At 45.8% G+C, this 56,550-nt stretch carries 61 protein-coding genes (1 of these 61 only partly in view); 27 read left to right on the top strand and 34 right to left on the bottom strand.

Going from position 1 to position 56,550, the window contains the following annotated elements:
• The 4 genes in view from TRQ2_RS00305 to trxB are tightly spaced (at most 29 nt apart) and all read left to right on the top strand, a layout consistent with a single transcriptional unit that may run on beyond the window.
• On the top strand, positions 1–707 hold the 3' portion of the coding sequence (locus TRQ2_RS00305; RefSeq protein ID WP_012310295.1) for an SPFH domain-containing protein. 211 nt of this gene lie to the left of the window's left edge; 707 of the gene's 918 nt are visible here — the last part of the coding sequence; its start codon lies off the left edge, out of view; its stop codon occupies positions 705–707.
• The gene (locus TRQ2_RS00300; protein ID WP_012310294.1) at positions 704–1,186 is read left to right on the top strand and encodes a hypothetical protein; all 483 of its coding nucleotides are present in this window, start codon (positions 704–706) and stop codon (positions 1,184–1,186) included. The genes TRQ2_RS00305 and TRQ2_RS00300 overlap by 4 nt, the downstream gene beginning before the upstream one ends.
• Before the next feature lie 29 nt (positions 1,187–1,215).
• Complete coding sequence (locus TRQ2_RS00295; protein WP_011942762.1) at positions 1,216–1,881, top strand: thioredoxin family protein; 666 nt, start codon at positions 1,216–1,218, stop codon at positions 1,879–1,881.
• A 6-nt stretch (positions 1,882–1,887) separates the two neighbouring features.
• A complete protein-coding gene (gene trxB, locus TRQ2_RS00290) occupies positions 1,888–2,841 on the top strand; it encodes a thioredoxin-disulfide reductase (RefSeq protein ID WP_012310293.1) in 954 nt (317 codons plus the stop codon).
• Here the strand turns inward: trxB and TRQ2_RS00285 are convergent.
• The 3 genes from TRQ2_RS00285 to rsmH all read right to left on the bottom strand — a co-directional run bounded on the left by TRQ2_RS00285 (position 2,832) and on the right by rsmH (position 5,745).
• Positions 2,832–4,532, bottom strand: a complete 1,701-nt coding sequence (locus TRQ2_RS00285; protein ID WP_255327265.1) for a penicillin-binding protein — start codon at positions 4,530–4,532, stop codon at positions 2,832–2,834. The genes trxB and TRQ2_RS00285 overlap by 10 nt on opposite strands.
• Positions 4,533–4,589: 57 nt before the next feature.
• Positions 4,590–4,733, bottom strand: a complete 144-nt coding sequence (locus TRQ2_RS00280) for a hypothetical protein (RefSeq protein ID WP_128080871.1) — start codon at positions 4,731–4,733, stop codon at positions 4,590–4,592.
• Positions 4,734–4,845: 112 nt separating this feature from the next.
• The gene (gene rsmH, locus TRQ2_RS00275; RefSeq protein ID WP_012310290.1) at positions 4,846–5,745 is read right to left on the bottom strand and encodes a 16S rRNA (cytosine(1402)-N(4))-methyltransferase RsmH; all 900 of its coding nucleotides are present in this window, start codon (positions 5,743–5,745) and stop codon (positions 4,846–4,848) included.
• A gap of 254 nt (positions 5,746–5,999) precedes the next feature.
• On the opposite strand from rsmH, the gene TRQ2_RS00270 reads away from it, so the two are divergent.
• Positions 6,000–8,378 carry an ATP-dependent Clp protease ATP-binding subunit gene (locus TRQ2_RS00270; protein WP_012310289.1) on the top strand — a complete coding sequence of 793 codons (2,379 nt, stop codon included), beginning with the start codon at positions 6,000–6,002 and terminating at the stop codon, positions 8,376–8,378.
• Between the two features lie 6 nt (positions 8,379–8,384).
• Here the strand turns inward: TRQ2_RS00270 and tsaB are convergent, their stop codons facing one another.
• From tsaB to TRQ2_RS00225, 9 genes are all read right to left on the bottom strand, one after another.
• Positions 8,385–9,005 carry a tRNA (adenosine(37)-N6)-threonylcarbamoyltransferase complex dimerization subunit type 1 TsaB gene (tsaB, locus tag TRQ2_RS00265; protein WP_012310288.1) on the bottom strand — a complete coding sequence of 207 codons (621 nt, stop codon included), beginning with the start codon at positions 9,003–9,005 and terminating at the stop codon, positions 8,385–8,387.
• Positions 9,006–9,014: 9 nt separating this feature from the next.
• Positions 9,015–9,491, bottom strand: a complete 477-nt coding sequence (locus TRQ2_RS00260) for a DUF3855 domain-containing protein (protein WP_012310287.1) — start codon at positions 9,489–9,491, stop codon at positions 9,015–9,017.
• A complete protein-coding gene (locus TRQ2_RS00255) occupies positions 9,488–10,408 on the bottom strand; it encodes a cation diffusion facilitator family transporter (RefSeq protein WP_012310286.1) in 921 nt (306 codons plus the stop codon). The genes TRQ2_RS00260 and TRQ2_RS00255 overlap by 4 nt, the downstream gene beginning before the upstream one ends.
• Positions 10,409–10,458: 50 nt before the next feature.
• Positions 10,459–11,748 carry a phosphopyruvate hydratase gene (eno, locus tag TRQ2_RS00250; RefSeq protein WP_008193093.1) on the bottom strand — a complete coding sequence of 430 codons (1,290 nt, stop codon included), beginning with the start codon at positions 11,746–11,748 and terminating at the stop codon, positions 10,459–10,461.
• A 55-nt stretch (positions 11,749–11,803) separates the two neighbouring features.
• Positions 11,804–12,958 (bottom strand): 2-oxoacid:acceptor oxidoreductase subunit alpha, encoded by a 1,155-nt coding sequence (locus tag TRQ2_RS00245; RefSeq protein WP_012310285.1) that lies wholly within the window; start codon positions 12,956–12,958, stop codon positions 11,804–11,806.
• Positions 12,951–13,148 carry an ATP-binding protein gene (locus tag TRQ2_RS00240; RefSeq protein ID WP_012310284.1) on the bottom strand — a complete coding sequence of 66 codons (198 nt, stop codon included), beginning with the start codon at positions 13,146–13,148 and terminating at the stop codon, positions 12,951–12,953. Before TRQ2_RS00240 ends, TRQ2_RS00245 begins: the two co-directional genes overlap by 8 nt.
• An 11-nt stretch (positions 13,149–13,159) precedes the next feature.
• Complete coding sequence (locus TRQ2_RS00235) at positions 13,160–14,284, bottom strand: sodium ion-translocating decarboxylase subunit beta (protein WP_012310283.1); 1,125 nt, start codon at positions 14,282–14,284, stop codon at positions 13,160–13,162.
• A gap of 76 nt (positions 14,285–14,360) precedes the next feature.
• On the bottom strand, positions 14,361–15,275 hold the full coding sequence (gene metA, locus TRQ2_RS00230) for a homoserine O-succinyltransferase (RefSeq protein WP_004080711.1): 915 nt from the start codon (positions 15,273–15,275) through the stop codon (positions 14,361–14,363).
• A gap of 4 nt (positions 15,276–15,279) precedes the next feature.
• Entirely contained in the window at positions 15,280–16,572 is a 1,293-nt protein-coding gene (locus TRQ2_RS00225; RefSeq protein ID WP_012310282.1) for an O-acetyl-L-homoserine sulfhydrylase, read from the bottom strand.
• Between the two features lie 135 nt (positions 16,573–16,707).
• Here TRQ2_RS00225 and TRQ2_RS00220 point away from each other — a divergent pair, with 135 nt between their 5' ends.
• Complete coding sequence (locus tag TRQ2_RS00220) at positions 16,708–17,448, top strand: type III pantothenate kinase (RefSeq protein ID WP_012310281.1); 741 nt, start codon at positions 16,708–16,710, stop codon at positions 17,446–17,448.
• On the top strand, positions 17,445–18,788 hold the full coding sequence (locus TRQ2_RS00215) for a radical SAM protein (RefSeq protein ID WP_012310280.1): 1,344 nt from the start codon (positions 17,445–17,447) through the stop codon (positions 18,786–18,788). Before TRQ2_RS00220 ends, TRQ2_RS00215 begins: the two co-directional genes overlap by 4 nt.
• On the opposite strand, the gene TRQ2_RS00210 is transcribed toward TRQ2_RS00215, so the two are convergent.
• Genes TRQ2_RS00210 through TRQ2_RS00200 form a run of 3 tightly spaced genes read right to left on the bottom strand, consistent with a single transcriptional unit; the run spans position 18,754 to position 21,653 of the window.
• Positions 18,754–19,311 (bottom strand): pyruvate kinase alpha/beta domain-containing protein, encoded by a 558-nt coding sequence (locus TRQ2_RS00210; RefSeq protein ID WP_012310279.1) that lies wholly within the window; start codon positions 19,309–19,311, stop codon positions 18,754–18,756. The two genes, TRQ2_RS00215 and TRQ2_RS00210, sit on opposite strands and share 35 nt — an antisense overlap.
• 3 nt (positions 19,312–19,314) lie before the next feature.
• Entirely contained in the window at positions 19,315–21,246 is a 1,932-nt protein-coding gene (locus TRQ2_RS00205) for a transglycosylase domain-containing protein (RefSeq protein ID WP_012310278.1), read from the bottom strand.
• A complete protein-coding gene (locus tag TRQ2_RS00200) occupies positions 21,243–21,653 on the bottom strand; it encodes a methylated-DNA--[protein]-cysteine S-methyltransferase (RefSeq protein ID WP_011942746.1) in 411 nt (136 codons plus the stop codon). The genes TRQ2_RS00205 and TRQ2_RS00200 overlap by 4 nt, the downstream gene beginning before the upstream one ends.
• Positions 21,654–21,717: 64 nt before the next feature.
• Between TRQ2_RS00200 and TRQ2_RS00195 the strand changes: the two genes are divergently transcribed.
• From TRQ2_RS00195 to TRQ2_RS00145, 11 genes are all read left to right on the top strand, one after another.
• Complete coding sequence (locus TRQ2_RS00195; RefSeq protein WP_011942745.1) at positions 21,718–22,326, top strand: thiamine diphosphokinase; 609 nt, start codon at positions 21,718–21,720, stop codon at positions 22,324–22,326.
• Entirely contained in the window at positions 22,305–23,435 is a 1,131-nt protein-coding gene (gene dxr, locus TRQ2_RS00190; protein WP_011942744.1) for a 1-deoxy-D-xylulose-5-phosphate reductoisomerase, read from the top strand. The genes TRQ2_RS00195 and dxr overlap by 22 nt, the downstream gene beginning before the upstream one ends.
• A complete protein-coding gene (locus TRQ2_RS00185; RefSeq protein ID WP_011942743.1) occupies positions 23,411–24,916 on the top strand; it encodes an RIP metalloprotease in 1,506 nt (501 codons plus the stop codon). Before dxr ends, TRQ2_RS00185 begins: the two co-directional genes overlap by 25 nt.
• Complete coding sequence (gene ispG / locus TRQ2_RS00180) at positions 24,913–25,947, top strand: flavodoxin-dependent (E)-4-hydroxy-3-methylbut-2-enyl-diphosphate synthase (RefSeq protein ID WP_011942742.1); 1,035 nt, start codon at positions 24,913–24,915, stop codon at positions 25,945–25,947. The genes TRQ2_RS00185 and ispG overlap by 4 nt, the downstream gene beginning before the upstream one ends.
• On the top strand, positions 25,944–26,549 hold the full coding sequence (locus TRQ2_RS00175; protein ID WP_012310276.1) for a CBS domain-containing protein: 606 nt from the start codon (positions 25,944–25,946) through the stop codon (positions 26,547–26,549). The genes ispG and TRQ2_RS00175 overlap by 4 nt, the downstream gene beginning before the upstream one ends.
• A 1-nt stretch (position 26,550) precedes the next feature.
• Positions 26,551–27,264, top strand: coding sequence for an undecaprenyl-diphosphate phosphatase (locus tag TRQ2_RS00170; protein ID WP_012310275.1), 714 nt, complete (start codon positions 26,551–26,553; stop codon positions 27,262–27,264).
• A 6-nt stretch (positions 27,265–27,270) separates the two neighbouring features.
• On the top strand, positions 27,271–27,900 hold the full coding sequence (locus tag TRQ2_RS00165) for an MBL fold metallo-hydrolase (RefSeq protein WP_011942739.1): 630 nt from the start codon (positions 27,271–27,273) through the stop codon (positions 27,898–27,900).
• Positions 27,897–29,357 carry a glycogen synthase gene (locus TRQ2_RS00160; protein WP_011942738.1) on the top strand — a complete coding sequence of 487 codons (1,461 nt, stop codon included), beginning with the start codon at positions 27,897–27,899 and terminating at the stop codon, positions 29,355–29,357. Before TRQ2_RS00165 ends, TRQ2_RS00160 begins: the two co-directional genes overlap by 4 nt.
• A 4-nt stretch (positions 29,358–29,361) precedes the next feature.
• Positions 29,362–30,372 (top strand): galactose-1-phosphate uridylyltransferase, encoded by a 1,011-nt coding sequence (gene galT / locus TRQ2_RS00155; RefSeq protein WP_011942737.1) that lies wholly within the window; start codon positions 29,362–29,364, stop codon positions 30,370–30,372.
• A gap of 63 nt (positions 30,373–30,435) precedes the next feature.
• A complete protein-coding gene (locus tag TRQ2_RS00150; protein ID WP_004080683.1) occupies positions 30,436–30,711 on the top strand; it encodes a stage V sporulation protein S in 276 nt (91 codons plus the stop codon).
• Positions 30,711–30,941: a hypothetical protein gene (locus tag TRQ2_RS00145; protein WP_011942736.1), complete on the top strand. Its 231-nt coding sequence runs from the start codon at positions 30,711–30,713 to the stop codon at positions 30,939–30,941. Before TRQ2_RS00150 ends, TRQ2_RS00145 begins: the two co-directional genes overlap by 1 nt.
• Here the strand turns inward: TRQ2_RS00145 and TRQ2_RS00140 are convergent.
• The 18 genes from TRQ2_RS00140 to TRQ2_RS00055 are packed head-to-tail and all read right to left on the bottom strand — an operon-like array spanning position 30,925 to position 45,502.
• Positions 30,925–31,590, bottom strand: a complete 666-nt coding sequence (locus TRQ2_RS00140) for a hypothetical protein (protein ID WP_011942735.1) — start codon at positions 31,588–31,590, stop codon at positions 30,925–30,927. The two genes, TRQ2_RS00145 and TRQ2_RS00140, sit on opposite strands and share 17 nt — an antisense overlap.
• Positions 31,575–32,057 carry a hypothetical protein gene (locus TRQ2_RS00135; protein WP_011942734.1) on the bottom strand — a complete coding sequence of 161 codons (483 nt, stop codon included), beginning with the start codon at positions 32,055–32,057 and terminating at the stop codon, positions 31,575–31,577. Before TRQ2_RS00135 ends, TRQ2_RS00140 begins: the two co-directional genes overlap by 16 nt.
• Entirely contained in the window at positions 32,054–32,359 is a 306-nt protein-coding gene (locus tag TRQ2_RS00130; protein ID WP_011942733.1) for a hypothetical protein, read from the bottom strand. Before TRQ2_RS00130 ends, TRQ2_RS00135 begins: the two co-directional genes overlap by 4 nt.
• The gene (locus TRQ2_RS00125) at positions 32,343–33,005 is read right to left on the bottom strand and encodes a FliA/WhiG family RNA polymerase sigma factor (RefSeq protein WP_012310273.1); all 663 of its coding nucleotides are present in this window, start codon (positions 33,003–33,005) and stop codon (positions 32,343–32,345) included. Before TRQ2_RS00125 ends, TRQ2_RS00130 begins: the two co-directional genes overlap by 17 nt.
• Complete coding sequence (gene cheD / locus TRQ2_RS00120; protein ID WP_011942731.1) at positions 33,005–33,478, bottom strand: chemoreceptor glutamine deamidase/glutamate methylesterase CheD; 474 nt, start codon at positions 33,476–33,478, stop codon at positions 33,005–33,007. The genes TRQ2_RS00125 and cheD overlap by 1 nt, the downstream gene beginning before the upstream one ends.
• Positions 33,475–34,089: a CheY-P phosphatase CheC gene (gene cheC / locus TRQ2_RS00115; RefSeq protein ID WP_011942730.1), complete on the bottom strand. Its 615-nt coding sequence runs from the start codon at positions 34,087–34,089 to the stop codon at positions 33,475–33,477. The genes cheD and cheC overlap by 4 nt, the downstream gene beginning before the upstream one ends.
• Entirely contained in the window at positions 34,086–34,775 is a 690-nt protein-coding gene (locus TRQ2_RS00110; protein WP_011942729.1) for a flagellar brake protein, read from the bottom strand. The genes cheC and TRQ2_RS00110 overlap by 4 nt, the downstream gene beginning before the upstream one ends.
• 6 nt (positions 34,776–34,781) lie before the next feature.
• Positions 34,782–35,609, bottom strand: coding sequence for a MinD/ParA family protein (locus tag TRQ2_RS00105; RefSeq protein WP_011942728.1), 828 nt, complete (start codon positions 35,607–35,609; stop codon positions 34,782–34,784).
• Positions 35,575–36,711: a flagellar biosynthesis protein FlhF gene (gene flhF, locus TRQ2_RS00100; protein WP_011942727.1), complete on the bottom strand. Its 1,137-nt coding sequence runs from the start codon at positions 36,709–36,711 to the stop codon at positions 35,575–35,577. The genes TRQ2_RS00105 and flhF overlap by 35 nt, the downstream gene beginning before the upstream one ends.
• Positions 36,708–38,744, bottom strand: coding sequence for a flagellar biosynthesis protein FlhA (flhA, locus tag TRQ2_RS00095; protein ID WP_012310272.1), 2,037 nt, complete (start codon positions 38,742–38,744; stop codon positions 36,708–36,710). Before flhA ends, flhF begins: the two co-directional genes overlap by 4 nt.
• Positions 38,741–39,865, bottom strand: coding sequence for a flagellar biosynthesis protein FlhB (flhB, locus tag TRQ2_RS00090; protein ID WP_012310271.1), 1,125 nt, complete (start codon positions 39,863–39,865; stop codon positions 38,741–38,743). Before flhB ends, flhA begins: the two co-directional genes overlap by 4 nt.
• Positions 39,796–40,566, bottom strand: a complete 771-nt coding sequence (fliR, locus tag TRQ2_RS00085; RefSeq protein WP_011942724.1) for a flagellar biosynthetic protein FliR — start codon at positions 40,564–40,566, stop codon at positions 39,796–39,798. Before fliR ends, flhB begins: the two co-directional genes overlap by 70 nt.
• A gap of 3 nt (positions 40,567–40,569) precedes the next feature.
• Entirely contained in the window at positions 40,570–41,601 is a 1,032-nt protein-coding gene (gene mtnA, locus TRQ2_RS00080; protein WP_011942723.1) for an S-methyl-5-thioribose-1-phosphate isomerase, read from the bottom strand.
• A complete protein-coding gene (locus TRQ2_RS00075) occupies positions 41,598–42,587 on the bottom strand; it encodes a peptidyl-prolyl cis-trans isomerase (RefSeq protein WP_011942722.1) in 990 nt (329 codons plus the stop codon). The genes mtnA and TRQ2_RS00075 overlap by 4 nt, the downstream gene beginning before the upstream one ends.
• Positions 42,584–43,351: a nucleoside triphosphate pyrophosphohydrolase gene (gene mazG / locus TRQ2_RS00070; protein ID WP_011942721.1), complete on the bottom strand. Its 768-nt coding sequence runs from the start codon at positions 43,349–43,351 to the stop codon at positions 42,584–42,586. The genes TRQ2_RS00075 and mazG overlap by 4 nt, the downstream gene beginning before the upstream one ends.
• 1 nt (position 43,352) lies before the next feature.
• Entirely contained in the window at positions 43,353–43,994 is a 642-nt protein-coding gene (locus tag TRQ2_RS00065) for a TIGR00153 family protein (protein ID WP_011942720.1), read from the bottom strand.
• Positions 43,945–44,661, bottom strand: a complete 717-nt coding sequence (locus TRQ2_RS00060; RefSeq protein WP_011942719.1) for a ribonuclease HII — start codon at positions 44,659–44,661, stop codon at positions 43,945–43,947. The genes TRQ2_RS00065 and TRQ2_RS00060 overlap by 50 nt, the downstream gene beginning before the upstream one ends.
• Complete coding sequence (locus TRQ2_RS00055; protein WP_012310270.1) at positions 44,648–45,502, bottom strand: ATP-dependent Clp protease proteolytic subunit; 855 nt, start codon at positions 45,500–45,502, stop codon at positions 44,648–44,650. Before TRQ2_RS00055 ends, TRQ2_RS00060 begins: the two co-directional genes overlap by 14 nt.
• 340 nt (positions 45,503–45,842) lie before the next feature.
• Between TRQ2_RS00055 and TRQ2_RS00050 the strand changes: the two genes are divergently transcribed.
• The 9 genes from TRQ2_RS00050 to trmB are packed head-to-tail and all read left to right on the top strand — an operon-like array spanning position 45,843 to position 55,190.
• Positions 45,843–46,772, top strand: coding sequence for an inorganic phosphate transporter (locus tag TRQ2_RS00050; protein ID WP_012310269.1), 930 nt, complete (start codon positions 45,843–45,845; stop codon positions 46,770–46,772).
• Between the two features lie 34 nt (positions 46,773–46,806).
• Positions 46,807–48,792, top strand: coding sequence for a methyl-accepting chemotaxis protein (locus TRQ2_RS00045; protein WP_012310268.1), 1,986 nt, complete (start codon positions 46,807–46,809; stop codon positions 48,790–48,792).
• A gap of 9 nt (positions 48,793–48,801) precedes the next feature.
• Positions 48,802–49,218, top strand: a complete 417-nt coding sequence (locus TRQ2_RS00040; RefSeq protein WP_012310267.1) for an OsmC family protein — start codon at positions 48,802–48,804, stop codon at positions 49,216–49,218.
• 10 nt (positions 49,219–49,228) lie between these two features.
• Positions 49,229–50,308, top strand: coding sequence for an iron-containing alcohol dehydrogenase family protein (locus TRQ2_RS00035; protein WP_012310266.1), 1,080 nt, complete (start codon positions 49,229–49,231; stop codon positions 50,306–50,308).
• Complete coding sequence (locus TRQ2_RS00030; protein ID WP_012310265.1) at positions 50,305–50,769, top strand: lytic transglycosylase domain-containing protein; 465 nt, start codon at positions 50,305–50,307, stop codon at positions 50,767–50,769. The genes TRQ2_RS00035 and TRQ2_RS00030 overlap by 4 nt, the downstream gene beginning before the upstream one ends.
• Positions 50,769–52,271, top strand: a complete 1,503-nt coding sequence (locus TRQ2_RS00025) for a bifunctional ADP-dependent NAD(P)H-hydrate dehydratase/NAD(P)H-hydrate epimerase (RefSeq protein WP_012310264.1) — start codon at positions 50,769–50,771, stop codon at positions 52,269–52,271. The genes TRQ2_RS00030 and TRQ2_RS00025 overlap by 1 nt, the downstream gene beginning before the upstream one ends.
• On the top strand, positions 52,268–53,401 hold the full coding sequence (locus TRQ2_RS00020) for a tol-pal system YbgF family protein (protein ID WP_011942711.1): 1,134 nt from the start codon (positions 52,268–52,270) through the stop codon (positions 53,399–53,401). Before TRQ2_RS00025 ends, TRQ2_RS00020 begins: the two co-directional genes overlap by 4 nt.
• Positions 53,398–54,258, top strand: coding sequence for a radical SAM protein (locus tag TRQ2_RS00015; protein WP_012310263.1), 861 nt, complete (start codon positions 53,398–53,400; stop codon positions 54,256–54,258). The genes TRQ2_RS00020 and TRQ2_RS00015 overlap by 4 nt, the downstream gene beginning before the upstream one ends.
• On the top strand, positions 54,249–55,190 hold the full coding sequence (trmB, locus tag TRQ2_RS00010) for a tRNA (guanosine(46)-N7)-methyltransferase TrmB (RefSeq protein ID WP_012310262.1): 942 nt from the start codon (positions 54,249–54,251) through the stop codon (positions 55,188–55,190). The genes TRQ2_RS00015 and trmB overlap by 10 nt, the downstream gene beginning before the upstream one ends.
• Here trmB and dnaA read toward each other — a convergent pair.
• Positions 55,167–56,489: a chromosomal replication initiator protein DnaA gene (gene dnaA, locus TRQ2_RS00005; protein ID WP_012310261.1), complete on the bottom strand. Its 1,323-nt coding sequence runs from the start codon at positions 56,487–56,489 to the stop codon at positions 55,167–55,169. The genes trmB and dnaA overlap by 24 nt on opposite strands.
• Between the last annotated feature and the right edge of the window lie 61 nt (positions 56,490–56,550).

Raw genomic sequence — 56,550 nt, 5'->3', positions numbered from 1 at the left:
AGGTTATAACAAGAGATAACGTGGTTGTGACGGTAGATGCCGTGATCTACTACGAGATCACCGACGCGTACAGGGTGGTTTACAACGTGAGCAACTTCGAGATGGCCACCATAAAGCTCGCTCAGACGAATCTGAGAAACGTCATAGGTGAACTGGAGCTCGATCAAACGCTCACATCCAGGGAAAGAATAAACATGAAGCTTCGAACTGTTCTCGACGAAGCAACGGACAAGTGGGGTGTGAGAATCACACGGGTTGAGATCAAAAAGATAGATCCACCTCAGGATATCACCGATGCTATGAGTAAGCAGATGAAGGCGGAGAGAACGAAAAGAGCTGCCATACTGGAGGCGGAGGGTTACAAGCAGGCGGAGATATTGAAAGCAGAGGGTCAGAAAAACGCGGCCATTTTGAGAGCAGAAGGTGAAGCGGAAGCCATAAAGAGAGTTGCGGAAGCGAACATGCAAAAACTCATTCTCGAAGCCCGTGGACAGGCTGAGGCGATAAAACTCGTTTTCAACGCGATACACGAAGGAAATCCGACCAAAGATCTTCTCACCGTCAGGTACCTTGAGACGCTGAAGGAAATAGCCAACGGTCAGGCGACAAAGATATTCCTCCCGTTTGAGGCGAGTTCCATACTCGCAAGCCTGGGAGCCATATCTGAAATTTTCAAAAAGGAAGAAAACAAGAGGGATGAGAAATGATCTGGCTCCTTGAAGGGCTGTCCTTTTCTGTTGTTGGATTCTTTGTATCTGTCTTCTTTTCATATCTCTATCTGAAAAGAAGAGAAAAAATTGATCTGAGTGCCCTCAAAATATTCAACGAGTTCACCACGCTGGGTCTCATTTACCTGTTTTCTTGGATGTTGAATTCTCTCTTTTTTTATCTGATAGTGGTTGTTCTGGCGGTGCTCTTCTTTCTTGGAGAATCTGTTCATTTTCTGATGAGTATAAATGAACAGTACCGCGTTATGTTTCTCTCCTTTGGATACAATGACAGAGAATTCAGCCTTTATCAGATCAGAAAAAAGCTCTTCAAATCCTTTGTAAAACCTGCCCTGAAGTTTTTTGGTCTGTACATTGTCTTTTCGAATGCAGATCTAAAGAATCCTTTCGTGATTTCAATCTTGCTTGTTCTTGGTGTAACAATAGGTTTACTAAACGGAGTAGACAAGTTCGACTAATTTGGTAGAATTATATTGGAGGTGAAAAAATGGGTATCTTGTCGGACAAGGACATTGCTTATCTCAAGGATCTCTTTGGGAAAGAACTCAAAAGAAAGGTAAAGATCGTCTTTTTCAAGACGAAAGACAAAACGCGCTGTCAGTACTGCGAAATCACAGAACAGGTCCTGGAGGAACTCGTCTCTGTCGATCCAAAGCTCGAACTTGAAATTCACGATTTCGACAGCGACAAAGAAGCGGTGGAAAAGTACCAGGTGGAAATGGTCCCTGCTACAATTCTTCTGCCCGAGGATGGTAAGGATTACGGTATTAGATTCTACGGAGTCCCTTCAGGACACGAATTTGGAACACTCATTCAAGATATCATCACCGTCTCTGAAGGAAAACCGCAGCTTTCCGAGGAGAGCATTCAGAAACTCCAGAGTCTCGAGGAACCGATAAGGATCAGTGTGTTTGTTACACCAACGTGTCCCTACTGCCCCAGGGCGGTTCTCATGGCTCACAACATGGCCATGGCCAGCGACAAGATAATAGGAGAAATGATAGAAGCGAACGAATACTGGGAGCTGAGTGAGGAATTCGGAGTCTCTTCTGTTCCCCATATCGTTGTGAACAGAGATCCATCGAAGTTCTTTGTAGGAGCTTATCCTGAGAAAGAGTTCATAAACGAGGTGTTGAGACTCGCAAAGGGGTGATGAGAAATGGTTTTCTTTGATACTGGATCCATAAAAAAGAAGGAGATAAAGGACAAATACGACATAGTTGTCGTGGGTGGAGGACCTGCGGGTCTCACATCTGCTATCTACGCCAGGAGAGCAGGACTTTCTGTTCTGGTCGTTGAAAAGGCGATCGAAGGAGGATACGTGAACCTTACTCATCTGGTTGAGAATTACCCGGGTTTCCCGGCCATCTCCGGAGAAGAACTCGCTTCGAAATTCAAAGAACACGCTGAAAAATTCGGTGCAGACATATACAACGCCGAAGTCGTTAAGCTGGAAGTCCTGGGAGACAAAAAAGTAGTTGAACTCGATGATGGTAAAAGAATAGAGGCTCCCGTAGTGATCGTTGCAACCGGTGCGAATCCGAAAAAACTGAATGTGCCAGGTGAGAGGGAGTTCTTTGGAAAAGGCGTGTCGTACTGCGCAACCTGCGACGGATATCTCTTCGCGGGAAAGGACATAATCGTAGTGGGCGGAGGAGACAGCGCGTGCGACGAATCGATTTTCCTTGCCAACATAGTGAACAAGATCACCATGATCCAGCTTCTTGAAACGCTCACGGCTGCGAAAGTTCTTCAGGAAAGGGTTCTGAACAATCCAAAGATAGAGGTCATCTATAACTCCACCGTAAAGGAGATCAGAGGAAAAGACAAGGTTGAAGAAGTTGTTATAGAGAACGTGAAAACGGGAGAAACGAAAGTGCTGAAAGCAGATGGAGTGTTCATCTTCATAGGACTCGATCCAAACTCGAAACTGCTTGAAGGTCTGGTGGAACTGGATCCCTACGGTTACATCATAACGGATGAAAACATGGAAACTTCCGTGAAAGGGATCTACGCGGTCGGTGATGTGAGAAAGAAGAATTTGAGACAGATAGTCACAGCTGTTGCAGACGGGGCCATTGCTGTTGAACACGCCGCAAAACATTACTTCTGATCGCTCAAAAACAGAATCACAGGTCCTTCAAGAGGATGATTGGGTGGGGGTGTTTGTTCAGACACCTTCCACCCTTTTCCTTTTATCTCCACGTCCTTCACTCCGAGGGATTCCAGAACGAGCAAAGCGTCTCTAATTGGAAGTCCTGTTAGATCCGGCATCAAACCTTCTACAACCCTTATTCTTCCGTCTTCTTTCTCCGTGAGAACCTCTACGATCTCTCTGAACACTGGAGCGGCGACCTCTCCTCCGTAGAAAGCCTCTGAAGGACTGTCCAGATGAACCAGTATCGTGTACTTCGGATCTTCAGCGGGGAAAAAACCCACAAAAAGTGAGTGATAGAGATTCCTGTATTCTCCACCGACCGCCTTCTGCGCGGTTCCCGTTTTACCAGCAATCGTCATTCCCTTCACCTGAGCGAATTTCCCTGTTCCTTCTTCCACGACCCGGACCATCGCCTGTCTTATCATGTCCGCTGTTTCTTTTGAAAAGACCTTCCTTTTTTCCACTGGAGAGTCTTTCAAAATGGTAGGTTTCACCCAGTATCCATCGTTCGCAAAGATGTTGAGAGACGCAATCAGTTGTACAGGAGTGACACCGATACCCTGGCCAATCGAGATCTCAGCCGGATCTATGAGGGACCATTTTTTCGCTTCTCTCAGAACACCAGCGATTTCCCCTTCCATTTCGATACCGGTTTTTTCCCCAAAACCTACCTTCTGAAGCCACTCATAGAATCCTTCAACACCGATTTTCTCTGTGATAAGCTCTCCTACCTTAACACTCATCACATTGCACGATTTTACGATTCCCATGGAGAAATCCACCAGACCGTGCTTTTCTATATCTCTTATGATCACAGGGAGTTGCTCTACTGGTTTTATTGAACCTTCGCACTCAACGGTGAAATCTGGAGAAGCAGAATGTGTCTCGAGAGCGATCGCGTACACCAGGGGTTTTATCGTCGAACCTGGCTCTATGTATCCGCCGATCAAATCGTTCCAGTTTCTAGTGGTCACCATTGAGAGTATCCTGCCGGTTTTTGATTCCATCACAATCACATGACCCGCTTCCGCAGAGTGTCCTTCCACGGCTTTCGAGATGATGTCGTAGACGCGCCTTTGAAGGTCAAGATCCAGTGACAGCCATACATCTTTTCCGTTTTCAGGTGGGGAGTAATTCACAAGGGTAGGAGAGAGGCGGGCTCCTCTGTAGCGAAGTTCTAAAAAACCATTTCTTTTCCCTCGTAACTGATCGTCAAAAAAACCCTCTATTCCTCCCTTTCCCGTTCCATCTATCACCGTTCCAAGCAGAACTCCTGCTGTGTAATCCTGAATTTTTTTTCTGGTGTATACCAGTTCTATGTTGACAAAGGGCAGCAACTCTGATTCTATCTTCTTCAACACGTCAACTCTATCTTCTTCCTCTGTGAGTTTGAAAAACTTGTACTTCATCACTTCTTCCAATGACTCTGTGATACCGCAGTTTTGCAGGGTCTTCTCGAGTGCTTTTATATCCCCATTTTGTCTTTTAAAAAAGTCGACATCGAGATAAGCGGCGTATTTCGGCAAATCGTAAACTAATTTCCTTCCCTTGATGTCCAAAATACTTCCTCTCTGGGGAGGGATAGAAATGAACCAGTTTGTTCTTTCTGTTAAAGGAAAGAAGAACAAATTCACTAAGGAGACCATCAAAAATAACGCAAAGATTGCGAGCAACAGCCACAACCTTTTTTCCATCTATCACTCTCACTCCGAGGGATTCAGGAGATCGAAATAGGATGAGATGTGGTAGAACTCTTCTTCGAGTGCCTGATAAGTTCTCTCCAGTTCTTTGATCTCGATTTCGAGTTTTTTATTGTTTTGCGTGAGGTAGAAGGCCAGAACTCCCACTCTTAAGGCGGTTACCCCCACGAACAATAACACAGCAACGAGCACAATGGTGAAAATAAGTTGATGCGAAAGAACGAGTACTCTCGTCCTCTGGTTTACCTTCGCTGGCAGATCAATCTCCTCCTTTCTCTATCCGCTCCGCTGCACGCAAACGTCCGCTCCTGGCTCTTGGATTCTCTCTTATCTCTTCTTCTGAAGGACGAACCGGTTTTTCCGTCAATATTCGTAACTTTTTGGAATTTCTGAACGTTTCTTTGACGATCCTATCCTCCAGAGAATGAAAGGAGATGACCACTATTCTACCACCCGGGTTCAGAAGATCCTCCGCTTTTCTCAGAAATTCCTTCAGATTTTCAAGTTCTCTGTTGACATAGATTCTTATAGCCTGGAACGTCTTTGTTGCAAAATGCCTCTTGCGACGTCTGATTTCGTAAGATGGAAGCGCTTCTCTCACGGCTTTAACGAGGTCAAGAGTAGTGTTGAGCGGACGATTTTCAACGATTTTCCGAGCGATTCTCCTTGCGAATTTCTTCTCTTCACCGTACTCAAAAATTATCCTCGCTAACTCCTCTTCCGGTAACTCATTCAATACTTTTTGAGCCGTTACTTCGCTTTCCAGATCCATACGCATATCCAGTGGTTCTTCTCTCTCGAACGTGAATCCCCGATTCTCTCCTTTGAGCTGATAAGTAGAAACCCCAAGATCCATTAATATCCCATCTACTTTTTCTACTCCTAAAGTTTTAAGAAGAAAATCTGCTTCTCTGTAGGAGATTTTGAACAAACTCGCACGATCTGAAAATTCTTTCAATTTCTCTTCTGCGATCCGCAAAACTTCTGAATCAACGTCTATTCCTATGATTCTGCATCCCGGACAGTGTTCCAAAATCGCTCTAGAGTGTCCTCCTTCACCTACCGTGCAATCGAGGATGATTTTCTCATCCTCCGGTTTCAGAAACTCAATAACTTCTCTAACCATTACAGGAATATGTCGCTGCGAATATTTCCGCATTCTATCACGCCTTCTAATCCTCGTGTGGAAACATTATAACGTATTCTTCCGTAAAAATCAAAAAAACGGTAAACAAACGACAGGCCTCTTAAAATGCCGAATTGAAGGGATTTTTGGTTGATTCATTTTTTATATACAAGTGTGTACTAATTGAGTGGGAAAAGGAGACATTCTGTTGTTTCAAGAAACATTTACATTTTGTTTTATCAAACGTAAGATTTAAGTGCTAATATAATGAACCGGAGGTGAGAATTATGAGAAACCTGAACGACAAGATGAAGGATATTTTCGAGAGGAGCGTGGAGGATATCAAAGAAAGAAATCAGAACCTGCTCAGACCAGAACACATTCTTCTTCAGATTCTTTACGATGAAAACGAGGCCACGAAGGTACTGAAAGATCTCAATGTAAACGTGGAGGAAGTGATTACTGAGCTGGAGGACTACATCGATTCCCAGTACGGGATATACTACGGATTCTCCGATCAGGTCTATGTATCGAAAGAACTTTCTTACATCCTGGAGCTAGCGAGAAAGGAAGCCAGGCTTTTCAAGCAGAAGGATATAGGTCCTCTTCACTTCCTTCTGGGACTGCTGAGAGATGGTTCCACGCACGCTGCCCGTGTCCTGAAGAAGTACGGCGTTGACTACGAAAAAGTGCTTCAGACGGTTAAGGAGCACGAAGAAGAATACGCAGTTGAGCAGTCACCACTCACGGCTTTTGCAACCGATCTCACAAAATTGGCAAAAGAAGGAAAAGTGGGTCCCATCATAGGAAGAGACAAGGAAATCGAGCGCGTGATAGAGATTCTCATGAGAAAAACCAAGAACAACCCAATTCTCATCGGTGATCCGGGTGTTGGAAAAACCGCCATTGTGGAAGGTCTCGCACAGAGAATCGTTGAAGGAAAAGTTCCTGATCCTCTAAAGGATGTGCGCATACTGATGGTAGATCTCGGAAGGATGATAGCGGGGACCAAATACAGGGGAGAATTCGAAGAAAGGTTGAAATCATTCCTCGATGAAGTGATGAAACAGAAAGAAAAAACGATTCTCTTCATCGACGAGATACACACTCTGGTTGGTGCTGGCGCAGCCGAAGGAGCGATGGACGCTGCCAACATGTTGAAACCGGCCCTTGCTCGCGGTGAAATACGCGTCATAGGTGCAACCACGCTGGATGAGTACAGAAAACACATAGAAAAAGATAAAGCGCTCGCGAGAAGATTCCAGCCGGTGATGGTGAGAGAACCGAGTGTGGAAGAGACCATAGAGATTTTGAAGGGGTTGAAGAAAGTCTACGAGGAGCACCACAAAGTGAAGATAGAGGACGAAGCGATAGAGGCAGCTGCCAAGCTCTCAGCGAGATACATAACGGACAGATTCTTGCCAGACAAGGCGATTGACCTGCTGGATGAGGCGGCAGCGAGAGTGAGACTCAGTGCTACAAAACAGGAAAAGGATGAAACGAAGCTTCGCGAGCTCGAGGAAAAAATAAAAGAGCTTGAAACGAAAATCGATGAGCTCACTATAAGATCTCAGTACAAAGAAGCGGCTGATCTCAAGAAAGAACTCTTCAAGCTCAAAAATGAGTATGAAGCTTTGAAGAGTGGGAAACCGGTTGTCACAGCGGAAAAAATAGCAGAAGTGGTTGAATCCTGGTCTGGTGTTCCAGTTTCCAGAATCGTTGAATCTGAAAAGGAAAAGCTTCTGAAGCTCGAAGAGATAATCCACCAGAGGCTCGTGGACCAGGAGGAAGCGGTTAAGGTAGTGGCCGATGCCATCAGGAAGGCAAGGGCTGGAATAAAAGATCCTAACAGGCCAGTTGGTACCTTCCTCTTTCTTGGACCAACGGGTGTTGGTAAGACTGAGCTCGCAAAGACACTCGCTGAAGTGCTCTTTGGAAGCGAAAACGCACTCATACGAATCGACATGACCGAATACATGGAAAAGCACGCTGTCTCCAAGCTGATAGGAGCACCTCCGGGATACGTTGGTTACGAGGAAGGTGGTCAACTGACCGAAGCCGTAAGAAGAAGACCGTACAGTGTCATACTGCTCGATGAGATTGAAAAAGCGCATCCGGATGTGTTCAACATACTGCTTCAGATAATGGACGATGGAAGACTCACAGACAGCAAAGGAAACGTTGTTGATTTCAAGAACACGATCATCATCATGACAAGTAACATAGCAAGTGATCTGATACTGAACTACGTTAAAGAAGGAAAGAGCTTTGATGAGATTGAAGAAAGAGTCAGAGAAGAGCTGAAACACTACTTCAGACCCGAGTTCATAAACAGGATAGACCATGTCGTTGTCTTCAAACCGCTCACAAAAGAACACATGAAACAGATCGTGGAAATAATGATCAGAAGACTCGAAACGCGGTTGAAGGACAAGAATATAAAACTCACGATCACTGAAGCGGCGAAAGAATACCTCGCAGAAAAAGGATACGATCCAACGTTCGGTGCAAGACCGCTGAGGCGGCTGATAGAAAGGGAAATCGAAACACCACTCGCAAGAATGATCATAGCAGGTGAGGTGCAGGAAGGTCAGACGGTGAGAGTGGATTACAACGGTGAAAAACTGATCCTCGAAGTTGCCAGAGAACTCGAGAAGGTTCAGTAAGGGGCGTTAGCCCCTTTTCTTTTTTTCCCAGTTCAATTCCGCTATGGATTTCTGAAGATACAAAGGTTCGATTTCGTAGTAGTGTATGGTCTTTTTCTCTTTGAAAAGCCTCTCGCTCTCTTCAACCAGCACAGCGGGTGAGATGAGAAGGTCGTCCTTCAGGACTACTTTTGGAGAAAACTCTTTTGTGATCTCTTCCAGTTCTTCGTCAGAGACCACACTCGGCTCTTTCAGCGGATTGAGTCCTTTGACCTTCAGATAAACCGCACAATAGTGGTAACCTTTCCTCGCTCTTCTGGCCACGAGTACAACACCGTCAGCTGGACAGCTCTTTGCAGCCATTTCGAAGGAGTTCAGAGGAGCCACAGGTATATCGTATGGAGACACAAGTCCTATCACAGTGGCGATTCCCACCCTGAGCCCTGTCAATCCTCCAGGGCCAATTCCCACTCCCACAACATCGAGATCTTTCACTTTGAAATCTAGTTCGTCCAGCAGCTTCTTCACAACAACAGGAAGAATCTCTGCGTGTTTTTTCTCACCTGTGTAGGAAATTTCAAAAAGATCTTCTCCTTTTCTCAACCCAATTCTTATTCTCTGGGAAGTGTCGAGTGCCAGAACGTTCATCCTCTCACCTCAGAACAGATTGTCTATTTCCTGGACAGAAAACGTGTACTCTCCAGGATTCCATCCTTTCGATTCAAAAAAGTACTTCATGAACTCTTCCACTAACTCGTTCCTGTTTTTCTCCTTCACTGAAGAAAATGGAACGTAAATTGTGTACCAGTTTTTCTCCGATAGTATTTTCATATCACCATAAGAATCGAGGTAGTCGATTTCCTCAACAAAGACGTTTTTCAAGTCTGTCCAGTCTCCGAGCGGGAGATCGACAGCGTTTTCTTTCGGTGTGAGAGCTTTTATGGCGAAACTTGGTACTTCTTCTCCTTCTTCCAGGACGCTGATCTTGAGAAAAATTCTTCCAATCAGTTCAGAATTCACCGGCTCGAGGCTCACACCCGTTTCGTTGAAAATCTCTTTCATTTTCTTCTCGAGAACGCCGAGTTCTTTTCCTTTTTTGTAGTAGAGTATTTCGAGACTGTCCATCAATCTCATTTTTTCTCTCCTTTCTTCAGGCCAAATCCTTCTTCTTCCACGTTCCCAAGTGGCTCAACGTGTATGGTTACGTCTTCTATATCGTCTCTTCTTTTCAACATTTCTTTCCTTATTTTCACGGTCAATTCGTGCGCATCTTTCACAGACATCTTTCCATCTACTTCGATATCCATTTCTATGAAGTGCCTTGTTCCCACCTTCCTTATTCTCACCCTGTGGGGATTATGCACGTTTGGAAAACGCTCGAGAACGGCAAAGATATCATCGTACATATCTAACTCGGTTCTTTTCATGCCATCCATGAGTTCGTAAGCCGCTTCGTAGAATACGGAAAATGAGGTTCTCAGGATCATAATGGAAACGAAAATCGCGAGCAGACTGTCCAGCCACCACCATCCGAAGGTTTTCATCGCAACCATGCCGGCCAGAACGGTTGCCGAGATCATTATGTCGTTTCTCATGTTCAGAGCGTCACTAATTGTAGCCGGACTGTTCAAGCGTTTTCCAAGAGACAGTTTGTATAAAAAAAGAAAAGTTTTGCCTGCAACGGAAATTCCAACAACAATAAAGGCAGTTAGAGTGAGTTCTAGGGAAAACTCTTGTTTCACGAGCCTTTTGACTGATTCAACAAGAAGAGAGGCTCCTGCGTAAAACATAACGAAGGAGATTATCTTTGAGGCGATCGTTTCTGCCCTTTCATGGCCGTATGGATGCGTCTCGTCGGGTGGTTTTCCTGAAATTCTGGATGAGAGGAGTATGACAAAAGATGTGAATATGTCGGTGGACGTGTCTATTCCGTCTGCGAGTATCGCATAGCTTCCCGTGAGAAGTCCCACCAAAATCTTCAAGACAGCAAGCACGGCGTTTCCAAATATCCCAATCCATGCTCCTTTTTTTATTTCTTCGTGCCTTTCCAATCTGAAACCACCTCAACAAAATGAAGGCCCACCAAGGTGGGCCTTCGGTGTTATCTCTTTATAGAGTAGAAAGATTTCAAACCTCTGAATTCTGCCACTTTTCCGAGTTCTTCCTCGATTCTCAAAAGCTGGTTGTACTTGGCTGTTCTTTCGCTTCTGGAGAGGGAACCTGTCTTGATGAAACCAGCGTTCGTTGCCACGGCAAGGTCTGCGATGAACGTGTCTTCACTCTCTCCGGATCTGTGGGAAATGATGGCTGTCATGTTGTTCTTCTGTGCCATCTCCACCGCGTCGAGAGTTTCCGTGACGGTGCCTATCTGATTGAGTTTGATGAGTATGGAGTTGGTCGCTTTGAGTTCTATTCCTTTGGAGAGTCTTTTCACGTTGGTCACGTAAAGGTCATCTCCAACGATCTGAACCTTGTTTCCTACTCTCTTTGTGAATTCCACAAATGCATCCCAGTCTTCCTCCGCGAACGGATCTTCGATGGATATGATGGGGTACTTCGCCACCAGTTCTTCGTAGTATCCCATGAGAACTTCGCTGGATTTTTCTTCACCATCGACGTAGTAAACTCCCTTTTCCTCATCGTAGAAGGAAGATGCCGCACAGTCGAGAGCTATGAAAACTTCTTCTCCGGGTTTGTAGCCTGCTTTCTCTATGGCTTCAATCAGAACCTTTATGGCTTCTTCGTTGGAAGACAGATTGGGTGCGAATCCACCCTCGTCTCCTACTGCTGTCACGTGACCGGCTTCGTGGAGTATCTTTTTCAACGTGTGGAATATTTCCGCTCCTGCCCTCAAAGCTTCTCTGAAGCTGTCAAATCCGGCGGGAACGATCATGAATTCCTGAAGGTCAAGATTGTTGTCTGCGTGCTGTCCACCGTTGATCACGTTCATCAAAGGTACTGGCAGAACCTTTGCGTTGACTCCTCCAAGGTATTTGTAGAGGGGCAATCCGAGGTAATTCGCCGCCGCTCTGGCAACTGCCATAGAAACGGCGAGTATAGCGTTGGCACCCAGTTTAGATTTGTTCTCTGTGCCATCCAGTTCTATCAGTGTCTTGTCAACGAGTGGCTGGTCGAATGCGTTCATTCCAATCAGCGCGGGAGCTATGGTTTCGTTCACGTTCTCTACGGCCTTCAGAACACCCTTCCCGAGGTATCTCTTCTTGTCTTTGTCTCTGATTTCCAGGGCTTCGAATTTTCCAGTGGAGGCACCAGAGGGCACGATGGCTCTTCCCATTGTTCCGTCTTCAAGCACGACTTCCGCTTCAACGGTGGGATTTCCTCTCGAATCCAGGACCTCTCTTGCTCTTACATCCACGATTTCCACGTACACAGTTTCCACCTCCTTGGTTTTTTGATCCACCAAGATTCAATTCTACTCCTTTATGTTAAATCTCTATTTGAGTTTCGGTTATAACATCCAGAATCTCTTCAGGTTTTATGAGTTCTCCATTCACCTTATTTATGGTTCTTATGACTTTTGATCTTCTGTCTATAGAACTGATGAGTTCTTTCGCGTACTGCCCCAGATTCATCTCGGCTATCACTATGGTGTTCACTTTTTCTGCCAATTTTCTGAAACGTGATACGGGAGCCGGCCAGATTGTGATGGGCTTGAACAATCCCACCTTGATTCTGTCGCGTCTTGCGATCTTCACTGCTTTCATAGCGCTTCTTGCGACTATTCCATAGGCCACCACCAGAATTTCTGCGTCTTCCGTCTCGTACTCCTCGTAGAAAGCTATTTCATCCGCATGGAGTCTGATTTTGTTCGTAAGCCTTCTTATCAATTTTTCTGCCACATCAGGAGAAGTTAGAGGGAAACCCGATTCGTCATGGACGAGACCGGAGACATGAAACCTCGTTTTTCCCATCTCAGCCATGGGGAATGGTGTGGGTTCTGCGTACTCACTTTCAGAAAATGGTACGAAAAGATCTTCTTCTCCAAAAGAAGTGTCTTTCAGTCTCTCTATGATGAACAGTTCCTCATCTTTCGGTGGATAGAAACTTTCCCTCATGTGACCGAGCATTGCGTCCATGAGAAACACAACAGGAGTCCTGTACTCTTCCGCTAAGTTGAACGCAGTGATTATATAACGATAAACTTCCGCGACAGATGATGGATAGAGAGCGATTATGGCGTGGTCTCCATGCGTTCCCCATCTTGTCTGCATGATGTCTCCCTGTGCGGGTTTCGTTGGAAGTCCAGTGGATGGACCAAGTCTCATAACGTTGGCAAAAACACACGGTGTTTCCGTCATGATCGCGTAGCCTATAACCTCCTGCATGAGGCTGAATCCGGGTCCACTTGTGGCGGTCATCGATTTCACTCCGGCGAGGGACGCTCCAACAACAGCTGCCGCGCTGGCTATTTCGTCTTCCATTTGAACAAAAACACCACCCACTTTTGGCAGTTCTCTCGCCATCACTTCTGCTATCTCTGTGGAGGGAGTGATTGGATAGCCTGCGAAAAACCTGCATCCCGCTTTTATCGCACCCAGAGCACACGCTTCGTTCCCCTGAAGAAACATCATCTCAGGCATTCTCATCACTCACAATTTCTATGGCCATATCCGGACATATTTTCTCACATTTTAAGCATCCGATACATTTGCCCTCGTTCGTCACGGGCTTTCCTGTTTCATCACTCGTTATAGCTCCAGTCGGACAGATCCACGCGCACAGTTTACACGCTTTACACCAGTCGTAATTCACCACGATCTTGTAACCCATATTCTTCCCTCTCAGCTGAGGAACATCAGAAACACTCCTGCCACAGTGGCTGAGCCTATGACTCCCGCCACGTTGGGTCCCATTGCGTGCATGAGTATGTGATTCCTTGGATCTTCTTCCTGAGCGAGTTTCTGTGCAACTCTGGCAGAATCTGGTACGGCAGAAACGCCAGCCGCTCCTATGAGCGGGTTTATTTTGTCCTTCAAAAACAGGTTCATGAATTTCGCAAACAGAATCCCAGAACTCATTGACACAATGAAAGCGACTGCTCCGAGAAAGAATATCATCAGACTCTGGGGGGTCAAGAAAACATCGGCTCTTGCAGAAGCCCCAACTGAAAGCATGAGAAGGATCGTCACCGTGTCGAGTATGTACCTGCTGGCGGCTTCAACGAGTCTTTTCACAATCCCCGCTTCTCTGAGGAGGTTTCCAAACATGAGAGATCCAACCAGAGGGAGCGACTTTGGAATCAGAAGAGCGGTTGCTATTGTTATCACTATCGGAAATGAAAGTCTCTCGAATCTGCTCACCTTTCTTGGTGGTTTCATTTTGATTTTTCGTTCTTCTTTGCTTACTAAAATTCTGGAAACGACGGGTTGGAGGATGGGAATGAGAGCGATGTAGGAATAAGCAGATATGGCTATGGGGGCGATCAATTCTGGGGATAGTGTGTTCGTTATGTAAATGGCGGTTGGCCCATCTGCACCACCTATGATGGCGATGGAAGCCGCCTGTTTCAGAGAAAATCCTAGAACCTTTGCCACAAAAAAGGTGAAAAATATTCCCATCTGTGCAGCCGCACCGAGAAAGATGGTGATCGGGTACGAGAGCATGAAGGAAAAATCTGTGAGGGCGCCTATTCCGAGGAAGATGAGAGGAGGATAGATTCCCAGGTCAAGGCCCTTCTTTATATAGAAGAGAAAACCACCTTCGTTCAGTATTCCTGTAGTTTCAACGGGTATGTTCGCAAGAATGATTCCGAAGGCTATGGGAATCAAAAGAAGCGGTTCCGAGTGTTTCACTATGGCTACGTAGAGCAGGGCAATGGCCACTGCGAACATGGCTATGTTTCCAAATGTGAGATGTGGGAACGCTGTTTGGGCGAAGAAATTTGCCAGGGCTGATAAAATCGACAATTTTCCCACTCCTTCTGTGTTCAGAATCACAACTATTATTCTAACATGGAAAAAGAAGAACCCCGAAAGGGGTTCTTCAGTGGATGTCTTCCAGTCTGTAAGGTGTTTTCTGGTAGATACAGTAATTCAACCAGTTGCTAAAGAAGAGGTGAGCGTGACTCCACCAGGTGAGAATGGGAGTTTTTGTGGGATCGTCGTTTGGAAAGTAATTAGCAGGAATCGGCACCTTCAGATTTCGACCTATATCTCGATAATATTCGTCTCGCAGTGTGTATCTGTCGTACTCGGGATGTCCTGTGACGAATATCTGTCTTTCGCTTTTGTTTGCAACCACGTAAACACCAGCTTCGTCCGACTCTGCGAGGATCTCGAGCTCTGGTACTTTGTCTATGTCTTCCTTCTTCACTTCGGTGTACCGCGAGTGCGGCGCCCAGAAGAAGTCGTCGTGTCCCCTGAAGAGGACCGAATCTTTTGCGACTCTGTGCTTGTAAACGCCTGAGAGCTTCTGTGGAAGTTCGTACTTCGGTATTCCGTAGAAATAGTACAGTCCCGCCTGAGCCGCCCAGCAGATGAACATGGTTGAGTACACGTTGTGGCGGCTCCATTCCATGATTTCTGTGAGTTCTTCCCAGTAATCCACTTCTTCGAACGGAAGGAGTTCCACGGGAGCGCCCGTGATGATGAATCCATCGAATTTTCTATCTTTAACAGCGGAAAAAGTTGTGTAGAACTTTAGAATGTGTTCAATGGGAGTGTGTTTCGGTTTGTGAGTTTCGGTGTAGAGTAAGGTCACATTCACCTGAAGAGGAGTGTTTCCAAGGAGTCTGAGAAGTTGAATCTCCGTTTTTATTTTGTCTGGCATCAGGTTCAGAATGAGAATTTCAAGAGGGCGGATGTCCTGGTGGATCGCCCTCTTTTCCGTCATAACGAAAATGCCCTCTTTTGCCAAGACTTTCACAGCAGGAAGACCGCTTGGAACGTTTATTGGCAACTTTTCATCCCTCCTGAGATTTTCTGAGAGCCTGATCCAGATCGGCTATGATATCTTCCACATCTTCTATTCCAACAGACAATCTTATCATATCCGGAGTAACACCCGTTTTCAACTGCTCTTCTTCCGTGAGCTGCTGATGGGTTGTCGAAGCGGGATGAATAGCCAGAGTTCTTGCATCACCAATGTTGGCGAGGTGGGAAATGAGTGTGAGACTGTCTATGAACTTCTTTCCCGCCTCTTTTCCGCCTTTCACACCGAACGTTACAATCGCACCGTATCCTTCTTTGAGGTATTTCAGTGCGTTTTCTCTGGTTTTATTGCCTTCAGCTATCGGATAGTTGACCCAGCTCACGGCGGGATGCGATTTCAGAAATTCAACGATCTTCAGTGCGTTTTCACAGTGTTTCTTCATCCTCAAGCTGAGGGTTTCAAGTCCGAGGATGAACAGAAACGCGTTGAACGGGCTCATACAGCTTCCCAGGTCCCTCAAAAGCTGGGTTCTACATTTTGCTATGTAGGCTGCTTCTTTGAACGTCTCCACATAACTCACACCGTGGTAGCTGGGATCTGGTTCCACGAGTTCTGGAAACTTTCCGTTCGTCCAGTCGAATTTTCCGCTGTCTACGATGAGACCGCCTATCGATGTTCCGTGTCCTCCGATGAATTTCGTGGCCGAATAAACAACGATGTCGGCACCGTGTTCGAAGGGCCTGAATATGTACGGAGCTACCGTATTGTCCACTATCAAAGGAACACCGTGTCTGTGAGCGATCTCCGCTATCGCTTCAAAGTCCGGCACTGTGAGACCGGGATTCCCGATAGTTTCAAGGTACACCGCCTTTGTTTTCTCGGTGATGGCCTCTTCTATGTTCTTTGGATCCGTCTCATCCACAAACTTCACGATGATACCAGATTTTTTATAGAGAGTGTGCTTGAACAGATTGTACGTTCCCCCGTACAGCGCGCTCCCGCTGACGATCTCATCTCCTGGACCTGCAATGTTCAAAATGGCATAAGTTATAGCGGCTTGTCCACTGGCAACTGCTAAGGCTCCCACCCCTTCTTCCAGAGCGGCTATTCTTTCTTCAAGGACCGAAACGGTAGGATTTCCAATCCTTGTGTAGATGAACCCAGGCTCTTCAAGGGCAAAGAGTCTCGCTGCGTGATCAGAATTTCTGAAAACGTAAGAGGTCGTTTGATATATAGGGACCGCTCTCGATCCTGTGGTCTGCTCGGGTGGTTCATAACCTGCGTGAAGAGCCCTTGTGTTGTAACCGTATTTTTTCCAGTCCATCCTCTCCACCTCCCGTGATAAAATTTTCTGATGTCATCTTTTGGATTTAGTATTACCTTACTACATCTTCGTGTCAAATGTTTCAGAGGTGTGTAAGAAATATTTTACACCATCTCAAATGCGGAGGTGATACTTTTGTACCTCCTAGTGGATGTGGGCAACACGCATTCTGTCTTCTCTATCACCGAAGATGGTAAAACTTTCAGAAGGTGGAGGCTGTCCACCGGTGTGTTTCAGACGGAAGACGAACTCTTTTCACATCTTCATCCGCTTCTGGGTGATACCATGCGTGAGATAAAGGGTATAGGAGTGGCCTCCGTCGTTCCCACTCAGAACACAGTCATAGAGCGTTTTTCTCAAAAGTATTTCCACATATCACCGATATGGGTGAAGGCGAAAGACGGATGTGTGAAATGGAACGTGAAGAATCCCTCGGAAGTGGGGGCTGATAGGGTGGCCAATGTTGTCGCTTTTGTCAAGGAATACGGTAAAAACGGAATCATCATCGACATGGGAACGGCAACCACCGTGGATCTTGTTGTGAACGGATCTTACGAAGGAGGAGCCATTTTACCTGGACTCTTCATGATGGTTCATTCGCTCTTTCGGGGGACGGCAAAACTTCCGCTCGTTGAGGTAAAACCAGCGGATTTTGTTGTAGGAAAGGATACGGAAGAAAACATCAGGTTGGGTGTAGTGAACGGAAGTGTCTACGCTCTTGAGGGGATAATAGGACGAATGAAGGAAGTTTACGGTGATTTACCGGTGGTTCTCACGGGAGGTCAGTCGAAGATCGTGAAAGATATGATAAAACACGAGATCTTCGATGAGGACCTCACGATCAAGGGGGTGTACCATTTCTGCTTCGGAGATTGAAGGTACTTCTCGTTAATCCGTGGATTCACGATTTTGCGGCGTACGATTTCTGGTTGAAGCCCATCGGCCTTCTTTACGTTGCTCGCGCAATGGAGTGGATGGGTTACGAGGTCCATCTCGTGGATCTTCTCAACAGACACGATCCCGATCTTCCGAGATTTGCGAGAGTGCCAAAAGACAAAAGATACGGCACAGGAAAGTTTCCAAGTCAGGTTATAGAGAAACCAGAGATGTTGAAATCTGTTCCAAGAAGATATAAGAGGTACGGAGCACCTCCAGAGTTTCTGGAGTGGAAATTGAGAGAAATCGGAAACGTTGATCTCATAATGGTCACGTCCACGTTGAGTTACTGGTATCCCGGAGTGTGTGAAACGATTCGCTTTCTGAAGAGTCGCTACGACGTACCGATCTTTCTGGGAGGTGTCTACCCGCGGCTCTTTCCGGAACACGCGAAGAAGAGCGGAGCGATAGTCTATGAAAAGGGCGATCTCGTGTTTCTTCCCAGCTTCTTAGAGTCTCTGGGATTTCCATCGAAGGAAATCCCCGCTGACTGGTTCGAAGTCTTCGATCCCATGTACGAACTCTACAACAGAGTTGGTTATCTCGTGTTCATCACCACACTTGGATGTCCTTTCAGGTGTTCTTACTGCGCTGTTCACCGACTCTGGAACGGTTTGAGAGTAAGAACACCGGAGAGAGTGGTTGAAACCATAGAGAAGTACCTGAACATTTTCAAAGTTGAAGATGTGGTCTTTTTCGATGATGCTATTCTGGCCTCGGGAAGGTTCAAAGATCTTCTCAAACTGATCGTAGAGAAGAGGTGGCCTGTACGGTTTCATCTCCCGAATGGGATACATGCACGTCTTCTTGATGAAGAAACGGCCTTCCTTTTGAAAGAAGCGAACTTCAGGACGATAAAACTGGGCTATGAAACTTCTGGAAGACTTCAGAGGGAAACGGGCGGTAAGGTCTACGACGAAGACCTCGTTCGCGCAGCCAGGATCTTGAGGAAAGCTGGTTTCACCGAAAAAGAAGTTTCAGCGTACATCATGGTGAACATGCCGGGGCAGACGAAAGAGGATGTGCTGAACGCCGTCAAGGTGTGTTTAAGTGAAGGAATAGGTATTTCCATAAACGAATACACTCCCATTCCGGGAACAAAAGACTGGCAGAAACTCATCGAAGAAGGGAAGTTGGACCCGGATATCGATCCCGTTCTTTTGAACAACACGGTTCTTCCCTTCTGGTGGAAGCACGGTATGAGTTACGAAGAGATCCAGGAGATAAAAAACTTCGCTCAGAAACTCAAGAAATCAGAGGTTTACAGAGAATTTCCGTGATCTTTAGATCGAAAAGATTTGGAGAGTTCGCTGGCTTGACAACGATTGCCGAGTCGAGACCGCTCTCTGTTCCACCGCAGGCAACAACCAGTTCAGACGTTTTAACAAGTCCTGCGTCAGCAGCCATGATCGTTATCTCCACACCCACCTTCACACCTTCACTGAACATTCTCAGCGTGTTCGCTATTATCTCAAGAGGATAGATTCCACCAAATTTTCTTCTCAGAGACCTTTCACCCGCGGAGAGGGCATGCGTTGCTGTGAGAACATCGTGACCCTTTTCTTTCAGCAGTTTTCTCAATTCTTCGTCGAATTCCTGGGTGTCAGGTTCTTCAAAGCCCGCGTGGTGCGTCACCACAACGAGTTTCATGTCTTCCGGAATCATCTCGAGGGCCATTCTGGCACTGTAACCCGTAGCGGAAGCGATCAATAGCTTTTTTGAAGAAAGCTCAGAAGCTTTTTGAATTGCTATTTCGAGGGTTTTTCTTGTGTTCACCTTTCCTGGTTTTTCGAACAGAACCATCGTTTAACCCCCTTCCATCAAAAACTTTTTCCAGATTTCAAGGGACAGTATCGGATCCACGCTGTTCAATTTTGAGAGGAACTCAATCTGATGATTGTAGCCCATGAGCTGTAGAATTTTGACCAGAACGCTTACAGGAAGTTTTGACCCATTGACCAGTTCAACCAGTCTCGCGTAGTCCAGATATTCTATTGTTCTATCGTCAATAAGAGAAATTCCCGGTTTGTCCAGCCTTTTGTATCGAAGATCTCCCTCGAACTTCTCCCAGCTGCTCGCTATTTCTTTCCACACTGGAGCGCAATCTCTTCCACCAAGAAGGTTTTCCCCGTCCTTCACCACCGCGAAGATGTAATCATCATCTCCTCCAATGAACCAGGCGTTCTTTTCTGCCGTTCCTGTTTTTCCCGCGATTTCTTTTCCCGGAATCTTTGCCCGAACACCGGTGCCTCTCTCAACCACTTCCTTTAAAATACCCTTCAATATTTCACTCGCTTCCTGAGGGGATCTCACGAAAGACGGAACGACGGACAGGACTTTTGGGTATCCTCTGTAGACGATCTTTCCGTTTCTGTCTTCTATTCTGTCGATGATGTACGGTTCCAGAACCACTCCTCCGTTGAAGATGGCTGAATAAACCTTCACAACTTCTTCCGGGGCGGTTTCCACGGTACCGAGGGAAGCGGTGAGGTCGTCTGGATACCTGGCTCTCAGCTTCAATACTTCCGTTATAAAACTCCTCACACTCTCTGGTTGCAAATAAGAGTAAAGTAACACAGAAGGAATGTTCCTCGAGTCGACGAGCGCTTCCTTCAAACTGACTGTTCCTTTGAAAGTTTTATCGAAGTTTTCTGGTTCCCACTCTCCGATCTTCAGGGGAAGATCTAAAAGAAGATCGGAAGGGTTTCTTCCCTTGAGAACGGCATAGTAATAATACAGGGGCTTTATGGCTGATCCTATCTGTCTCCATCCGGTTCCGTATTGAAGGCCGACTCCTCGATAAGCCACTATCTCTCCTGTTTTCACCTTCACACCAACAAAAGCTGTCTTATCATCTTCGACCGTGTTGTACACCTTTTTCTGAAGTTCTTTATCCAGTGTGAGATAAACCCTGTAGCCGTACCTGAGTTCGTTCAGCGAAAATCCAAGGTCCTGGGCTTCTCTCACGACCCTCCAGAAGAGTTCCTCGTCCACGTTCATCTGCTGTGTGTGAAACTCGAGTTTTGAAAGTTCCGCAGAGTAATTCTCGTATTCCTGAGTGCTGATTCTTTTCTCCGTCAGTAATCTGTCCAGGACGATCTTCGCCCTCTTTCGGGAGGTCTCGGGATCTTTTAAAGGATTGAAGTTCTCGGGGGATTTGATCAGAGCCACAAGAACACACATCTCCGGTACCGAAAGATCAGAGAGGTCCTTTCCGAAGTATAATTTAGAGGCCGTTTGGAATCCGTATATTCCGTTCCCCATATAGACGGAGTTTATGTACATCTCGAGGATTTCATCTTTGGTTCTTATGCGTTCAAGCCAGAAGGATATGAAGATTTCCTTCAATTTCCTGACGATGGATTTGTCCATCGAAAGATAAAGCGTCCTGGCGAGTTGCTGTGTGATGGTGCTTCCGCCCTGTGAGAAACTCAGTGTCTTTATATCAATGATCAACGCCCTCAGAAATCCCATGAGGTCGAATCCTGGATGTTTGTAGAATTCCTCGTCCTCGGAGGTGAGGAGTATCTCAACGAATTTCTCTGGAATGTCGGAGAGGTCTATCCAGATATTCCTGGAGACAAGCAGTGGAGTTCCGTCACTGTAGAACAATCTGATGGTTGGTACAAGTTTTTCCTCGGGAGGAGGAAGGTCTTTTGTGAAGAAGAAATAAAGACCCCACAGTAAGAAAAAAGTCAAAAGTGAAGCTATGAAGAAGGATAAAAGGAATTTCTTCATTTTCTGAATCTCTCCAGATCGATCAGGTATTTCTTCCATTCCAAGCCTGCGCTGAAACCACCGAGTCCTTTCTTAGAAACCACCCTGTGGCACGGTATGTAGAGAGGAAGAGGGTTTTTCGAAAGAGCCTGACCCACTGCCCTGGGGGACGTTCCGAGTTTTTTCGCTATCTCGCTGTAAGTTTTCGTCTCACCGTACGGGATTTTTCGAACTTCTTCCCAGACTCTTTTCTGAAAGGGTGTGCCTCTGATCTCTACCTGGAATGAAAAGCTTTTTCTTTGACCTGAAAGGTATTCTTCTATTTCGCGGAGAATCTCCTCCGGACCTTCTGTTTCGTTCGATCCCAAGATAATTTTCACTACCTTTCCATTCTCCGTCTGAACAGAAATGTTTCCCGGTACTCTCATCGAAAACACCGCCTCCTGATAGAATTATATCAGGGCCTTGAACGAGAAGGAGGAGTAGAAATCCATGGTGTGTATTTTTGCAAACGGTTCCTACGAAGAGTTCGTGGATGTTTCCCGTTGTGAAAGGATCGTGGCGGTGGACGGAGGAGCGAACTACCTGAGAACAAGAAACATTGTACCAGATCTTTTCATAGGTGATGCCGATTCGGCGAAAGAGGAAACCATGGAGTGGTTGAAACAACACGGGGTAACGCTGAAGATATTTCCAAGAGAGAAGGACGAAATAGACCTTGAACTTGCACTTCGAGAGTTTGAAGAGGAAGAAAAGGTTGTCTTCGGATGGAAGGGAGAACGCCTCGACATGGTGCTCGCTCTTTTCTACCTGTTAAAACGCTTCAAAAACACAACCCTTGAATCATCTTCTCTTACGGTTGGTTACGTGGAAGGAGCAAAAACTCTTTCCGCTGTTCCTGGGGAAAAGTGGTCCATACTACCGCTCGGTGGCGACGCAGAAGGTGTGACTCTCAAAGGCTTCAAATACACCCTTGAGGATGCCGTTATGCCCATCACAAAACCCTACGGTGTGAGCAACGAAGCTGTGAGCGATAGGGTCACGATAGAAGTGAAGAAGGGAGGTTTGATCTACTTCAGATGGAAGAAAGAACCCTCGTGATACTGGGTGCCACTGGATCCATAGGAACTCAGACACTCGATGTTTTGAAAAAAGTGAAGGGAATTCGATTGATAGGCATCTCGTTTCACAGCAATCTGGAGCTGGCCTTCAAGATCGTGAAGGAATTCAACGTGAAAAACGTGGCGGTCACGGGTGATGTGGAGTTCGAAGACAGTTCGATCAACGTCTGGAAAGGTCCTCATTCCATAGAAGAGATGCTGGAAGCGCTGAAGCCTGACATCACAATGGTAGCAGTTTCGGGATTCAGTGGATTGAGGGCGGTGCTTTCGTCTCTGGAGCACTCGAAAAGGGTGTGCCTTGCAAACAAAGAATCTCTCGTGTGCGGCGGATTTCTGGTGAAGAAAAAACTCAAAGAGAAAAGAACTGAACTCATTCCGGTCGATAGTGAACACAGTGCCATCTTTCAGGTGATAGAACCAGAAGTGGAAAAGGTGGTTTTGACAGCTTCTGGAGGTGCTTTGAGAGACTGGGAGATTTCCAAGATCGATAGAGCAAGACCTGAAGACGTGCTCAGGCATCCCGTGTGGAATATGGGAGCCCGTATAACGGTAGATTCTGCAACAATGGTGAACAAGGCGTTCGAAGTTCTGGAAGCCATGGAGCTCTTCGAGCTGCCCTTCGAGAAGATAGAAGTGAAGATACACAGAGAGGGGCTGGTTCACGGAGCGGTGGTTTTGCCCGATGGAAACGTCAAAATGGTGGTATCACCACCGGATATGAGAATACCGATAAGTTATGCTCTTTTCTATCCGAGACGCGTCGCTCTTGAACCGTTTTTTCTGAGGACCATCAGCCTTTCTTTTGAAGATCCCGATCCCGAAAAATACCCTGCGTTCTTTCTTCTGAAAGAGATAAAGGATTCTTACGCTCTGAGAACAGCTTTCAACGCGGCGGACGAAGTAGCGGTCGAAGCCTTTCTGAAAGGGAGAATAAGGTTCGGTGGTATCCACAGAGTGATAGAGAAAACTCTCGAAGAGTTTCAAGGATATCCACAACCGCGAACGCTGGATGATGTGGAGCGAATTCATTTCGAAGCGATAAAAAAAGCGGAGAGGGTGACAGAATGGTTATCGTCTACTTCATATTGATATTGACGGGTGTCATAATGGTCCACGAACTCGGCCACTATCTTTTTGCGAGGCTCTTTAAAGTGAAGGTTCTGGAGTTCGCGATTGGATTTGGACCAAAGATTTTTTCTGTGAAGGGAAGGGAAACTACCTTCAGACTAAACGTCTTTCCCATAGGTGGATACGTGAGAATGCTCGGCGAAGAAGGAGAAGAGATAGCAGACGAGGAAGAGAAAGAAAAGAGTTTCTACGCGAAACCCGCTTGGCAGAGATTTCTGATCACCCTTGCGGGTCCTCTCTTTTCAATACTCGCGGGTTATCTCCTCTTTCTCCCTATCACTCTTAACTGGGGAATCGCGCTTCCCGGGATAGATGAAGTTGTGCCGGGAAGTCCCGCAGAAGAAGCTGAACTGAGGCGAGGAGATGTCGTCTATTCCATAAACGGAAAGATCGCTTTCGACACGTCGATCATCTCGAACGAGATTCAGAAAGGACTGCCTGTTGAACTGGTTATCATCAGGAATGGTGAGAAGAAATCTCTCAGGTTAATCCCCAGAATGTATCCCGAAACGTACGAGTTCGTTCTCGAAAGTGCAGAAGGAACTCCTTCGGGAAAACTCGTCTCAGTTAACGGAAACAGAGACACATCTGTTCTCAAAGAATTTGTGAACGAATACGTGGTTCTTGAGTTCGAAGGAGGAACGGTAAAGGGAATTCTGAAGCAGTTCAACGAAATTCCGGCCCGATATATGATCGGAATATCCTTCTCCGGGCTCGCTCCTGTGTTCAAAAAGGACATTTATTTTAAAGAAGGGCTTTTCGTCTTTAAAAAGGGAGATCGTATAGTCCGGGTGGAAGATCAGGAGATAGAAGGATGGCAGGATCTGGTGGTGCTTTATCAGAGGCTGACACTGGGAAAAGACGCCATGATGGTGAGTTTGCAGGGAAATGATCTCGAATGGTGGAGAGGACTTTCAGGCAGCGTCAGAGTAGTGATAAAAAGGGGTGACAGCACGATAGAGAAAAACGTGGAGGCCTCATTTTTGAAGAACATCCTCGAAACGCCCGATCTCTTGGAGATGGGTGTTCCCCGTTATAAACCGAAGAATCCTCTGGAAGCGGTGAATCTTTCTGTGAAGGCGTGCAACTATGTGTTACTGACGACTGCCTCTTCTCTGAAGAACTTCTTCAGGAATGTTCAGACAGGACAGATAGTGGGAGTGGTGGGACTGGCGGGCGTGATCAGCGCGGCATCCAAAACGGGTCTGGAGGCAGTCCTCACAGTTGTGGCCGTGATAACAATCAGTCTGGGTGTTTTGAATCTTCTGCCACTTCCGGCGCTCGATGGTGGTCGCATTATCTTCTCGCTTGTGGAAATGATCACTCGAAAAAGACTCAATCCCCAGGTCGAAAACATCATTCATTTTCTTGGGTTCATCTTTCTCATGATACTCTTCCTTTACATCACGTTCCTCGACATAGGAAGGATGATGGGAATATGAGAAAGAGTGTGAAAGTCGGGAACGTGGTGATCGGAGGAGGCGCCCCCGTGAGTGTTCAGTCTATGACCACGACGAAGACGGCCGACGTGGAAAGAACCATCTCCCAAATAAAACGCCTTGAAAGGGCTGGTTGTGAGATCATTCGGGTGGCCGTTCAAGATGAAGAAGATGCGAAAGCAATCAGACGAATAAAGGAACAGATAGAGATTCCCCTTGTTGCGGATATTCAGTTCGATTACAGGCTTGCTATTCTTTCGATTGATAATGGAGCAGACAAAATAAGGATCAATCCAGGTAATATGAGTAGGGATCGGCTGAAGGATGTCGTCGCGGCTGCGAAAGGAAAAGGCATTCCCATTCGTGTTGGAGCGAACGTGGGATCCATAAAGAGAAGAACCTCAGAAAGGTGGAAAGATCTGGCAGAATCCGCTCTCGAGGAAGTCAGACTACTCGAGAAGGAAGGGTTCTATGATATCGTCGTCTCGGTGAAGAGCTCAGATATACTCGAAACGATAAAGGCGAACGAGTACATTGCTGAAAAGATCGAATATCCCATCCATCTTGGGGTGACCGAGGCGGGAGTTTCGGAAACGGCCGTTGTTAAATCCTCCATTGCTATAGGTCATCTCCTTCTGAAAAACATAGGTGACACCATAAGGGTATCCATATCTGGAGATCCAGTGAGGGAGGTTATCGTCGGAAAGAAAATCCTCATAGCCCTCGGTCTCAGGGAAGGTGTGGAGGTGATAGCCTGCCCCACTTGTGGCAGAGCAGAAATAGATGTCGAAAACATGGCGAAGATGATCGAAGAGAATTTCTTTCACGTTCAAAAGAGATTGAAAATAGCTGTTATGGGATGTGTTGTGAACGGTATTGGAGAAGGAAAAGATGCCGATCTGGGAGTGGCCGGTCTCAGGGATGGAGCTGTTATATTCGTGAAGGGAGAGATAAAAGAACGTGTTTCAAAAGAGTTCGTTCTGGAACGTCTCAAACACTATCTGAATGAACTACTCGAGGAGGTGGAACGATGAAAGTCAAAAAATGGGTCACCCAGGACTTCCCGATGGTTGAAGAATCGTCTACAGTGAGAGAATGTCTGCACAGGATGAGGCAGTACCAGACGAACGAATGTATTGTCACAGATCGGGAGGGTTATTTCAGAGGAGTGGTGAACAAAGAGGATTTGCTGGATCTGGATCTCGATTCTTCTGTATTCAATAAAGTTTCTCTTCCAGACTTTTTCGTCCACGAAGAAGACAACATCACCCACGCTCTTCTCCTGTTTCTGGAGCACCAGGAGCCTTACCTTCCGGTGGTTGATGAAGAGATGCGCCTCAAGGGTGCTGTGAGTCTTCACGATTTTCTCGAAGCGCTCATAGAGGCCCTGGCGATGGACGTTCCTGGTATCCGTTTTTCTGTCCTTCTCGAGGACAAACCTGGAGAGTTGAGGAAGGTTGTAGATGCCTTAGCGCTCAGTAACATAAACATCTTATCCGTTATCACAACAAGGTCACAAGATGGCAAGAGAGAGGTTCTCATCAAAGTGGACGCGGTAGATGAAGGAACACTCATCAAGCTTTTTGAAAGTCTTGGGATAAAAATAGAATCCATCGAAAAGGAAGAGGGGTTCTGACGTGGATCTGCTGCTCGGAATAATACAGGGGTTGACTGAGTTTCTTCCCGTTTCCAGTTCCGGACACCTGACTCTTCTGTCGCATCTGTTAAAGACGGATCTGAACGCTTACCAGACGGCTGTTCTGCATCTTGGGACGCTGGTATCCGTTGTTCTTTTTGCGTTCGATGGTATAAGAAGGAGCCTGAGAAGCTGGAGAATCATCCTGAATCTGATTGTTTCAACCATTCCGGCTGGCGTTTTTGGAGTTCTCTTCGAAAAACAAATCGATCAACTGTTTTCTTCGCCACGCTTCCTCCCTCTGTTTTTCTCTGTAACCGCTTTGATCCTGATGTTTACCAGGTATTCTTCGTCTGGTGAAAAGAGAATGGAAAACATGAGTTTCCTCGATGCCCTTCTTGTTGGGATTGCCCAGCTTTTTGCTCTCTTTCCGGGTATCTCGAGAAGTGGAATCACAGTGTCTTCTCTTTTGTTCATGAAGTACAGAGGTGAAGATGCTCTTCAATACTCTTTTCTGATGTCCATACCCGTCGTTCTGGGTGCAGGAATCCTCGGCTTAGAAAAGGGGAATGTAACCATTCTGGCACCGATTTTTGCTTTTCTTTCTGGCCTTTTCGCTCTTTACGTGCTTTCAAGATCTGTGAGATCTGGAAAGATATGGCAGTTTTCTTACTACTGTTTGTTCGTGGCGATTTTGAGTTACCTTGTGGGGTGATACCGAGTGGAATTGAAAATCCTCGTAACGGGAGGAAGCGTTTTCGTTCCAGGAAGGTTGAACGCTCACTTTTCCACAGTCGTTTATCTGGAACACAAGGACAGAAGAATCATCATCGACCCCGGTAACCTCTCTTCTATGGACGAACTGGAAGAAAAGTTCTCTGAGCTGGGAATCTCCCCGGATGATATAACGGACGTTCTCTTCACGCATGTGCATCTCGATCATATCTTCAACTCTGTCCTCTTCGAGAATGCTACTTTCTATGTTCATGAAGCTTACAAAACGAAGAACTATCTTTCTTTTGGTACGATCGTGGGAAGAATCTATTCAAAAGTGATCTCTTCGTGGAAGAATGTGGTGCTTCTGAAGGGAGAAGAGTCGCTGTTCGATGAAAAAGTAAAGGTGTTTCACACCCCATGGCACGCCAGAGAGCACCTTTCTTTTCTTCTCGATACGGAGAATGCGGGAAGAGTGCTGATCACGGGGGATATAACACCTAACAGGCTTAGCTACTATGATATAATCAAAGGGTACGGAAGTGTTCAGGTTAAGAACTTCCTTGACAGAGTTGGAAGGATCGATCTTTTAGTTTTTCCACACGACGCACCGCTGAAACTGGAGGTGAAAAAATGAAGGTAGTATTCGTTTCTTACGAGGTTTTTCCGTTCGCGAAAGTAGGAGGACTGGCGGACGTTGCTGGAACTCTTCCAAAGTATTTGAAGAAACACGGGGTGGATGTCACGATAGTTATGCCGAAACACAGAATCGTTGAAAAAAATGCAGAGAAATTTGGGTATGAGATCAAGAAAGTAGCCGAAGGTCTCTCTGTTTCTCATGTCAAAACCGATCAAAAGTTCGATATATACGAATCCGTTCTTCCCGGTAGCGATGTGAAAACGTATTTCGTTGCCAACGATTACTATTTCTCCGCGGAAGATGTCTATGCGGGGCCAGATCTTGGTGAACAGGCGATTTTCTTCTGCGCAGCTACTCTGGATCTGGTAAAACATCTTGATTTGAAGCCCGATATCGTCCATGTGAACGACTGGCAAACCGCTCTGATTCCTGTCTATTTGAAAACCGTTTACAGGGACGATCCTTACTTTTCCAGAACGGCCACGGTTTTGACGATACACAACCTTGGATATCAGGGCGTGTTCGATCCGAAGTACCTCTCTTTTGCAGGCCTTCCCGATTATGTTTTCACTATCGACGGCCTTGAGTTCTACAGACAACTGAATTTCCTCAAGGGTGGAATAGTGTTCAGCGATGTGATAAACACGGTTAGCCCCACTTACGCCGAGGAAATTCAGACGGAAGAGTACGGCGAGAAACTCGAGGGTGTACTGAGAATGCGTTCGAAAGATCTCTACGGTATATTGAACGGAATAGATTACGAGCTTTATAACCCAGCTACGGACAGATACATTTACGTCAACTACGATGTGAATCGTCTTGAACTCAAGTGGGAAAACAAGGTGAAACTCCAGGAAGAACTGGGACTTCCCGTTAACAAGGAAACGGCTGTAGCCGGGTTGATAAGCAGACTCGTCCCTCAAAAAGGTCTGGACCTTCTGGTTGATGTGATGGATTATCTGATGCTCTTCGATCTTCAGATCGTTGTTCTTGGAACGGGAGACGAACAGTACGAAAACGCCTTCAGAAAGTTCCAGGAGAGGTATCCAGACAAAGTATCAGCGAACATAAAATTCGATGTCGAGCTGGCGCAGAAGATATACGCTGGTGCGGACATATTCCTCATGCCGAGCAGATACGAACCGTGCGGTTTGGGACAGATGTTCAGCATGAGATATGGAACAATCCCCGTTGTGAGATACACGGGAGGCCTGGCAGATACTGTGAAAGAATACGATCCACAATCGATGGAAGGAACGGGTTTTGGATTCAAGAAGTACGATTCTGCTCATCTGTTGAAGGCTGTTTCGAAGGCTTTGCACTTTTACTACAGGGAAAAAGATCACTGGAGAAGAATCATGACAAACGCCATGAACACGGATCTGTCCTGGGACAGGTCTGCCAAAGAGTACGTTGATCTTTACAAAAAAGCCCTTGCAAAGGTTGGAAGGTGAAAGCATGCCCGAATTCAGGAAGGATCCCATTATAAAAAGGTGGGTTATCATAGCCACCGAGAGAGCGAAAAGGCCCCACGATTTTGCAAGAACGAAAGTAGAAGAAGTACGGGAGGGCTTCTGTCCCTTCGATTACGGTAATGAACACACCACACCACCGGAGATTTTCGCCTTCAGGCCTGCCGACACAGAACCCAACACACCCGGCTGGTGGGTGCGTGTTGTTCCAAACAAGTTCCCAGCGGTTGATCCCGACGTGCCTTTGAGAAAATACGGAAGAGGTATGTACGATGCAGCGATGGGGTTTGGTTACCACGATGTGGTCGTTGAAACTCCCGATCACAATTCTCACCTTGCCGTTATGGATTACAAAAACGTGGAAGAAGTCATCTGGGCTTACAAGATCAGATACGAGCAGCTCATGAAGGATGAGAGAATAAAATACATACTGATTTTCAAGAACCACGGAAAGGACGCAGGAGCTTCTCTCAGCCACCCTCACAGCCAGATAATCGCACTCCCCATCATGCCAAAGAGGGTTCAGGAAGAACTCGACGGTTCCAAGGAATATTACGAGTACAAGGAAAGATGTCCTTTCTGCGATATCATAGACGAGGAGAAGAAAGAGAGGGAGAGAATCGTTGAGGAAAACGATCACTTCATAGCTCTGGAACCCTTCGCTGCCAGATTTCCGTTCGAAACGTGGATTCTTCCAAAAAGACACATGAACAGCTTTCACCTGATATCTGAGGATGAAGTTGGGTCTCTTGCAAAGATCCTGAAGAACGTTCTCTACAGGATATACGCCGCTTTAGATAATCCGCCCTACAACCTTTTGATCCACACCGCTCCTACGAGTCTTGAAGGCAAGGATTATTACCACTGGCACATAGAGATATTCCCGAGATTGACAAAAGTAGCGGGCTTCGAATGGGGAACGGGATTTTACATAAACATAGTGCCACCAGAAGATGCTGCTAGATACCTGAGAGAAGTCAGTTTGGAACAAGTTTGAAATCTCCAATTCTTTTATGATAAAATGCAGATTAGAAACCCGTGAGTAAGGAGGAATGGTAGGATGGAAATCCTGAAGGTCAGTTCGAACTCGAACCCCAACAAGGTAGCCGGTGCGATAGCGGGTTCCCTTACCAAGAGTGAAAAGGTGGAGATTCAGGCTATCGGTGCTGGTGCAGTGAACCAGGCAGTAAAGGCTCTGGCAGTTGCAAGAAGATTTCTGGAAGAATCCGGAAAGGATCTCTTCGTTGTACCGGGTTTCATTGAAATCAAAATAGGGGATGATGTGAGAACAGGTATTTCTTTCAAAGTCTTTCTGGAAAATAACAAAAATGAGTGATGAAGCCGGAAATACGAGAAATAGTTAAAGTAATGGAGGAAGATTCGAGAATCAAAGTAATAGTCACTCAAATTCTCAAGATGTCTGCCGAGGAAAGGGAGCAATTTAAAAAGAAGGTGATGTACTACTTTATGGACCGAAATTCCGAAGTGGATACGGAAGCCTTCAAGTTTTTCAAAATAGTGCTTGAAAACGTCGAAGAACTTTCAAAGCTCATTGAACAGAGATGAAAACGTGCTTCTTTTCTCCGTTGATTTCTAATTCAAAAACGACGAGATTCTTAGAAGGACCTTTATCGATCTCAACGAGAAGATCAGAAGAAAACAAGCTGATTTTTCCAGCAGGAACATTTTTGTAATAACCGACAAATTTGATCCTGTCAATCTTTCTATCTTTCAGACTATTCAGGAGCACTTTCAGTGCTCCTTCTATTTTTTTTCTGTCGACGAGCACCTCTCTTTTTACTCTCATTCTCCACAAGATTGGAATGTCGGTATTTGAGAAAACATCCATCTCTTCAGACGGGATCGTTTTCGCATCTACTATGAAATGAACGTTTTCGCTGTGGAACGATACGTCCGAGAGTTCAGGGTTAAAAAGGTGAATTCCGGAGATTAGAATTTCTGGAGTTCCTGTTTTACATCGTATTTCATTCTCAAGGGAACATTCTTTTATAGAGATCTGTTGCTGGTTTGTTGTACCCTCGTGAACCGTTGTTTCTTCTTTTAGAGAGAAAACGTTCACCTTGTTCTGGAAAGGCTGTTCTCTTACGTCTGGAAGTTGAAAAGAAGTATCTGCTTCTTCAACAGAAGGCCCTTTCAATTCAAGAAGAAAACCCTCTATCCATTTCTTTATCAGCACAACTATTTTTCCGAACATAGATACTCCAGCGCCCTTTCCAGCCTCTGAAACGGTTCCATAACATCGAAGGTCTCCAGAAGATCAGCGAGTTTTTTCATGTCTTCATCGGATACTTTTCCCACAATTTTCACTGAGGATCCTTTGAACGGCAGAAGAACTTCCTCTTCAGACACACGGGTGGGGGTTTCTAATTTTTCAGTTCTTTCTGCGATCAGAAGAAGCCTGTCGTCCACTTCCAGCAACTCCGGATCGTGTACAAAAACGAAATCCGGTTTTTTCTCCATTTTCTTCAGCAGCGTTTTGGCAATCAGTTCTCCCTTCAAATAAGTGTCGATTGAACTGCCGTAGAGAATTTTCTGGAGTTCGTTTGGAACCACTGGATCTGTGTACTTGAACTCCACAGGGATTCCTCTTTCATCGACTGAAAGGAGCCCACCTATGAACTTTCCCTCTATCTTTCTTGAATCGAGATATGCTATTGTCATGTTCTCACGTCCATGAACAACCCCTTGTTTTCTTCTTTTATTGACGTTTTTTTCTTTTTCAGCGAAGAGTGTGTTTTAGCCTGCGAGAAACCCCTTTGCCTTCCTTCTGTGGAAGTTCTCACTTCCGCTCTTTCAGTTGTGTTGCTCTCTTTAACTGAACTCTGTTCTCTTTGAATCTGATGTAATAGATGTTGGGAAAGAGCCTGCTGAACCAGTGTTTGCTGGTTCAACGATTGAGAGACATTTTGAACAGACTCCACACCCTTCACGACAAATCCCTGGAAGTCAACCGGCCTGATCATCGCCCATCACTTCTTTCTTTATTTTCAGAAGGGACTTACTTATAATCTGAGAAACACGGGATTCAGAAACATCCAGTACTTTCGCTATCTCTTTCAAAGATAGATCCTTTTCGAATCTGAGAGACAGAACCAGCTTTTCTTTGTCCGAGAGTTTTTCTATTGCCTTCTTCATCTCCTCCACCAGAAGTTCACGGTACGCGTTTTCGTCTGGCCCCTCTGTTTTCAGAACGATTTCGTCTTCCATCGCATCTATCATGAGAAGTTGCTTCCTCATCATCTCGTTTCTTGCACGAACGACTTCCTTCAATTCAAGACCGGTTTTTCTGGCTATCTCTTCATCGGATGGAAACTCCTCGCTTTCGTATATCGCTCTTTCGATCATCTTCACGTTTTTTCTCAGATTCCTCGGCATCCAGTCTATTTTTCTCAAATAGTCGTACATGGCACCTTTCACTCTTTTCATTATGAACGTTGTGAAACTCGCTTTTGATGGATCGTATCTTTCCAGAGAAGACAGGGCTGCGACGATTCCTTCCTGAATCAGATCATCTACCTCCACGTTTGGAGGTAGGGTCTGTGCCAAATCCTCAGCTGTTCTCTTTATAAACGGAAGCAAGCTTCTTATCATACTTTCCTTGTCCCACACTAAATTTCTTTTATTTCTAATTGTTCACCACCACCTACTTTTCTCACGAGAAGCTTTCCAGTTTCAATATTGTATTCAACGCTCCTTGCTCTGTTGCCCCCCGTGTCCTCCGCCAGTAGTTTGATTCCAAAATCCTTCAGATGTTTTTTCACAGCCTCTACGTTCCTCGCTCCTATGTTCATCCCCGTAGATTCAAACATGCTGGCTCCGCCCGCTATTTTTGCTTCCAGTCTTTCCACCTTTGCTCCCATTTTCTTCAACTCTTCCACCAGCGTTTTTACAGCCGTGTCCGCGTATTTGCCGGGTTTGTCCGTTTTTCCGCCGCTGTCTGGAAGCATAACGTGTGCCATGGCTCCGACTTTTGCCACAGGATCTCTCATACATACAGCAACGCAGGATCCCAACCCAAGGGTCACAATCACTCCAGGATTCTTCATAACCGCGTATTCTCCTATTCCGATGACTTTTTTCATTCCTGAATCCCCATCCTTTCGAAGATCTTGGCCAGATATCCCGGCTTTGGTATCATCATCATGTAGGATGTCAAAGGCTCTTCCTCTTCCACCTTCAGAAGCGTTTCTACAAACACTATCTGATCTTCCGAGTTATCTTCCAGCTCTTCTATGGAAGCTTCTGCGAATATGGCAGATATCATGTCGATGACAAGCTGTGGGGGAAGTGTGTCGATCTTGAAACCAAGAAAATCCGCGAGAGCTGAAACGTAAGTACCGCACATTATGTTCCCTATCTCCTGAAGCGCCGAAGCGGAAAACTCATCGAGATCCAACAGATTGTCGGGAGCCAGGCCTGTCAGAATTTCGAGTATTTTCTTCACAACAGTAGTTCCCATTATGAGAAGTACACTTCCTTCTATTTCTCCAGTTACAGGCATTTTCACACCGACGACTATTTCTTCAGGATTTTTCGCTACGAATATGACATCACTGATAGGTACAATTTCTACATTTGGAACGGAGATTTCGACCTTCTTATTTATCATGTAAGAAATCGCCGTGGCAGCGTTTCCGGCTCCTATGTTTCCTATTTCTTTCAAAAGATCTTTCTGTCTTTCTGAGATCTTCATTCGCTTTCACTCCTTTCCTTGTTTCTCATCTCTATTTCTTTCTTGAAGACAAAGCTAACCAGTTTTCTCTCCAAAGCCGGGGAAACGTTCAAAAATTCTACGCCGTACATTCTCTCTCCCGTTTCGAGGATGCCCGCTTCTCTCACGATTCTCGCTGGGTGATCCTTGAGTTTTAGATCTTCGTCCAGTTCGAGTGTAACGTATATGATCTGTTCAGGCGTCAGGATATCTTCAGCTACCATAAGCATACCACCGGCACTGAAATCCTTCGTCACAAATCTTTTCGGTGGTTCATCTCTCGAAGCGACCCTGTACGTTCCTTCGAGAAATATCTTTATTCTCTTGAATCTCCTTCTTTGAATTTTCCTCAATCTTTCGGGAAACGGTACTTTTGTCACCGGAAAGCCGTCTTCGTCTCTACCACTTTCAAGCACACTCGTCCTGAAAACATAGATCGCAGAGCTGTCCAGTATCATCACAGTACACCTGGTTCCGCGAGGAAGTGGGACCAATCTTCCTTTAAAACTCGGCATCGAAAGAGTGAGGATTCCCCTTTCAAAGTCCACGTCGTGCACACTGCTCTTGTATTGACCTTCCAGATCCTCCGGCGCAGAAACCTCTACGATCACATTTTGACCTGGTTTTATCACGTCCTTTGCATTTACGAGCTCTGTGTAGTACTCCATTCTTTCTCACCCTATTCCCAGCATCTGTCTTATCTTGCTCAGAAAACCTTTCTTTTGAACGGGTTCCTTCAAGATCTTTTCTCTCAGACCGTAGATGGCAAGGGATGGCTGTGAATGACTGTGAAACTGTACAAACGGCTCCTGTGAAGACACACTCTTCTGTACGACCTGATCTTCTTTTATCACAAAGTAGTTTTTTATCGTAAAACCAACGAACCTTTCGACCACCCTTTTCAATCTGTCGGCTGCCATTCTTCCTTCTTTCATATTCCTAGCCATGTTCATCACCAGAAATATCTCTTCGGGTGTTATTCCTTTTACCGAAAGAAGCTTTATCAGAGTATAGGTGTTTATGATCGAGGTTGGTTCTGGGGTGGTAACGAGAATGAGGAAGTCTGATTGAATGTAAAACTCATCCAGGTTTTCGTTGTACCCCGGTGGAAAATCTATCACGAGGTAATCGTATTTCTTGAGAAGTCTGGCAAACTCGTCGAAGAAGCGCCGGCGATCGCTCAAATTGAAAAGAATGAGATCTTCTATGTCTATTCCTGAACTGAGAACATCCACACCGTATTTTGTTTCAAAAACGATGTCTTCTATCCTCACATTTGACTTGAAGAAATCTTTCAGGGTCTTGGGGGCCATGAAACCGAGAAGGATCTCGACACTTCCAAATCCCACGTCGGCATCGAACAGAAGTACTCTCAACCCTTTCTCTTTAAGAGCAAGGGAAAGGTTGACAGCTATCACGGACTTTCCAACACCGCCCTTACCGCTGAGAACACTTATTATATTCGGTTCAGTCTTTCTCAGATGTTCCGCTTGATCTGGCATAATTCAACACCTCACCGGCGACAATCCTGGCAAGCTCCATAGGGTTCGCTTCGAATATATCATCGGGGACCCTCTGTCCGTTTGTAACGAACGCAATGGGAAGTCCCGTGATTTCCGATATGTTCACGAATGTTCCGTAAACCGATGTTTCATCCATTTTGGTGAGAATGATGTGAGTTGGTTTCACGGTGGAGAATCTTTCAACGATTCTTTTCACGTCATCGAGTTTGTAGTTCATAGAAATTACCAGAAAAGTGATGTTTGGTTTTACAGCTTCCGAAAGTGCTCTGAGTTCGCTCATCTGAAGATCGTTTTGATGGCTTCTCCCGGCTGTATCCACAAGAACGATATCGTAATCTTTCAGAGCCATCATTTCGTATTCCGCTTCTTTTGGAGTGTAGGCGATCTTCATGGGAATATCCATGATATCCGCATATATCTTCAACTGCTCTGCCGCTGCTATCCGGTACGTGTCAAGCGTCAGTATAGCGACGCGTTTTTTCTCGTCTATCTTGAAACGGGCTGCAAGTTTGGCGAGTGAAGTTGTTTTCCCCACACCTGTTGTTCCCACAAAGAGTACTTTCGCGTTTTTGAAATCTGGTGCATTTGTCTTCACAAGGTTTGCGAATTGCTCCGACAGAATCTTGAAAGTCTCGTTCGAATTCGGATCCAGATCTCCAAACTTCATTCTCAGAAAATCTATCAGCTTGTATCTGATCTCTGGGAGAATTTCCTGTTTCTCCATACCGTAAAGAATTTTTGAAAGCCCTTCTGGTAGAGTCTGCCTCTTTTCAGTTACAAGCATCTGCTTTATCTCGTTTATCGTCCTTTTTATCTCATCGAACTCCCCTTTGATATTATCGTTCGAACTCTGTCGATTCTTTACGAGTATTTCCTGGAGTCTGTAACTCGTGTTTTCCTCTCTCTTTCTCTCTTCCTCAACCGCAGCTGTCACTTCGAAGTACGTTTTTCCACCTATTCCAAAGAATCCCCCCTTTTTTATTCTTCGAGAACTCAAAATAACGGCGTTTTCCCCCAGTTCTCTTCTTATCATGATCATCGCTTCTCTGATGCTCTCAGCAACGTATTTTTTTATCTTCATAATTTCACCACACCTTCAATTTGAAGGGTGTAGTCATCGGGTATTTCATCGTAAGAGATCACAGAAACACCCGGGATAGTTCGCATTACGTATCTGGAGAAGTAAGGTCTGACCCTTGCCGAACACACAATCACAGGTTGATAGCCTTTTTTCATCAGATTTCCCAGTTCGTTTGAAATCTTGTTCATCAGTTCTCTTGAGACTTCAGGGTTGAGAAGGAGCTCCCTTTCTTCTCCTATTTCTTTCAGCGACTCCAGGAGTTTCTGTTCGAGGTCCCTCTCCAGAACGATCGCGTGTATCTTCCCGTCTTCGGAGCGGACCATCGAAGCTATTTGACGTTTCAGTGCCTTTCTCACACTTTCCACAAGGTAGTCTATATCTTTACTTTTCTCAGCACTCTCAAGTAGAATTTCAAAGATCGTTGGAAGGTTTCGAATGGACACCCCTTCCTTCAGAAGTCTCTGAAGCACTTTCTTGACTTCAGCGGGTTTCAAAACATCTGGTATGAGATCTTCCACCAGCTTGGGAAACTTCTCTTTCAGTCCTTCTATAAGAAGTTCGAGCTCTTTGAAGCCGAGGAGCTCATCGGCGTGTCTCCTCAGAACTTCAGAAAGGTGCGTGGCGAACACAGTTGGTGGATCCACGACCGTGTAACCTTTTTGCTGGGCTTCTTCCTTTCTCCACTCTTCTATCCAGTATGCTTCCAGATTGAACGCTGGTTCTCTGGTTGGAATACCGGGAATCTTTTCCTTAGCAGTCCCTGGATTTATGGCGAGGAGCCTGTTGGGTACGAGCTCGTACCTCGCAACTTCACTTCCACGGATCTTTATGGAATATTCATTGGGTTTTAAAAGAACGCTGTCCCTCACCCTGATGGGGGAAACGACGAGTCCCAGCTCGAACGCGAGCTGTTTTCTGATGGAAGTGATTCTATCGAGGAGGTCTCCTCCCTGTGATGGATCGGCGAGCGGTATCAGTCCATAGCCGATCTCCACCTCAACGGTATCGCTCTGTATGATCTCAGAAACCTCTTCAGGTGTAGATAAAACAGGCCCACCGGGTCTTTCTGCAGGAGCAGGTCCCACCAGCTCTTCTTGAGGAACGGCTCTGGAGGTGTACATCGCAAGAAAGATCAGCGCTCCACCAAGAATGGCGCTGAAGAACGGTATAGGAGTGAAGATTCCCAGAAAAATCAGCACTCCACCGGTGAGAAGAAGTACTTTTGTTTCTCTCGAAAGTTCCGTGACAAGATCTTTCCCGAGATTTTCCTTGGATGCGGCCCTGGATACGATTATACCGGTGGCGGTTGAAACGAGAAGAGCCGGGATCTGTGCCGCAAGGCCATCTCCTACGGTGAGAATCACGTACTCCTGCGCAGCCTCTGCAAGGCTCATCCCATGTCTGAGCATGCCTATCAGAAGTCCACCGATTATGTTTATAAAAACGATTATGATGCTCGCTATGGCATCCCCTCTCACAAATTTACTCGCACCGTCCATGGCTCCATAGAAGTCCGCTTCTCTTCTGATGTCTTCTCTCCTTTTCCTCGCTTCTTCTTCGGTTATCAATCCGCTGTTCAGGTCGGCATCCACACTCATCTGTTTTCCGGGCATAGCGTCGAGAGTGAATCTTGCAGCTACCTCCGCTATTCTCTCCGCACCCCTGGTGATGACGATGAACTGGATAATGACGAGGATGAAAAAGACGATGAGACCAACGACGTAATCTCCTTTCACAACAAAATCCCCGAAGGTTCTTATAACCCGTCCCTGGAACTTTGGACCCTCAAGGAGTATGAGCCTTGTTGAGGCTACGTTGAGGCCGAGTCTGAACAGGGTCACCACAAGAAGTAGTGTTGGAAATGAAGAGAGTTCAAGGGCGTTTCTTATGTACATGGTGGAAAACAGTATGATCATGGAAAGAGTTATATTCAGGATCTGGAAGAAATCCAGCATCCTGTCCGGTACAGGAAGCACCATCAAAAGAACGATAGCGACTATCATCAGAGAAACGATTATATCCACATTCTTCAAATTCTCACGCCCTTTTTCGTGTAAACGTAAACGAGTACCTCCGCCACTATCCTGTAAAATTCTACCGGAATTTCTTCACCTATCTCCGTCTTATAGTATAGAGCCCTCGCAAGAGACGGATTTCTCAAAACGGGTACATCGTTCTCCTTTGCGATTTCTATTATTTTCAGTGCCAGATGATCCACACCTTTCGCTACCACAACTGGTGCGTTCATCGTATCTGGATCGTACTTCAAAGCAACAGCGAAGTGAGTGGGGTTGGTGATCACGACATCCGCCTTCGGGACCTCTTCCATCATTCTTCTTCGTAGGATATCATACATCATCTGTCTTTGTCTTCGCTTTATCTCGGGATTTCCTTCCACTTCTTTCAGTTCATCCTTCATTTCCTGCTTCGTCATGCGGATGCTCTTTTCGAATTCCCATCTCTGGTAGAAGTAGTCGAAAACGGCAAGAGCGAGAAGGACCATTCCGCTTTTCAACGTGATCTCGGATGCGATGTCCCAGAAATTAGCAAAGGCGTCGTTCACGTTCATTTCTGTTAAGAGAATCATTTCGTCCCATCTGTTTTTCAAGACCTGGTAGACCACGATCCCCACGATGGCGACTTTAAGGACAGACTTCAAAAGTTCCACGAGTGATCTGAGTGAGAACAATCTCTTAAAACCTTCTATCGGGTTGATTCTGTTGAGGTCCGGTTTCAACGCTTTCGGAGCAAACAAAAATCTCGTTTGAAGGGCCCCAATCATAACACCTGCGACCATGGAGAAGACCACAAAGGCTCCTATGATCAAAAGCACGTCTTTAAAAGTGTTTACTGCATTCACGAGTAAATCCTCTGTTTCTTCAAACGAGAGAAAGGCCTGAACGTCTTCTGTGATCCTCTCTACACCCTGATATCCAAAGATCTTCAGCGCTAAAGCGAACACGAGAAAGGTGACGGCCATGTTGAGCTCCCTGGATACGGGAGCTCTACCTTCTTCTCTTACTCTCCTTCTTTTTCTGGGAGTGGCGCGCTCTGTTCTCTCTGCTTCGGCAAAGAGCAGGAGCTCTATTTCCCAAGAAGTTCCTGAATAGCGTTCCAGCTGAGCGCTGAAATCTTCTGAGCCACTTCCGCCCATATCGGTAACATCCCCAGAATCAATATAACCCCAATGATCACTTTCAGGGGCAATCCAACCATGAAAACGTTCATCTGTGGGATGAGCCTCGAAACGATACCGAGAACGATGCTTATGATGAGCATGAAAGCGATAACTGGTGCTCCTATCTTCAGGATCAGCACAAAGAAGTCACTCGATCTTTCCACGACGTAGGAGAAGAACCCGTCCGCAACACCTGTGAGATTCACGGGGAAGACATCGATTGAATCCTTCAAGCCCTCGAACACGAGAACAGGTCCCTTTATCAGCACAAAAACAGTGAGGGCTATAAAATAAACCAATTCTCCCGTGGGGTTTGTTTCTTCTTCACCGAAAGCCAGCACTTCTTCCATTCCGAATCCGATTTGAAAACCAAAGATGTATCCCGCCCCGTTGAACGCCTGAAGAAAAAGATAAACGATAAAACCGATTCCGAACCCAACGAGAAAGTTGAAAAACAGATTCAAAGTGAAACTCAAAACAGGTGTGTTCAAGGGTATGGATACATCAACTGTGAAAAGCATCAACCAGCTCGTGAACAGTCCCAGAAACACTCTCACCTCAACAGGGAACGCTCTCTCGGAAAAGAAAGGAGCGATCAAAAAAAATCCCGTAAACCTCGTGAAAATACACATCCACGCAAGGAATTTTTCCTCGAGAAAACTGAATATGGTCTCCAAAAATCACACCCCGAGTATCTTCTTTATGTTCTCTTCGAAAGGAGGTCTGATCACACCTTTTTCCGTGATTATTGCCGTTATGAGGGTATTTTCTGTGACATCGAAAGCGGGGTTCAGAACTTTTACTCCCTCCGGAGCTATTCTGTTCCCACCACAGTGAGTTACCTCCTCCGGTCTTCTTTCCTCTATGGGTATTTCTTCCCCGCTCTTTATAGTTGGGTCTATCGTCGAGACGGGAGCTGCAACGTAGAACGGTATGTTGTTTCTCTTAGCAAGAACGGCCAGAGAATAAGTTCCTATCTTGTTCGCTGTGTCACCGTTCAGAGCGATTCTGTCCGCTCCAACCACAACGGCATCGATCAACCCTTTCTTCATCAGCCATCCGGCCATGTTGTCGGTGATGACATAGACTTCTATACCGTCTTTCATGAGTTCCCAGGCGGTGAGCCGCGCTCCCTGAAGGTACGGTCTTGTCTCATCTGCGAACACCCTGATTCTTTTTCCTGATTCCATTGCTGCTCTTATCACTCCAAGGGCAGTACCGTAGTCTACAGTTGCAAGGGCCCCCGCGTTGCAGTGAGTGAGGATGGTCGATCCATCTTTTATGAGCTGAGCACCGTTCTTTCCGATCGCTTTGTTGACTTCTATATCTTCATACGCCATCTTCAACGCTTCGTTTTCTAAGATTTCGAAGAGATTCTCTCTGTCAACGTTCTCGAAAAACACCTTTTCCATCCTGTTCAGTGCCCAGAACAGGTTCACAGCCGTGGGTCTTGTTCTGGCCAAAGTCTCTTTCACCTGTTTCATCCAGTCCGTCAAACTTCCCGTTTTGTAATCTCTGAGTCCCAGGACGTATCCGAACGCTGCAGTGACTCCTATGGCAGGAGCTCCTCTGACGATCATCTCCTTTATGGCGTGTGCAACCTCCTCGTGTGTTTTACACTCCACGTATTCTTCAATGAATGGAAGCTTTCTCTGATCGAGGAGTTTTAGAGAATCTCCCGACCACTCCATCGTTTTCGTCTTGAGTTTCATCCCTGACTCCCTCCAAGTTTTATCTCTATTTGGCTGTTCTTCTTGAATTCCTCGAACACCTTATTGAACCAGTCGTTCCACAGCTGATTCTTCTTATCCGCGAGCAATTTATCCATGATCTCCTGTTTAACCTCTTCGAACTTTTTGTAGGAAGAAGATCTCTTCTCTACGACTTTGTAGAGCACGAATTTACCTTCAGACTCGAAAGGACCAAGAATAGCTCCCTCCGGAGCGTCAAAGATCACGCTCTCGATGTCTTTTTCCAACTTTCCTTCTTCAATCCAGCCAAGATCCCCACCAGTTGCCACCTGAGTTGCAACTTCAAGGAAGTCTTCTCCTTTTCTGATCTTTGAGAGTGCCTCATCCATTTTACTCTTATCCTCAGTGGTAATTCTGTAGAGGTGAACAGCGGCAGGTATCCTGTAGGTTTCCTTGTTTTGATTGTAGTAGTTCTGCGCTTCTTCAAGTGTGACGGTTGCGTTCTGAGTGATTTTCTCCTGGAGTCGTTGGAGTGAAAGCTGTGTTTTCATATGCCAGTGCAATCTCTTTTTGAAAGATTCGAGATCACCGTATCCAGCTCTCTGAAGGAACTTGTCAAGGTCTTCCAGAGTTATTCCCATGGTTTCAACTGTTTCTTTTAGCCTTGCCTCAACTTCTTTCTTTACCTCTTCGTCGCTTACTCCGACCCCTTCTTTCTCCGCAAGTTGCTGAACAAGAAGATCGTCTATTAAAGAGTTGAGAACTTCTTGCTTGTATTTCAACAGCAATTTCAGACCTTCTTCGGTGCCTGTAAGAACGTTGAAAAATCTCAAATCGATCTGTGCAATGCTTCTCAGGATTCCGTCTATATCCGCTTCGAGTTCGAGCAAATCAGAGGTGATGGGGTTCCCGTTGACAATAGCAACGACTGTGCTGGATGTGGTTGTCGCCTGACCGAAGAGGCTGATTCCCAGTACTACCAGAATCACGAAGATCAACTTTCTCATTCTTCATCTCCTCCCTTCGCCTTTTCCCAGTATTCATCTAACTTTTCAATAGGAAGCTCTTCAAGAACCAGACCGTCCTTCTCTATTAATTCCTCCATCCTCTTGAATCTTTCGACGAATTTTCTTGTGGCCTTTCTCAGAGCCGATTCGGGGTCAACGTTCAGAAACCTCGAGAGATTGACTATCGAAAACAGCAGGTCACCGAATTCTTCTTCCAGTTCTCCGGGATCTTTTGCCTCCTTCAGCTCTTTCAACTCTTCCTCTATCTTCTCGTAGACTCCTTCCGGATCTTTCCAGTCAAACCCCACTTGTGAAGCGTTCTCCTGAATTCTTCTTGCCATCGAGAGAGCGGGAACGAGCGGGTTTATTTCACCAATCCTCGAGGATTTCTTTTTTCCTTTTTCCTGGGCTTTTATATCTTCCCATTGTTTGTACGAGTACCCCGGACTGTCTCCGAAAACGTGTGGGTGTCGTCTGATCAATTTTTCGTTGAGAGTTCGTATCACATCCTCAATGGTGAAAGCACCTCTTTCTCGGGCTATCTGTGCGTGGAACACCACCTGGAGCAACACATCACCAAGTTCTTCTTTCATCATATCGTCGTTTTTTTCGTCTATCGCCTCGATCAACTCGTAGCATTCTTCGATGAGATACGGTTTCAAGCTCTCGTGGGTTTGCTTTCTGTCCCATTCACATCCTTCAGCAGACCGGAGCTTTTCCATGATGGAAACGAGTTCTTCGAAGAGAAACCCCGCTTCTTTCACTTCAGAACCTCCTTTTCAGAAGAATGATTTCTGCTCTATCAGATACGTCCTCCGTTCTGTCGGCTATGTCCCCTATACTCCTTATCAACTCTTTCAACTCGAGTTTTACACAACTTTCGATGTCCATCTCGAAAAGCTTCCTGAGAGCTGTTCGCTCCACATTATCTTCTTCGTGTTCGTATTTCTCCACGGCAAGAACGAACTCTTCAACTCTCTCGAGATCTTCGAACAAAAATCTGAGAGCACTTTTCAGGGATTCGTAGGCCTTCAGAGAGTATTCCATCTGCATCAGAATGAGATCCTTCAATTGGTGGGGAACTTCTGGTTTTTGAAGAACAATCAAATCCGCCACGTATTCGGCTTTGTTCGCCACCTTGTCTACGGATTCAATCAAACCAAGAAGGTCTCCTCTAAAATTCGGCAGGAACGCTCCACTGTACATTTCCATCTCTGTTTTTCGGCGTAATCGATCGGCTTCGCTTTCAAGCCTTTGTGCCCGAAGATAAAGAGACTCGATATCGTCAGCATCTTCAAGATACTTTTTTAAGAGTTTGAAGACGCATTCCAGAGTTTCTTCGACTTTGTCGATGTGTTTAAAAAAGAGGGAGATTATGGTCTGTTCTTTCTTTCCGGAAAACCACACTCTTTTTCGCCTCCAGAAGATTCTTTATATGTTCGAATCGATTTTCGGAGATGAGGCCTTTTTCGAAGAACTCCCTCAGCAAATCGTCGGTCAGAAGTTCTAAAACAGGTTCAAAACTCATCCGGTGGATGGGCAAAACTCCATTCTTTCTGATTTCGTTCAGGTGTTCTTTTGTTGCGTAACCTTTGTGTTTGTGGAAGGAAAACTGGGGATACATCTTGTGAAACTCGCTCATCAATCTATCTCTGAAGACCTTCGCAACAATGGAAGCTGCTCCTATCAATTTGCTTTTCTGGTCTCCCTTCACTAAGCATGTACCGGGAACTCTCAACTCGATTCCTTTCCCGTCAACGAGTACAAATGATGGTCCCACGGACAGATTCTCCAGTGCTCGATTCATAGCGAGTTTTGTGGCGTTGAATATGTTGTGAAGATCTATTTCCTCTGGAGAGGCAATTCCTATACCAACAGCTGCTTTCCCCATTATTTCATCGAAAAGTCTTTCCCTCTTCGCAGGGGAAAGCTGTTTTGAATCGTTTATTCCTTCTATTTCTTTTTCCAGAACGACAGCGGCCGCCACAACAGGGCCTGCGAGGCACCCTCTTCCCGCCTCATCCACACCTGCTACGATTCCAAACTCTTTTTTGTAGAGCTCATCTATTCCCATTACCCATCTCCTTTCTATTGTAGTAGGGAGCCGGTATGTAGTTCACCGACGGCCTCTTAGGTTCAGCCTGTTTGTAAAGATCCATGAGATCATATATTTCCTGAGGCATGTCCGTTTTCACCTGTATGCCCATCTCTATCAATTTTTCGTAGTTCAACGGATAATCGTGTGTCCAGTATCCACTGCAGAGTTTATCGGCAATTTCTTCAGCTTTTTCCTTTGGCACTTTGTCTGAAAGAATTTCCACCACGAACTCTTTCACCTGTCTGATCGCTTTTTCCGCTATGTCTGCCAGTATCAGCGTTTGGTCGTCCACTTCGTTCACATCTTTCTTTTTCACGGCGGCGAGAATGGAGGGAGCGGGCATGTTTCCTATCTGGGGATCGAGAGGCCCCAGAACAGCGTTCTCATCCATGATGATCTCGTCGGCAGCGAGAGCTATCAATGTTCCGCCGGACATGGCATAGTGTGGAACAAAAACCGTTACTTTTCCTTTGTGCATTTTCAAAGCTCTGGCAATCTGTTCCGCCGCTAAAACGAGTCCGCCTGGTGTGTGTAGTATGAGATCTATGGGCATATCGGAAGGGGTTAGCTTAATCGCTCTCAGAATTTCCTCGGAATCTTCGATGTCTATGTATCTGCGCACTGGAAAACCAAGGAAACTGATGGATTCCGTTCTGTGAATCAGTGTGATCACACGGCTGTTTCTCTTTTTTTCAATTTCTCTTATCAAGGCTTCTCTGGCTGATTTGAGGGCAGAATTCTTGAGAAAAGGCGTAATGAGTGAAAAAATGAAGATCATCCAAAAAATTTGAAAGATCAAGGTACCAATATCTACCATGAGTATCCCTCCTTAATGTGACACTTGCTGTGTAAATTCTATCACATCGGGCCACATTTGGCGGGGTTTTTATACAAAAAAATGCGGGCTCTTTCGAGCCCGCCAAGGCCGTGGGGGGTGTATCTCAAGGGGGATAGGGGGGTCAACTTTCGTTCTCCATGGTACATTTTAAATGTAACAGGTTAAGAGAAGATTCTAATTTCTTTCCTAAACGGGTACCTTATTTTTAAAATTATGTGAAGTTCTGTTGGGTTTTCTTGCCCTTCGTTATCTGAGACGGAGGTATCATGAAAAGAGTTCAAAGTGATACAATAGAAAACACACCACAGGAGGGGTCGTATTGTTCATACTCCTTTTACCTTCTCTCTTTCTGGGATGGTCGCTGGGTGCCAACGATGCGGCGAACGTTTTCGGTCCCTTTGTGGGATCTGGTCTCATTTCTTACAGAAAAGCCACCATAGTGGCGAGCATTTTCGTGATTTTGGGTTCTGTTCTTGGAGGAGCGAGGGGGCTTCAGAATATCAGTTCTCTGAGCACTTCCGATTTACTTCTCTCCAGTATCGCTGTTCTTTCGGGTGCAATTACAGTCACGATCATGACAAAGCTTGGGATACCCGTTTCCACATCTCAAGCTGTGGTCGGAGGTATAATAGGAGCCAATGTCACGGTAATGGGCATTGGTGGAATTGATTTTTCTGCACTCACGAAAATACTTACTGTGTGGTTTTTAACACCAGTTGGAGCGTTTTTCTTGAGCCTCATCTTCTATCCAGCTCTTTCGTTTCTCTTCAGGAGAATTCCCAGCATTCAAATTCAAGACAGAGTAATAAAAATTTCCGCGTGGATCATAGGTGCTTACGGTGCGTTTTCCTTGGGAGCGAACAACGTCGCAAACGTAACAGGAGTGTTCGCCGGAAAGATCCTGACGATCGAGCAAGCAGCCTTTCTGGGAGGAATCAGTATAGCCATCGGAATTCTCACCTACAGTAAAAACGTGATGCTGACGGTGGGGAAAAATCTAATAGAATTAGATCACTTTACTTCTCTTATAGCGGTTTTATCACAGGCAATGGTTGTGTGGATTTTCAGCTTGATAGGAATCCCAGTTTCTTCATCTCAGGCCATTGTGGGAGCCGTTCTGGGAGCTGGTTATTCAAAGGGTATGAATCTGGGAAATAAGAAAGTTTTAATAAGGATTTTGAGTGGGTGGTTTTTAACCCCCGCAGTTTCCGGTACCCTTTCTTTTTTGTTGACATCTCTGATAAAATAAAAGTTGATAACATCGAAACCGGGAGGGTGAAGCCATGACACTTCGTGCGAAGGTTTTCCTTGTTATACTGGTTGTTCTGGCAGGACTCCTTGTTAGTTTTTATCTCATTTATCAGAGCGTTTCCAGTGCGGTTGTTGAAACTGTCAAAAAGAATGCGACAGTTCAGATTCAGGTTCTTTCGAATTATTTTGCCGAAAAATTGAACAAGTACGTAGAAAGGGCAGTTGCTCTGACCCAGTCCATGGAAGCACAGCTCCTCGATACCTATTCCATGGCTTCCAATATGGTCAAACTGGTGAAAGAAGCTTCCGATACACTCGTTGCTGGGGTTACACTCGAGGAGATGACGGGTTCTGGCTACATTGCTAAAGCTGATGGATTGGAGCAGATTGATTCTTCTTCGACCATCTATCAAAAATATATGGATCTTGTTAAGAATTCGCAAAATCCATATTTAGTTACCTCGGATGTCTTTGAAGGTAAACCCGCCCTCGTTGTTTTAGCTCCGCTAGGTGCGTTCGGTGCGGGTACGCTCGGTGCGGTGGGCTATGTGATAGATCTTTCTCAAAACAAGAATTTCTGGCGCACGGTGGCAGAAGGAGGAAAACTGGGAGAGAGCGGCTACGGGCTTCTTGTCACAAGCGACGGAAAGGTACTGATTCACAAAGACATGGGAAACTTCATGAAAGACGTGAAGGAGCTGGGCGGCTTTGAGAAAGCATTCGAGGAAGCAAAGAAAGGTGGAGAGAAATACGTAGAGTACGAATACAACGGAGAGAAGAAATACACCGTGTGGGAAAAAGTGCCCGGATACGACTTCTACATCTTCTCGACGGGGGACCTGGATGAACTTCTTGCAGAAGGAAGGAAAGCGACCTTTGGGACGATAGTGACGTATGTAGTGTTTGGCGGCGTGATCTTTGCGGTGTTGTTTGTTTCGATGATGCCGATAGTGAAGAGAATGAGGCAGCAGGTAGAGAAAGTGAAGAGATTCGGAGAAGGGGACCTGACAGTAGAGTTCGAAGCGAAAGGGAAAGATGAACTGACCCAGATAGAAGAGAGCCTGAAAGAAGCGGTACTATCACTCAAAGAGATGATAGTGAGCATCATAGAAGCTTCGAAAGAGCTTAGCGGAGCATCAGAAGAGATAAAAGTTCTCTCAGAAGAGAGCCACAAGATGTCAGAGAACCTGCACGAAGAAGCCAAGAAGATACTGGACGAGGCGAACAACATGAGCAGTGCGCTGACAGAAGTGACGAGTGGCGTAGAAGAAGTGGCAGCGAGTGCGCAGAACATTTCAAAGATCACCCAGGATCTGACAGAAAGGTCAGAAGCGGTGACGAAAGCGGCAAGAGAAGGAACAGAGAGAGTAGAAGCGGTGGGAGGAGTCATAAACAAACTCAAAGGGTCAGCAGAAAGACAGAGGGACTACCTGAGAGAACTCGTTGACTCAGCCAAGACGATAGGGGAGATAGTGGACACGATCAGCTCGATAGCAGAGCAGACGAACCTACTTGCCTTGAACGCAGCGATAGAAGCAGCTCGAGCTGGGGAAGCGGGAAGGGGCTTTGCGGTTGTGGCAGACGAGATAAGGAAACTTGCAGAAGAGAGCCAGAGGGCGACAGAAGACATAGCGAAGATGTTGAGCAGTTTGAGGGCAACGATAGAACACGTGGAGAACGGTTCGAAAGAGATGTTCGAAGGAGTGGACGAGATAGCGGTGATGGGAGAAGAAGTCACAAAGAGGTTCAGGGAGATCCTTGGAAGGATAGAAGAGATCAACAGCATGATAGAGAACACAGCTGCCACTGCGCAGGAGCAGGGAGCGGCTGCAGAAGAAATGGCAAGCGCTATGGACAACGTCACAAAGATAGTCGAAGGAGTTGTGGAAAGTCTAAACAGAATGGAGTCTCTCATAGAAGATCAGACCGAATCTGCTGCCAAGGTCTCTCAGGCCGCTGAAAGACTGTCTGAGCTTTCTGAACAGCTCTCAGCACTCGTTCAGAAGTTCAAAGTGTGAGGTGAGAAAATGCAGGCGCGCTGGATAGGGAACATGATGTTTCATGTAAAAACGGACTCTAATCATGACGTTCTCATGGATGCAAAAGAAGAGGTTGGGGGAAAAGACGCTGCCCCCCGACCTCTTGAGCTCGTCCTCACTGGGCTCATGGGATGTACTGGAATGGATGTGGTCTCAATTTTGAGAAAAATGAAAGTGATTGATCAGATGAAAGACTTCAGGATAGAGATCGAATACGAACGCGCGGAAGAACATCCCCGCATATTTACCAAAGTTCATCTGAAGTACATTTTCAGGTTCGATGGAGAGCCACCGAAGGACAAAGTTGAGAAAGCCGTTCAGCTTTCTCAGGAAAAATATTGCAGTGTTTCTGCCATTTTGAAGTGTTCTTCGAAGGTGACTTACGAGATTGTTTACGAGAATTGAGGTGGAATTCGTGTGGGAATTCTATATGCCCACGGATGTCTTTTTTGGGGAAAGAATTCTCGAGAAAAGGGGAGGAATAGTAGATCTTCTTGGGAAAAGAACTTTGGTAGTAACCGGCAAATCTTCTTCGAAAAAGAACGGATCTCTCGATGATCTGAAAAAGCTCCTCGACGAAACAGGAATATCCTACGAGATCTTCGATGAAGTCGAGGAGAATCCGTCCTTTGACAACGTTATGAAGGCTGTTGAGAGATACAGAAACGATTCTTTCGATTTTGTCGTGGGACTCGGTGGAGGAAGCCCCATGGATTTCGCCAAGGCAGTGGCCGTACTTTTGAAAGAGAAAGATCTTTCCATCGAAGATCTGTACGATAGAGAAAAAGTGAGGCACTGGCTTCCAGTCGTGGAGATACCAACCACCGCTGGGACGGGTAGTGAGGTCACTCCGTATTCCATACTCACCGATCCAGAGGGAAACAAAAGAGGTTGTACACTCATGTTCCCGGTGTACGCGTTTCTCGACCCCAGATACACCTACTCCATATCAGATGAACTGACCTTATCGACTGGAGTCGATGCGCTTTCCCATGCGGTCGAAGGATACCTTTCCAGAAAGAGTACGCCGCCTTCTGATGCCCTCGCGATCGAAGCCATGAAGATAATTCACAGGAATTTACCGAAGGCCATTGAAGGAAACAGAGAAGCCAGAAAAAAGATGTTCGTGGCCTCCTGCCTTGCTGGAATGGTGATTGCACAGACCGGAACTACACTGGCGCACGCTCTGGGTTATCCTTTAACAACGGAGAAGGGAATAAAACACGGGAAAGCGACAGGTATGGTACTACCATTCGTAATGGAGGTAATGAAAGAAGAAATTCCAGAAAAGGTGAATACAGTGAACCACATATTCGGCGGCAGTCTTTTGAAATTTCTGAAAGAATTCGGACTTTACGAAAAAGTGGAAGTCTCCTCTGAAGAACTGGAGAAGTGGGTCGAAAAGGGTTCCAGGGCGAAACATTTGACCAACACGCCGGGTACCTTCACTCCCGAGAAGATCAGAGACATATACAGGGAGGCACTCGGGGTGTGAGGAGTTTTTTCCTGTGCTTTCTGCTTGTTCTTGTGTTTATAGCGAATCTCTACAGATTGTTCCCAGATGATTATTACGATTTCATATCCAAAAATTCCGATGATCTCGATCCTCTTCTCATTCAAAGTATCATATGGGTGGAGAGCAGTTTTGACAGAAACGCGGTTTCTTCGCTGGGAGCCCTTGGTCTCATGCAGATCATGCCTTCAACGGCTGTCTGGTTGAAAAAGAAGTTTTCTCTGGAAGAGGATTTCAAAAGTCCAGAGGGAAACATAATCTATGGAATCGTTTATCTGAAATTTTTGAAAGATCTGTACGGTGATCTCGACAAAGCCATCATGGCTTACAACGTAGGACCGGCTGCTTTGAACGAAGGAAGAAATCTGGACAGTGCGAAAAGATACTTGAAAAAAGTGAAGAGGACCTATCTCATATACCGTTTCCTCTACAGTGAGAGGTGATGAGGGTGAGAGTAGCAACCGCCCAGGAGATGAAAGAGATCGATGAATTGACGATAAAAGAATACGGTGTGGACTCGAGAATCCTCATGGAACGGGCAGGGATTTCCGTTGTTCTCGCAATGGAGGAGGAACTTGGAAATCTTTCTGATTACAGATTCCTGGTTCTCTGCGGGGGAGGAAACAACGGAGGAGACGGCTTTGTCGTGGCCAGAAACCTCCTCGGTGTGGCAAAAGATGTCTTGGTTGTCTTTCTTGGAAAGAAAAAAACTCCCGATTGTGAGTACAACTACGGTCTTTACAAAAAGTTTGGAGGAAAAGGGGTGGAACAATTCAAACCCTCTATTCTGAACGAATTCGATGTGGTGGTTGACGCCATTTTTGGAACGGGCCTGAGAGGAGAAATCACGGGAGAGTACGCTGAGATAATAAATCTCGTGAATAAATCGGGAAAAATAGTTGTTTCCGTTGACGTTCCATCGGGAATAGATTCGAACACGGGGAAGGTTCTTGGAACAGCGGTGAAAGCGGATCTCACGGTTACCTTTGGAGTTCCCAAGATAGGTCACATCCTCTTTCCAGGAAGAGATCTCACAGGAAAGCTCAAAGTCGCCAACATAGGTCATCCTGTTCATCTGATCGATTCGATCAATCGATACGTGATAACACGGGAAATGGTTCGTTCCCTTCTGCCGGAAAGACCCAGAGATTCCCACAAGGGAACCTACGGAAAAGTGCTGATAATAGCAGGGTCCAGACTGTACTCTGGAGCTCCCGTTCTCTCTGGAATGGGATCCTTGAAAGTGGGAACGGGTCTTGTGAAGCTCGCAGTTCCTTTTCCACAGAATTTGATCGCTACTTCGAGATTTCCAGAACTCATTTCCGTTCCCATAGATACAGAAAAAGGCTTCTTCAGCCTGCAGAATCTTCAGGAATGTCTGGAGCTATCAAAAGACGTGGATGTGGTAGCCATCGGGCCGGGTCTTGGAAACAATGAACACGTGAGGGAGTTTGTCAACGAGTTTTTGAAAACACTCGAAAAACCGGCTGTCATCGATGCCGATGCCATCAACGTTCTGGATATCTCTGTTCTGAAGGAGAGAAAATCCCCTGCGGTACTAACCCCACATCCTGGGGAGATGGCAAGACTCGTGAAAAAAACTGTTGGGGACGTCAAGTACAATTACGAACTGGCAGAGGAGTTTGCAAAAGAAAACGACTGCGTGCTGGTTTTGAAATCTGCCACCACCATCGTAACAGATGGTGGGAGAACTCTGTTCAATATAACGGGAAACACAGGACTTTCAAAGGGAGGAAGCGGAGATGTTCTGACAGGAATGATAGCCGGCTTTATGGCACAGGGACTTTCCCCTCTCGAAGCTTCCACGGTTTCTGTGTATCTACACGGTTTTGCCGCGGAGCTTTTTGAACAGGATGAAAGAGGGCTCACCGCTTCCGAGTTACTGCGCCTCATACCTGAGGCTATAAGGAGGTTGAAAGAATGAACATTCTGGAAAAAATCGTGAGGGATCTCATCAGTGAGAAAAGAATCACCGAGGCGAGAAATCTGCTTTCTCTCTTTTCAGAAGAGTTTCCTCATCTTGAACTGGAAGTGGAGTACGCTGCCAGGAACTGGAAGGCTGTGAAAAGGCTCTATGAAAACTTGCCGGATGAACTCAAGGAGAAATACAGAGAATATTACGAGTACGCGACAAACCAGCTGAATATAGACTATTCGAAAGAAACAGAAGAAGCCCTCAAAGAAATAGAACGAAAGAATTTTCAGGGAGCTGCCTCCATACTCGAATCGATCGTCAAGGATTACCCCGAACTCGTGGAAGTAATAGCTCTGAGATACAAACTCGCCCTCCAGAGAAACGAGAAGAGAGCGATTGAAAAGTATCGAAAGCTTCTTTTAAGCCTTGACAGAACGCACCCTGCTCTGATCGAAACCAGAGTTTCCTCTCGAAAGATAGGTGTTTTCGAAGTGTTCACACTTTCTCTTTTGGTTGCACTTCTTGTCACAACAATACTCGCTTTTTACACCCTTCCCTCCCGCATCGAGGTAAACGTGCCATCTTCTGAAAGCACGGTAAATATTAAACCCATCGAACAGCGTATCGAAGATGTCTTGTCGAACATCTTTGCCATCACGGAAAATCTGGGAAGGATAAACGATTCCCTTGATAAGAATTTCACTGACTTGCAGGAGAATATGAGTCCCATTTCTGAGAATATTGAATCTCTTAAAGAGGCTCTCACGAACCTGGAATCCAGACTCTCCAAGATTGAATCCGCTATAGCAAAGACTTCGAACAAAGAACCTTCAGTGTCCGTTGTTTACGTTCCCGAACGGGAAGATCGAATAGAGAGGGCAAAGAGTCTGTGGTTTCTGGGATACATGTTCTACCTGAGAAGGGACTACGATGAAGCCATAAATAGGTTTGAAATCGCCATAAAGGAAATTGGAGAAGACAACGTCTATTTCAAAGATGACGTTTACTATTACAGGGCTTTGTGTTACTACTACAAAGGCGATACATCGACTGCTCGTTCGCTCTTCGAGGAGTTCATAAAATTCTTCCCAGATAGTGAGTACGCGGACGACGCCGAGTACTTTTTGAAGAGGCTGTGAAGAGTGAACTTTTCTACAAGAAGCTTGAAAGGTGTGACCTCTGCCCCAGAAATTGTGGAGTGAACAGACTCAAAGGGGAGAAAGGGGCCTGCGGGGTAGCAAACTCTCCCGTCGTTTCTTCCTGGGGGCCTCACTTTGGAGAGGAAAGAATACTCGTTGGCCGCGGTGGAAGCGGAACCGTCTTTTTCACCTATTGCAATCTCAAATGTGTCTACTGTCAGAACTATGAAATCAGTCAGCTTGGTATAGGAAAAGAAATCACTGTTGAAGATCTTCTGAGGATATTCACGGAACTTCAGGACATGGGTGTGGAAAATCTCAACCTGGTGACTCCCACTCACCAGATACCTTTCATTGTCGATGCCTTCGAGAGAATGGAGAAAGAAATTCCTGTTGTTTACAACTGTGGAGGATACGAATCTGTCGATACCATAATTTCTCTTGAAGGGTTTGTCGATATCTATATGCCAGACTTCAAGTACAGCGATCCCGAACTTGGAGAAAAGCTCTCTGGTGTGAAAGATTATCCAAGATTCGCCCTGGAAGCTCTGAAGGTTATGATCGATCAGATGGGAGAACCGGTGATAAGAAATGGTGTTATGAAAAAAGGAGTTCTTGTGAGACACCTCGTTCTTCCCGGTTTCCTTGAAGACAGTTTCGGTGTGATCGATCTGCTTTCAACGCTGGAGCCGAAACCACTTGTGAACATCATGGCGCAGTTCTACCCAGCGTACAGAGCGAAAGAATATGGACTCGATAGGTTTGTCACCAGAGACGAATATCTAAAAGTTGTGGAATACGCGAAGAAGAAAAAACTGAATCTCATAGAAGTGGAGAGGTGGCTGAGGTGGTTGTAACAGAATACGAACTGAAGCCTCAAAACTTTCCCAGATTTCCTCTCGACTGGTCTGAGATATTCGGCAGAAAGGCAAAGATAGTGGTTGAGATTGGTTTTGGAAACGGGGAATTTCTGGCAGAACTTGCAAGAAGACATCCGGAGAAAGACTTCGTTGGTTTTGAGGTGTCCATCACGTCCTTCGTGAAAGCACAGAAAAAGTTCAAAAGGTACAACTTGAAAAATGTTCGACTCGTGAAGGTAGATGCCAGATTCGGTCTGAAGGAGTTGTTTCCCGACAACAGCGTGGAGAAGGTTTACATCAACTTTCCATGTCCATGGCCGAAAAAGAGGCACGAAGACCGAAGAATCACAAGTTATGATTTTCTGCAAACGCTCTCTGCCGTCCTGGAAATGGATGGCACGGTGGAGTTTGCAACCGATGAAGAGTGGTACGCACGGGAAGTTTTGGATACTTTCGAAAGCTCAGAGTATTTTGTCGTAGATGTGTTCGAAGAGAACTTCAAAAGAGATGTAGAAACTCGCTACGAAAGAAAGTGGAAATCTCAAGGAAAAAAGACCTTTTTGATCGTTGCAAGAAAAGTAAAAAATGGAACTGTAAAAAGATTGATGGAGGGTGAAAACACCATGGCTCACAGTGTGTTCGAAGGCAATGTCACCTGGGAAAAACTTAAAGAGCTGGAAGGAAAGGTGTTCAAAGATAAAAACAAGATTTTCGTCGTGAAGAAGGTGTACAGGGATGGTGATTATCTTCTGAAGGTGATCTCCACGGACGAAGGCGGTTTCCAGCAAGTATACTATCTCAACCTTTCCGGAAGAGACGGCAAGTGGGTTTTGAAGCTGGACGAGGGTTCTGATCCCTACAGAACACCCGCTCTGAAATGGTCCCTCAGGAGAATTCCCGAGGAGTTAACCGCTCAGGGCTCTCCTTGAGATTTCTCCTATCACTTCATCGATCAAGGCCTTCAGTTGTTTGTTCCCTTTGAGGAGGGAATCTTTGACTTTTTTGACACTGTCCACAACGACGGGGTGCGACCTGTTGAATTTCTCCGCTATCGTTCTCAGAGAACTCTTCAGATAGTTCTTGGCCACGTACATGCCGATTCGTCTGGCAGTGAGGGCTTTAACGTTTCTACTGTTGGAAAGGATCTCTTCACGTGAAGCACCAGTTACTTTCGCGACGATCTCTATGAGTTCATCTATTGGATCCATGGCTTTTACCCTGTTTGACTTTATGAAATCCTTCAGAAGCAGGATGGCTTCCTTCAGATCGACCTCTTTTCCCGTTGTCTCCTTGTAAACCAGAAGCTTTATGATGGCTCCTCTGAGTCTTCGCAGGTTGTCGTCCACATTCTCTGCGACAAAATTCAGAACTTCCTCAGGAAGTTCACCGTGTTCAATTTCAAGCATCTTTCTTGCTATGCTTTTCCTCGTTTCTTCATCGGGGGGTTCTAACTTTGCCACGAGTCCCATTTGAAATCTGGAAACCAGCCTATCCTGGAATTCACTCAATTTTTGCGGTTCTCTGTCCGAACAGATAACGATCTGTTTTCCAGAGTCATGCAGTTCGTTGAATGTGTGAAACAGTTCCGTCTGAACACCTGTCTTTCCTATGAGAAACTGAACATCGTCTATGAGAAGAATATCAACCTTTTTTCTGTATTTCTCCCTGAACTCGTTCAATTTTCCTTCTTTCATGCTGTCAACAAGATCGTTCAGGAATTTCTCGCTGGTGATGTACATCACCCTCAGGTCCGGTTCGTTCTGAACGACGTAGTTTCCTATCGATTGAAGAAGATGCGTCTTTCCAAGTCCCACACCGCCGTATATGAAGAGCGGATTGTACCTGCCCGGGTGTTTTGCCACCTCGAGAGCGGCATGATAAGCGAACGAATTTCCCGGACCAACGACGAAGTTTTCGAAAGTGTAATCGGGATTCAGCGGTGTGAGAAGCACCGCTCTTTTCTTCACGAGCGGTTCACTGTAGGAGGAGTGAGGTTCGAAGGCTTCGTAGGTGATTTCAAAAGTGGCATCGTTCCCGAGCACAACCTTCACAGCTTTTGATAGTACAGAATAATACTTCTTCTCCAGCCATTCTTTTATGAAAAGATTACCGACCGAGAAGACGACTTTGTTACCCTCTATCGACTTCACATCAAAAGAACTGAACCAGAGCTCCCAGCTTTTTCTATTTACTCTGGTCTTTATCTCCTGGAGTATTCTCTCTTTCATAATGGAGGACCCCCAAACGAGGAGTGACTGGATTAATTATCCAACAGATACACTTAAAAAA

The sequence above is a fragment of the Thermotoga sp. RQ2 genome (assembly GCF_000019625.1).
Taxonomy (GTDB): domain Bacteria; phylum Thermotogota; class Thermotogae; order Thermotogales; family Thermotogaceae; genus Thermotoga; species Thermotoga maritima.
The sequence above is the reverse complement of the archived record's forward strand: the minus strand, read 5'-3'. Positions and strand labels throughout refer to the sequence as shown.

Excerpts from the sequence above, each read along its gene's own strand:
- TRQ2_RS00300 (WP_012310294.1), top strand. The coding sequence starts at position 704 with ATGATCTGGCTCCTTGAAGGGCTGTCCTTTTCTGTTGTTGGATTCTTT.
- TRQ2_RS00295 (WP_011942762.1), top strand. The coding sequence starts at position 1,216 with ATGGGTATCTTGTCGGACAAGGACATTGCTTATCTCAAGGATCTCTTT.
- trxB (WP_012310293.1), top strand. The coding sequence starts at position 1,888 with ATGGTTTTCTTTGATACTGGATCCATAAAAAAGAAGGAGATAAAGGAC.
- TRQ2_RS00285 (WP_255327265.1), bottom strand. The coding sequence starts at position 4,532 with ATGGTCTCCTTAGTGAATTTGTTCTTCTTTCCTTTAACAGAAAGAACA.
- rsmH (WP_012310290.1), bottom strand. The coding sequence starts at position 5,745 with ATGCGGAAATATTCGCAGCGACATATTCCTGTAATGGTTAGAGAAGTT.
- TRQ2_RS00270 (WP_012310289.1), top strand. The coding sequence starts at position 6,000 with ATGAGAAACCTGAACGACAAGATGAAGGATATTTTCGAGAGGAGCGTG.
- tsaB (WP_012310288.1), bottom strand. The coding sequence starts at position 9,005 with ATGAACGTTCTGGCACTCGACACTTCCCAGAGAATAAGAATTGGGTTG.
- TRQ2_RS00260 (WP_012310287.1), bottom strand. The coding sequence starts at position 9,491 with ATGAGATTGATGGACAGTCTCGAAATACTCTACTACAAAAAAGGAAAA.
- TRQ2_RS00245 (WP_012310285.1), bottom strand. The coding sequence starts at position 12,958 with ATGCCTGAGATGATGTTTCTTCAGGGGAACGAAGCGTGTGCTCTGGGT.
- TRQ2_RS00240 (WP_012310284.1), bottom strand. The coding sequence starts at position 13,148 with ATGGGTTACAAGATCGTGGTGAATTACGACTGGTGTAAAGCGTGTAAA.
- TRQ2_RS00225 (WP_012310282.1), bottom strand. The coding sequence starts at position 16,572 with ATGGACTGGAAAAAATACGGTTACAACACAAGGGCTCTTCACGCAGGT.
- TRQ2_RS00210 (WP_012310279.1), bottom strand. The coding sequence starts at position 19,311 with ATGGTTCTGTTCGAAAAACCAGGAAAGGTGAACACAAGAAAAACCCTC.
- TRQ2_RS00205 (WP_012310278.1), bottom strand. The coding sequence starts at position 21,246 with ATGAAGAAATTCCTTTTATCCTTCTTCATAGCTTCACTTTTGACTTTT.
- TRQ2_RS00200 (WP_011942746.1), bottom strand. The coding sequence starts at position 21,653 with ATGAGAGTACCGGGAAACATTTCTGTTCAGACGGAGAATGGAAAGGTA.
- TRQ2_RS00195 (WP_011942745.1), top strand. The coding sequence starts at position 21,718 with ATGGTGTGTATTTTTGCAAACGGTTCCTACGAAGAGTTCGTGGATGTT.
- dxr (WP_011942744.1), top strand. The coding sequence starts at position 22,305 with ATGGAAGAAAGAACCCTCGTGATACTGGGTGCCACTGGATCCATAGGA.
- TRQ2_RS00185 (WP_011942743.1), top strand. The coding sequence starts at position 23,411 with ATGGTTATCGTCTACTTCATATTGATATTGACGGGTGTCATAATGGTC.
- ispG (WP_011942742.1), top strand. The coding sequence starts at position 24,913 with ATGAGAAAGAGTGTGAAAGTCGGGAACGTGGTGATCGGAGGAGGCGCC.
- TRQ2_RS00175 (WP_012310276.1), top strand. The coding sequence starts at position 25,944 with ATGAAAGTCAAAAAATGGGTCACCCAGGACTTCCCGATGGTTGAAGAA.
- TRQ2_RS00160 (WP_011942738.1), top strand. The coding sequence starts at position 27,897 with ATGAAGGTAGTATTCGTTTCTTACGAGGTTTTTCCGTTCGCGAAAGTA.
- galT (WP_011942737.1), top strand. The coding sequence starts at position 29,362 with ATGCCCGAATTCAGGAAGGATCCCATTATAAAAAGGTGGGTTATCATA.
- TRQ2_RS00150 (WP_004080683.1), top strand. The coding sequence starts at position 30,436 with ATGGAAATCCTGAAGGTCAGTTCGAACTCGAACCCCAACAAGGTAGCC.
- TRQ2_RS00145 (WP_011942736.1), top strand. The coding sequence starts at position 30,711 with ATGAAGCCGGAAATACGAGAAATAGTTAAAGTAATGGAGGAAGATTCG.
- TRQ2_RS00140 (WP_011942735.1), bottom strand. The coding sequence starts at position 31,590 with ATGTTCGGAAAAATAGTTGTGCTGATAAAGAAATGGATAGAGGGTTTT.
- TRQ2_RS00135 (WP_011942734.1), bottom strand. The coding sequence starts at position 32,057 with ATGACAATAGCATATCTCGATTCAAGAAAGATAGAGGGAAAGTTCATA.
- TRQ2_RS00130 (WP_011942733.1), bottom strand. The coding sequence starts at position 32,359 with ATGATCAGGCCGGTTGACTTCCAGGGATTTGTCGTGAAGGGTGTGGAG.
- cheD (WP_011942731.1), bottom strand. The coding sequence starts at position 33,478 with ATGAAAAAAGTCATCGGAATAGGAGAATACGCGGTTATGAAGAATCCT.
- cheC (WP_011942730.1), bottom strand. The coding sequence starts at position 34,089 with ATGAAGATCTCAGAAAGACAGAAAGATCTTTTGAAAGAAATAGGAAAC.
- TRQ2_RS00110 (WP_011942729.1), bottom strand. The coding sequence starts at position 34,775 with ATGGAGTACTACACAGAGCTCGTAAATGCAAAGGACGTGATAAAACCA.
- TRQ2_RS00105 (WP_011942728.1), bottom strand. The coding sequence starts at position 35,609 with ATGCCAGATCAAGCGGAACATCTGAGAAAGACTGAACCGAATATAATA.
- flhF (WP_011942727.1), bottom strand. The coding sequence starts at position 36,711 with ATGAAGATAAAAAAATACGTTGCTGAGAGCATCAGAGAAGCGATGATC.
- flhB (WP_012310271.1), bottom strand. The coding sequence starts at position 39,865 with ATGGGCGGAAGTGGCTCAGAAGATTTCAGCGCTCAGCTGGAACGCTAT.
- mtnA (WP_011942723.1), bottom strand. The coding sequence starts at position 41,601 with ATGAAACTCAAGACGAAAACGATGGAGTGGTCGGGAGATTCTCTAAAA.
- TRQ2_RS00075 (WP_011942722.1), bottom strand. The coding sequence starts at position 42,587 with ATGAGAAAGTTGATCTTCGTGATTCTGGTAGTACTGGGAATCAGCCTC.
- TRQ2_RS00060 (WP_011942719.1), bottom strand. The coding sequence starts at position 44,661 with ATGGGAATAGATGAGCTCTACAAAAAAGAGTTTGGAATCGTAGCAGGT.
- TRQ2_RS00055 (WP_012310270.1), bottom strand. The coding sequence starts at position 45,502 with ATGGTAGATATTGGTACCTTGATCTTTCAAATTTTTTGGATGATCTTC.
- TRQ2_RS00045 (WP_012310268.1), top strand. The coding sequence starts at position 46,807 with ATGACACTTCGTGCGAAGGTTTTCCTTGTTATACTGGTTGTTCTGGCA.
- TRQ2_RS00040 (WP_012310267.1), top strand. The coding sequence starts at position 48,802 with ATGCAGGCGCGCTGGATAGGGAACATGATGTTTCATGTAAAAACGGAC.
- TRQ2_RS00025 (WP_012310264.1), top strand. The coding sequence starts at position 50,769 with ATGAGGGTGAGAGTAGCAACCGCCCAGGAGATGAAAGAGATCGATGAA.
- TRQ2_RS00020 (WP_011942711.1), top strand. The coding sequence starts at position 52,268 with ATGAACATTCTGGAAAAAATCGTGAGGGATCTCATCAGTGAGAAAAGA.
- dnaA (WP_012310261.1), bottom strand. The coding sequence starts at position 56,489 with ATGAAAGAGAGAATACTCCAGGAGATAAAGACCAGAGTAAATAGAAAA.